The organism is Streptomyces sp. NPDC000878, assembly GCF_053599695.1.
On record NZ_JBSFMT010000005.1, the window covers coordinates 55,521 to 111,751 of the forward strand.

The 56,231-nt window shown below is 71.2% G+C and carries 53 protein-coding genes and 1 pseudogene (1 of these 54 only partly in view); 30 read left to right on the plus strand and 24 right to left on the minus strand.

Translation table 11 applies throughout. From position 1 onward, the window contains the following. A protein-coding gene (locus ACWDR4_RS06750) for an ABC transporter substrate-binding protein (RefSeq protein ID WP_450404775.1) crosses the window boundary here: on the minus strand, positions 1-940 show its 5' portion. 626 nt of this gene lie to the left of the window's left edge; 940 of the gene's 1,566 nt are visible here — the first part of the coding sequence; it begins with the start codon at positions 938-940; the stop codon falls past the left edge of the window. A 165-nt stretch (positions 941-1,105) separates the two neighbouring features. Between ACWDR4_RS06750 and ACWDR4_RS06755 the strand changes: the two genes are divergently transcribed. Further along, on the plus strand, positions 1,106-1,753 hold the full coding sequence (locus ACWDR4_RS06755; RefSeq protein WP_450404776.1) for an Lrp/AsnC family transcriptional regulator: 648 nt from the start codon (positions 1,106-1,108) through the stop codon (positions 1,751-1,753). 88 nt (positions 1,754-1,841) lie between these two features. Here the strand turns inward: ACWDR4_RS06755 and ACWDR4_RS06760 are convergent, their stop codons facing one another. Further along, positions 1,842-3,254 carry a sensor histidine kinase gene (locus ACWDR4_RS06760; RefSeq protein ID WP_450404778.1) on the minus strand — a complete coding sequence of 471 codons (1,413 nt, stop codon included), beginning with the start codon at positions 3,252-3,254 and terminating at the stop codon, positions 1,842-1,844. A gap of 68 nt (positions 3,255-3,322) precedes the next feature. After that, positions 3,323-4,072 (minus strand): response regulator transcription factor, encoded by a 750-nt coding sequence (locus ACWDR4_RS06765; RefSeq protein WP_450404781.1) that lies wholly within the window; start codon positions 4,070-4,072, stop codon positions 3,323-3,325. 229 nt (positions 4,073-4,301) lie between these two features. Between ACWDR4_RS06765 and ACWDR4_RS06770 the strand changes: the two genes are divergently transcribed. The 7 genes from ACWDR4_RS06770 to ACWDR4_RS06800 all read left to right on the plus strand — a co-directional run bounded on the left by ACWDR4_RS06770 (position 4,302) and on the right by ACWDR4_RS06800 (position 10,843). Continuing rightward, positions 4,302-5,663, plus strand: coding sequence for a ferredoxin reductase family protein (locus tag ACWDR4_RS06770; RefSeq protein ID WP_450404783.1), 1,362 nt, complete (start codon positions 4,302-4,304; stop codon positions 5,661-5,663). A gap of 7 nt (positions 5,664-5,670) precedes the next feature. Next, a complete protein-coding gene (locus tag ACWDR4_RS06775) occupies positions 5,671-6,144 on the plus strand; it encodes an FMN-binding protein (RefSeq protein WP_450404784.1) in 474 nt (157 codons plus the stop codon). A 401-nt stretch (positions 6,145-6,545) separates the two neighbouring features. Further along, positions 6,546-6,881, plus strand: a complete 336-nt coding sequence (locus ACWDR4_RS06780; RefSeq protein ID WP_450404786.1) for an ArsR/SmtB family transcription factor — start codon at positions 6,546-6,548, stop codon at positions 6,879-6,881. Further along, positions 6,881-7,618 (plus strand): cation transporter, encoded by a 738-nt coding sequence (locus ACWDR4_RS06785; protein ID WP_450404788.1) that lies wholly within the window; start codon positions 6,881-6,883, stop codon positions 7,616-7,618. The genes ACWDR4_RS06780 and ACWDR4_RS06785 overlap by 1 nt, the downstream gene beginning before the upstream one ends. Before the next feature lie 155 nt (positions 7,619-7,773). After that, positions 7,774-8,190: a hypothetical protein gene (locus ACWDR4_RS06790; RefSeq protein WP_450404790.1), complete on the plus strand. Its 417-nt coding sequence runs from the start codon at positions 7,774-7,776 to the stop codon at positions 8,188-8,190. A gap of 72 nt (positions 8,191-8,262) precedes the next feature. Then, positions 8,263-9,078, plus strand: coding sequence for a hypothetical protein (locus ACWDR4_RS06795; protein WP_450404792.1), 816 nt, complete (start codon positions 8,263-8,265; stop codon positions 9,076-9,078). Between the two features lie 421 nt (positions 9,079-9,499). Then, the gene (locus ACWDR4_RS06800; RefSeq protein ID WP_450404794.1) at positions 9,500-10,843 is read left to right on the plus strand and encodes a sialidase family protein; all 1,344 of its coding nucleotides are present in this window, start codon (positions 9,500-9,502) and stop codon (positions 10,841-10,843) included. A 56-nt stretch (positions 10,844-10,899) separates the two neighbouring features. Here the strand turns inward: ACWDR4_RS06800 and ACWDR4_RS06805 are convergent, their stop codons facing one another. The 4 genes from ACWDR4_RS06805 to ACWDR4_RS06820 all read right to left on the minus strand — a co-directional run bounded on the left by ACWDR4_RS06805 (position 10,900) and on the right by ACWDR4_RS06820 (position 16,136). Next, positions 10,900-11,580, minus strand: a complete 681-nt coding sequence (locus ACWDR4_RS06805) for a response regulator transcription factor (RefSeq protein WP_450404796.1) — start codon at positions 11,578-11,580, stop codon at positions 10,900-10,902. After that, positions 11,577-12,785, minus strand: coding sequence for a sensor histidine kinase (locus ACWDR4_RS06810; protein WP_450404799.1), 1,209 nt, complete (start codon positions 12,783-12,785; stop codon positions 11,577-11,579). Before ACWDR4_RS06810 ends, ACWDR4_RS06805 begins: the two co-directional genes overlap by 4 nt. Before the next feature lie 158 nt (positions 12,786-12,943). Continuing rightward, positions 12,944-15,172 carry an MMPL family transporter gene (locus ACWDR4_RS06815; protein WP_450404801.1) on the minus strand — a complete coding sequence of 743 codons (2,229 nt, stop codon included), beginning with the start codon at positions 15,170-15,172 and terminating at the stop codon, positions 12,944-12,946. Further along, entirely contained in the window at positions 15,156-16,136 is a 981-nt protein-coding gene (locus tag ACWDR4_RS06820) for a hypothetical protein (RefSeq protein ID WP_450404803.1), read from the minus strand. The genes ACWDR4_RS06815 and ACWDR4_RS06820 overlap by 17 nt, the downstream gene beginning before the upstream one ends. Before the next feature lie 10 nt (positions 16,137-16,146). Here ACWDR4_RS06820 and ACWDR4_RS06825 point away from each other — a divergent pair, with 10 nt between their 5' ends. Further along, on the plus strand, positions 16,147-16,494 hold the full coding sequence (locus tag ACWDR4_RS06825; RefSeq protein WP_450404806.1) for a hypothetical protein: 348 nt from the start codon (positions 16,147-16,149) through the stop codon (positions 16,492-16,494). 100 nt (positions 16,495-16,594) lie between these two features. Here ACWDR4_RS06825 and ACWDR4_RS06830 read toward each other — a convergent pair whose 3' ends face one another. The 3 genes from ACWDR4_RS06830 to ACWDR4_RS06840 form a co-directional block, all read right to left on the minus strand. Further along, positions 16,595-17,605 carry a TAXI family TRAP transporter solute-binding subunit gene (locus tag ACWDR4_RS06830; protein ID WP_450404807.1) on the minus strand — a complete coding sequence of 337 codons (1,011 nt, stop codon included), beginning with the start codon at positions 17,603-17,605 and terminating at the stop codon, positions 16,595-16,597. A gap of 118 nt (positions 17,606-17,723) precedes the next feature. Next, the gene (locus ACWDR4_RS06835; RefSeq protein WP_450404809.1) at positions 17,724-19,166 is read right to left on the minus strand and encodes a sensor histidine kinase; all 1,443 of its coding nucleotides are present in this window, start codon (positions 19,164-19,166) and stop codon (positions 17,724-17,726) included. An 11-nt stretch (positions 19,167-19,177) separates the two neighbouring features. Further along, positions 19,178-19,846, minus strand: a complete 669-nt coding sequence (locus tag ACWDR4_RS06840) for a response regulator transcription factor (protein ID WP_450404812.1) — start codon at positions 19,844-19,846, stop codon at positions 19,178-19,180. Between the two features lie 175 nt (positions 19,847-20,021). Here ACWDR4_RS06840 and ACWDR4_RS06845 point away from each other — a divergent pair, with 175 nt between their 5' ends. Genes ACWDR4_RS06845 through ACWDR4_RS06860 form a run of 4 tightly spaced genes read left to right on the plus strand, consistent with a single transcriptional unit; the run spans position 20,022 to position 24,416 of the window. Further along, on the plus strand, positions 20,022-21,053 hold the full coding sequence (locus ACWDR4_RS06845; protein ID WP_450404813.1) for an amidohydrolase family protein: 1,032 nt from the start codon (positions 20,022-20,024) through the stop codon (positions 21,051-21,053). Between the two features lie 5 nt (positions 21,054-21,058). Beyond that, positions 21,059-21,979 carry an amidohydrolase family protein gene (locus ACWDR4_RS06850; RefSeq protein WP_450404816.1) on the plus strand — a complete coding sequence of 307 codons (921 nt, stop codon included), beginning with the start codon at positions 21,059-21,061 and terminating at the stop codon, positions 21,977-21,979. 1 nt (position 21,980) lies between these two features. After that, a complete protein-coding gene (locus tag ACWDR4_RS06855) occupies positions 21,981-23,381 on the plus strand; it encodes an MFS transporter (RefSeq protein WP_450404818.1) in 1,401 nt (466 codons plus the stop codon). A gap of 51 nt (positions 23,382-23,432) precedes the next feature. After that, complete coding sequence (locus tag ACWDR4_RS06860; RefSeq protein WP_450404821.1) at positions 23,433-24,416, plus strand: AraC family transcriptional regulator; 984 nt, start codon at positions 23,433-23,435, stop codon at positions 24,414-24,416. Between the two features lie 585 nt (positions 24,417-25,001). Here the strand turns inward: ACWDR4_RS06860 and ACWDR4_RS06865 are convergent. Together ACWDR4_RS06865 and ACWDR4_RS06870 are read right to left on the minus strand one after the other, a co-directional pair. Beyond that, positions 25,002-25,280: pseudogene (locus ACWDR4_RS06865) on the minus strand (hypothetical protein); the annotation flags it as partial. Positions 25,281-25,568: 288 nt separating this feature from the next. Then, positions 25,569-26,417, minus strand: coding sequence for a helix-turn-helix transcriptional regulator (locus tag ACWDR4_RS06870; protein WP_450404824.1), 849 nt, complete (start codon positions 26,415-26,417; stop codon positions 25,569-25,571). A gap of 138 nt (positions 26,418-26,555) precedes the next feature. Between ACWDR4_RS06870 and ACWDR4_RS06875 the strand changes: the two genes are divergently transcribed. Both ACWDR4_RS06875 and ACWDR4_RS06880 read left to right on the plus strand, forming a co-directional pair. After that, positions 26,556-27,299: an SDR family oxidoreductase gene (locus tag ACWDR4_RS06875; protein WP_450404825.1), complete on the plus strand. Its 744-nt coding sequence runs from the start codon at positions 26,556-26,558 to the stop codon at positions 27,297-27,299. A gap of 34 nt (positions 27,300-27,333) precedes the next feature. Then, positions 27,334-27,690, plus strand: a complete 357-nt coding sequence (locus ACWDR4_RS06880) for a nuclear transport factor 2 family protein (RefSeq protein WP_450404827.1) — start codon at positions 27,334-27,336, stop codon at positions 27,688-27,690. A gap of 17 nt (positions 27,691-27,707) precedes the next feature. Here the strand turns inward: ACWDR4_RS06880 and ACWDR4_RS06885 are convergent, their stop codons facing one another. Beyond that, positions 27,708-28,673 (minus strand): LLM class F420-dependent oxidoreductase, encoded by a 966-nt coding sequence (locus ACWDR4_RS06885; RefSeq protein WP_450404829.1) that lies wholly within the window; start codon positions 28,671-28,673, stop codon positions 27,708-27,710. Positions 28,674-28,854: 181 nt separating this feature from the next. Between ACWDR4_RS06885 and ACWDR4_RS06890 the strand changes: the two genes are divergently transcribed. Next, positions 28,855-29,343: a flavin reductase family protein gene (locus ACWDR4_RS06890; RefSeq protein WP_450404831.1), complete on the plus strand. Its 489-nt coding sequence runs from the start codon at positions 28,855-28,857 to the stop codon at positions 29,341-29,343. A gap of 64 nt (positions 29,344-29,407) precedes the next feature. Here ACWDR4_RS06890 and ACWDR4_RS06895 read toward each other — a convergent pair whose 3' ends face one another. The 4 genes from ACWDR4_RS06895 to ACWDR4_RS06910 all read right to left on the minus strand — a co-directional run bounded on the left by ACWDR4_RS06895 (position 29,408) and on the right by ACWDR4_RS06910 (position 33,296). Then, positions 29,408-29,566 carry a hypothetical protein gene (locus tag ACWDR4_RS06895; protein WP_450404834.1) on the minus strand — a complete coding sequence of 53 codons (159 nt, stop codon included), beginning with the start codon at positions 29,564-29,566 and terminating at the stop codon, positions 29,408-29,410. A gap of 75 nt (positions 29,567-29,641) precedes the next feature. Then, positions 29,642-31,162, minus strand: coding sequence for a catalase (locus tag ACWDR4_RS06900; RefSeq protein ID WP_450404836.1), 1,521 nt, complete (start codon positions 31,160-31,162; stop codon positions 29,642-29,644). A gap of 194 nt (positions 31,163-31,356) precedes the next feature. Then, positions 31,357-32,370 carry a CU044_5270 family protein gene (locus ACWDR4_RS06905; RefSeq protein ID WP_450404839.1) on the minus strand — a complete coding sequence of 338 codons (1,014 nt, stop codon included), beginning with the start codon at positions 32,368-32,370 and terminating at the stop codon, positions 31,357-31,359. After that, positions 32,367-33,296 carry a sigma-70 family RNA polymerase sigma factor gene (locus ACWDR4_RS06910; protein WP_450404840.1) on the minus strand — a complete coding sequence of 310 codons (930 nt, stop codon included), beginning with the start codon at positions 33,294-33,296 and terminating at the stop codon, positions 32,367-32,369. The genes ACWDR4_RS06905 and ACWDR4_RS06910 overlap by 4 nt, the downstream gene beginning before the upstream one ends. A 125-nt stretch (positions 33,297-33,421) precedes the next feature. Between ACWDR4_RS06910 and ACWDR4_RS06915 the strand changes: the two genes are divergently transcribed. The 4 genes from ACWDR4_RS06915 (at position 33,422) to ACWDR4_RS06930 (ending at position 38,611) form a co-directional block, all read left to right on the plus strand. Next, a complete protein-coding gene (locus ACWDR4_RS06915; protein WP_450404843.1) occupies positions 33,422-34,966 on the plus strand; it encodes a fused MFS/spermidine synthase in 1,545 nt (514 codons plus the stop codon). A 301-nt stretch (positions 34,967-35,267) separates the two neighbouring features. Next, a complete protein-coding gene (locus tag ACWDR4_RS06920) occupies positions 35,268-36,638 on the plus strand; it encodes an ice-binding family protein (protein ID WP_450404846.1) in 1,371 nt (456 codons plus the stop codon). Positions 36,639-36,912: 274 nt separating this feature from the next. Next, positions 36,913-37,500: a DUF5819 family protein gene (locus ACWDR4_RS06925; protein ID WP_450404848.1), complete on the plus strand. Its 588-nt coding sequence runs from the start codon at positions 36,913-36,915 to the stop codon at positions 37,498-37,500. Continuing rightward, entirely contained in the window at positions 37,490-38,611 is a 1,122-nt protein-coding gene (locus tag ACWDR4_RS06930; protein WP_450404850.1) for an HTTM domain-containing protein, read from the plus strand. Before ACWDR4_RS06925 ends, ACWDR4_RS06930 begins: the two co-directional genes overlap by 11 nt. Positions 38,612-38,654: 43 nt before the next feature. Here the strand turns inward: ACWDR4_RS06930 and ACWDR4_RS06935 are convergent, their stop codons facing one another. Together ACWDR4_RS06935 and ACWDR4_RS06940 are read right to left on the minus strand one after the other, a co-directional pair. After that, positions 38,655-39,320, minus strand: coding sequence for a response regulator (locus tag ACWDR4_RS06935; protein ID WP_450405158.1), 666 nt, complete (start codon positions 39,318-39,320; stop codon positions 38,655-38,657). Further along, positions 39,305-41,683, minus strand: a complete 2,379-nt coding sequence (locus ACWDR4_RS06940; RefSeq protein WP_450404853.1) for a histidine kinase — start codon at positions 41,681-41,683, stop codon at positions 39,305-39,307. The genes ACWDR4_RS06935 and ACWDR4_RS06940 overlap by 16 nt, the downstream gene beginning before the upstream one ends. A 137-nt stretch (positions 41,684-41,820) precedes the next feature. On the opposite strand from ACWDR4_RS06940, the gene ACWDR4_RS06945 reads away from it, so the two are divergent. From ACWDR4_RS06945 to ACWDR4_RS06980, 8 genes are all read left to right on the plus strand, one after another. Next, positions 41,821-42,990, plus strand: a complete 1,170-nt coding sequence (locus ACWDR4_RS06945) for a CPBP family intramembrane glutamic endopeptidase (protein ID WP_450404856.1) — start codon at positions 41,821-41,823, stop codon at positions 42,988-42,990. A 269-nt stretch (positions 42,991-43,259) separates the two neighbouring features. Further along, positions 43,260-44,297, plus strand: a complete 1,038-nt coding sequence (locus ACWDR4_RS06950; protein ID WP_450405161.1) for a LacI family DNA-binding transcriptional regulator — start codon at positions 43,260-43,262, stop codon at positions 44,295-44,297. Between the two features lie 78 nt (positions 44,298-44,375). Next, complete coding sequence (locus ACWDR4_RS06955) at positions 44,376-45,974, plus strand: FAD-dependent oxidoreductase (RefSeq protein WP_450404858.1); 1,599 nt, start codon at positions 44,376-44,378, stop codon at positions 45,972-45,974. 108 nt (positions 45,975-46,082) lie between these two features. After that, positions 46,083-48,212: a hydantoinase/oxoprolinase family protein gene (locus tag ACWDR4_RS06960; protein WP_450405164.1), complete on the plus strand. Its 2,130-nt coding sequence runs from the start codon at positions 46,083-46,085 to the stop codon at positions 48,210-48,212. Beyond that, positions 48,209-48,877 carry a hypothetical protein gene (locus tag ACWDR4_RS06965; protein ID WP_450404860.1) on the plus strand — a complete coding sequence of 223 codons (669 nt, stop codon included), beginning with the start codon at positions 48,209-48,211 and terminating at the stop codon, positions 48,875-48,877. Before ACWDR4_RS06960 ends, ACWDR4_RS06965 begins: the two co-directional genes overlap by 4 nt. Before the next feature lie 3 nt (positions 48,878-48,880). Beyond that, on the plus strand, positions 48,881-50,179 hold the full coding sequence (locus tag ACWDR4_RS06970) for a TRAP transporter large permease subunit (protein WP_450404862.1): 1,299 nt from the start codon (positions 48,881-48,883) through the stop codon (positions 50,177-50,179). Between the two features lie 60 nt (positions 50,180-50,239). Then, positions 50,240-51,241 (plus strand): hypothetical protein, encoded by a 1,002-nt coding sequence (locus ACWDR4_RS06975; RefSeq protein WP_450404865.1) that lies wholly within the window; start codon positions 50,240-50,242, stop codon positions 51,239-51,241. A gap of 219 nt (positions 51,242-51,460) precedes the next feature. Further along, positions 51,461-51,946: a hypothetical protein gene (locus ACWDR4_RS06980; RefSeq protein ID WP_450404867.1), complete on the plus strand. Its 486-nt coding sequence runs from the start codon at positions 51,461-51,463 to the stop codon at positions 51,944-51,946. A gap of 98 nt (positions 51,947-52,044) precedes the next feature. On the opposite strand, the gene ACWDR4_RS06985 is transcribed toward ACWDR4_RS06980, so the two are convergent. Further along, a complete protein-coding gene (locus ACWDR4_RS06985) occupies positions 52,045-52,350 on the minus strand; it encodes a hypothetical protein (protein ID WP_450404868.1) in 306 nt (101 codons plus the stop codon). A 68-nt stretch (positions 52,351-52,418) separates the two neighbouring features. Here ACWDR4_RS06985 and ACWDR4_RS06990 point away from each other — a divergent pair, with 68 nt between their 5' ends. Both ACWDR4_RS06990 and ACWDR4_RS06995 read left to right on the plus strand, forming a co-directional pair. Then, positions 52,419-53,291: an FG-GAP repeat domain-containing protein gene (locus tag ACWDR4_RS06990; protein ID WP_450404871.1), complete on the plus strand. Its 873-nt coding sequence runs from the start codon at positions 52,419-52,421 to the stop codon at positions 53,289-53,291. A 160-nt stretch (positions 53,292-53,451) separates the two neighbouring features. Continuing rightward, a complete protein-coding gene (locus ACWDR4_RS06995; protein WP_450404873.1) occupies positions 53,452-54,222 on the plus strand; it encodes a polysaccharide deacetylase family protein in 771 nt (256 codons plus the stop codon). A 34-nt stretch (positions 54,223-54,256) separates the two neighbouring features. On the opposite strand, the gene ACWDR4_RS07000 is transcribed toward ACWDR4_RS06995, so the two are convergent. From ACWDR4_RS07000 to ACWDR4_RS07015, 4 genes are all read right to left on the minus strand, one after another. Further along, entirely contained in the window at positions 54,257-54,952 is a 696-nt protein-coding gene (locus ACWDR4_RS07000; RefSeq protein ID WP_450404875.1) for a hypothetical protein, read from the minus strand. Beyond that, complete coding sequence (locus ACWDR4_RS07005; RefSeq protein ID WP_450404877.1) at positions 54,949-55,086, minus strand: hypothetical protein; 138 nt, start codon at positions 55,084-55,086, stop codon at positions 54,949-54,951. The genes ACWDR4_RS07000 and ACWDR4_RS07005 overlap by 4 nt, the downstream gene beginning before the upstream one ends. Before the next feature lie 191 nt (positions 55,087-55,277). Continuing rightward, entirely contained in the window at positions 55,278-55,484 is a 207-nt protein-coding gene (locus ACWDR4_RS07010) for a hypothetical protein (protein WP_450404879.1), read from the minus strand. A 5-nt stretch (positions 55,485-55,489) separates the two neighbouring features. Then, positions 55,490-56,119, minus strand: coding sequence for a DUF5994 family protein (locus ACWDR4_RS07015; RefSeq protein WP_450404882.1), 630 nt, complete (start codon positions 56,117-56,119; stop codon positions 55,490-55,492). Between the last annotated feature and the right edge of the window lie 112 nt (positions 56,120-56,231).

The window sequence follows — 56,231 nt, forward strand, 5'->3', positions numbered from 1 at the left end:
GCGCCAGCAGGCCGGTGTAGTCGAGGCCCTTGCGGACCGCCTCACGGAACTTGGCGTTCGACGTCGTACCGCTGATCCCCTTGTCCAGGTTCAGCAGCAGGAAGATCACGTCCGACGACGCCCCGCTCAGCACCTTCAGCCCGCCGCCGAGCCCCGTCACCTGGTCCGAGTTCAGGTCCAGGGCCACCTGGCTGTCACCGCGCTGCACGTTCAGCTTCTGCGTCGGCGCCTGGACGTTCCGGAGCACGATCTTGTCGTACGTCGGCTCGTTCGACCCGGTGTACTTCGGGTTCTTCGCGAGCACGACCTGCGTGTTCGTGTTGAAGGACGTCAGCGTGTACGGCCCGGAGCCGGCGGAGGTCTTGTTGAGGTACGCCTCCGAGCCGCCGTTCGCCTTGACCACCTTGGAGTTGAGGATGCCCAGTGCCGGGTTGGGGAGGATGAAGGGCAGCGCCGGATTCGCCTTCTTCGACGTCAGCGTCACCGTCGAGGCGTCCGTCTTCGCCACCGTCACCCCGTCCAGCAGGAACGACGGATTGCCCTTGATGTCGATGACCCGCTGCAACGAGTACACGACATCGTCCGCCGTGACCGCGCTGCCGTCGGAGAACTTCGCCCCCGTGCGCAGATGCAGGGTCAGCGTCCTGCTGTCCGAGGACTCCTCGTAGGAGGACGCAAGACCCGGCAGCGGCTTGGTGACATCGCTGCCCTTGAACGTCAGCAGCGTCTCGTACAGCGCCTTGTCCACGATGCCGCCGGTCGTCTCGAACTCACGGCCGGGGTCGGCGGTCTTCAGATTGAAGGTCGTGTCGATCACCAGCGTCCTGCCGCCCGACGAACCGGACGTACCGCCGCCACCGGAGCAGGCACTGAGGGCGAGCGCCGCGACGGCGACGAGCGAGACTGCCGCCGGGTACGGCCCGGTGCGCGATCTGGACATGGGTGCCTCCGAGAGCAGGGGGACGGAGCGGAAGAAGGCACGGCGGGCATCGACGGCCGCCGGAGGAAGTACCTGGACGATTCACCGTTAGGGTGGGCTGAAACTAACCACAACAGCCGACTAACGGGACACGGTCGAGACGAACCATCCATGAAAGGCGCTTCCATGACAGATTCGTCCAGCCCCGATGCGTCCGGCGAACCCCGCTCTGGACGGATCGGCATCGGCCTCGCCCTGGATTCCGTACATTTCAAGATCCTCGACGTCCTCCGCACCCAGGGCCGCATCTCCGTCGCCGCCCTTGCCGAGCGCGTCGGCGTCTCCCGCGCGAACGCCTACACCCGCCTCGAAGCCCTCCGCGCCGACGGCGTGATCAGCGGCTTCAGCGCCCGCGTCGACCACAGCCGGGTCGGTCTCGAGATCTGCGCCCTGATCTTCGTCACCGTCCGCCAGGAACTGTGGAAGCAGTTCCGCACCGCTCTCGCCCAGCTGCCGGAGGTGGAGTACTGCGCCGTCACCACCGGCGAGCACGACGCCATGATCCAGGTCCGGGTGCGCGACGTCGCCGCCGTACACCGCCTGGTCACCGACCAGCTGTCCACCATTCCCGCGGTACGCGCCACCGAGACCGTCATCATCCTCGACGAGGTACTCCGCCGCCCTTACGTCCTGCCGTCCGCACCCCGCGCCACCGAGTCGACGCCGACCACCCCCCAGGGCGCCCCCGGAACGAGCCAGTTCGGCATGACCCGCTTCATCCGCGCCGCCGAAGGCCGAGCCGATCTCCAACGCGTTTCCGAGCCGGAGGACTGACAGCGGACGCGGTCACCGTCCATGTGCGCACAAACACGGTCGACAGCGGTGCGATCCGACCCGCACGACCACCCCAAAGGGACAGTGATCACGCGCCACTGGTGGGGAGCCGGACGGAGAAGGTGGTCGATCCTGGGCCGCTCTCAAGTGTGATGCTTCCGCCATGGGCCTCTGCGACCGCTGCCACGATCGACAGGCCCAGGCCGGTGCCGGTTCCGCCGCCCGCGTCCTCGGTGCGGCGGCGGTCCGCGCGGGTGAAGCGTTCGAAGACCTTGGGCCGGATGTCCTCGGCGACGCCCGGCCCGTCGTCGTGGACCCTCAGTACCGCCGTGCCGGCGTCGGTCTGCAGGGAGATGGTCACCGTGCTGCCGACGGGTGTGTGCAGGCGGGCGTTGGCCAGCAGGTTGGCCAGCACCTGATGGAGGCGGTGGGCGTCGCCCGGCACCGTCACCGGCTCCTCGGACAGCTCCAGCAGCCAGCGGTGTCCGGGGCCCGCGGCCTGCGCGTCCGTCACCGCGTCCAGGACCAGGCGCGTCAGGTCGACGGGAAGACGTTCCAGGGGGCGGCCCGCGTCGAGGCGGGCGAGGAGCAGCAGGTCGTCGACCATCTCGCCCATGCGGGCCGCTTCGGCCTCGATGCGCTCCAGGGCCCGCAGCACCTTCTGGGGCACCGGGTCCGGGTGCAGCAGCGCCAGTTCCGCGTGGCCGCGGATCGACGCCACGGGTGTGCGCAGCTCGTGGCTGGCGTCGGCGGCGAAACTGCGCAGCCGTTCCTCGCTCGTGTGCCGTTTGGTCAGCGCGTCCTCGACGTGGCCGAGCATCGCGTTGAAGGCACCGGCGACGCGTCCCACCTCACTGCGCGGGTCGCTCTCGGGCGCGCGGGGCGGAAGTGCCACCTCGCCGCTGGAGAGCGGGAGTTCACTGACCCGGGTGGCGGTCGCGGCCACCCTGCTGAGCGGTCGCAGCGACCAGCGCACCCACAGGGCTCCCGCGACACCGGCGACGGCGAGCGCCGCACCGAAGACGACCGCGGCGACAAGTTCCAGCCGGTGGACGGCGGCCTCCACGGACTCCGTGGGCAGCCCGGTGATGAGGACATCGCCGTCCCTGCCCTCGGTCGCCATCATGCGGTAGTCGCCCAGGGAAGCGAGATCGGTCGTGTGCCCCTCGCCGTCGGCAGGGAGCCCGGCGAGCTTTCTCCGGTCCCGCGCGCTCAGCGGAACGTTCACCGTGCCCGTTCCGCCGCCGGACGCCACCACCGCGGCGTTCGTGACGGTGTCGCCGACCAGCCGAGCGCCGAAGGTTCCGGCAGCCTGGCGGCGGGTGTCGCCGTCCTCGTCGCCGTCGTGATCCGACGGCGCCGGGCCGCCGTGTTCCAGGCTCGCCGGGAACCGTACGCCCGTCTCGCGCAACTGCTCGTCGAGGCGGCCGGTGAGGAAGCCGTTCAGCTCCACCACAGCCGCCACCCCGACGGCCGCGCAACTGACCGCAAGCAGCACCACTAGGCCGACGGTGAGCCGCGCCCGCAGCGTGTGCGGCCGGGGTAGATGCGGCAGCCATCGGCGCGTCCTCACCGGGCCGCCGACTTGAGCACGTATCCGGCGCCCCGCACCGTGTGGATCATCGGCGGGCGGCCCGCGTCCACCTTCTTGCGCAGGTAGGAGATGTACAGCTCGACGACGTGGGCCTGTCCGCCGAAGTCGTAGGCCCACACCCGGTCGAGGATCTGCGCCTTGCTGAGCACGCGTCGTGGGTTGCGCATGAGGAGACGCAGCAGTTCGAACTCCGTCGGGGACAACTCGACGAGTTCGCCGCCTCGGGTGACCTCGCGAGCCTCCTCGTCCATGACGAGATCGCCGACGGTCAGCCGCGGCCCGTCCTCCGTCTGCTGGGCCATGCCGGCCCGGCGCAGCAGTCCCCGCAGGCGGGCGATGACCTCCTCCAGGCTGAACGGTTTCGTCACGTAGTCGTCGCCGCCCGCCGTGATCCCCGCGATGCGGTCCTCGACGGCGTCCCGCGCGGTCAGGAAGAGCACGCACACGTCGGGGCGTACGGCATGCAGCGAGCGCAGCACGGCGAAGCCGTCGGTGTCCGGAAGCATGACGTCGAGGACGACGGCGTCGGGCAGCAGCTCGCGTGCCTCGGCGACGGCCGAGACGCCGTCACCGGCCGTGCGTACCTCCCAGCCCTCGTAACGCAGGGCACCGGAGAGGACCTCCGCGAGGTCGGGGTCGTCGTCGACGACGAGGACCCGGAGCGGGGCGCCGTCGGTCCGGGTCAGCGCGGGGCGGCCGGAGCCGCGGGGACGGGGACTGTTCATCTCACCTACCAGGATGCGGCCTCGCCGCGTCCCGGGCCGCTTCCCCGACCTCTGAGTTCGCTCTGAGTCCGCCGGACCACCGGTCCGCTCCGATCGTCCGTACGGCCCTTCCCACCTGCGGCGGGGCCGCACCGTCGGCCGCGCGCTGAGAGCGGGCTCAGAGGTTACGTCGGCACAGTGTCGTCCCGCACGGCCAAAGGGACGTACGGACAGCCGAAGGGACATACGGATGACGACGGCGTACGCGCAACGAAGGGTCGCCCCCGCGCCTCCCGCGCCACGACGCTCCCCCGCCGGCCCTGTGCTCGCCGTCCTGTGGGGCGGGGCCGCCGCCGTGATGGCTCTGTGGTGGCACGACACGGGGTCGGTCGTCGGTACGGCCGGCTGGCTGACCGGGGCCGGGCGGATCGCGGGACTGCTGTGCGGGTACGCCTGTGCCGTCCTCGTCGGTCTGATGGCCCGCGTGCCGCTGCTGGAGCGGCGGATCGGGGCGGACCGGGTGACGCGCTGGCACGCGATGGCGGGCCGCTACACGGTCTGTCTGCTGGTGGCGCACGTCGTGCTGATCCTGCTCGGGTACGCCGCCCAGGACGGCTTCTCGTTCCTGGACGAGACGCTCACGGTGGTCCTGGACTACCCGGAGATGCTCAAGGCCACCGCCGGCACGGTCATCCTGGTCGCGGTCGGGATCGTCTCGGCCCGCGCGGTGCGCCGTAGGGTCAGCCACGAGTTCTGGTACTACGTGCACCTGCTCACGTACGCCGCGGTCTTCCTCTCCTTCGGACACCAGCTCGCCCTGGGCTCCGACTTCACCGGCAACCGGCCGGCCCAGGCCGCCTGGTACGCGCTCTACCTGGGCGTCGCGGCCCTGGTGGGGTGGTTCCGGATCCTCACTCCGGTACGGCTCAACCTGCGGCACCGGCTGCGGGTCGACTCCGTACACAGGGAGGCGCCGGGCGTGTACTCCGTCGTCGTACGCGGTCGACGGCTGGACGAGATGGGTGCGCGGCCGGGGCAGTTCCTGCGCTGGCGGTTCCTCACCGAGGGCATGCGCCGGACCTCGACGCCGTACTCCCTGTCGGCGCCGCCTCGCCCGGACCTGCTGCGCATCACCGTCAAGGCGCTCGGCGACCACAGCGCCGCCGTCCCCCTGCTGCGTCCTGGCACCCGGGTGTGGGCCGAGGGCCCCTACGGGGCGCTGACCGCCGACCGGCAGACCTCGCACAAATCCCTGCTGATCGCGGGCGGCGTCGGCATCACCCCGCTGCGCGCCCTGTTCGAGACGCTGCCCGGTGCGCCCGGCGACGTCACCCTCCTCTACCGCGCCCGCACGGTGGAGGACCTCGCCCTGGGCGGCGAGCTGGAGGCCGTCGCACGATGGCGCGGGGCGAAGGTGCTCTACGCGCTCAACGGCCCGCACGGCCGGCGCCCGGACCTCACGGCCCACTCCCTGCGCGCTGCCGTGCCCGACCTGGACAACCACGACGTGTACCTGTGCGGCCCGCACGACTTCGCGAGGTGCCTGTACGAGGCGCTGCGCACCGCCGGGGTCCCCGACCGCCGTATCCACCACGAGTCCTTCGAGCTGTGAGGCCCCTTTGCACACGTTGAGGAAGAACCGTCCCCTGCGTCGCATCGTGCTGGCGAGCGCCGCGACCGTCTCCGGCATGGTGATGCTGCTGTCGCTGAAGCCGCACATCACGCCGACCGTCGCCGGGGTGGCCACCTCTCCCGTACCGTCCAGCAGTTCGGGCGCGTCGAGTGGAGGAACAGGATCGAGCGGCTCGGCCACAGGTACCCGGACCCTCACCGGAGACTCGGTCCAGACCCGCTACGGCCCCGTCCAGCTCCGCATCACCCTGAAGAACGGGAAACTCACCGACGTCACCGCGGTCACCTACCCCCAGGAGAACCCGAGGGACGAGCAGATCAACAGCTACGCGATCCCGCAGCTGACGCGAGAGGCGCTCACGGCTCAGAGCGCCGACATCGACACCGTCTCCGGAGCCACGTACACCAGCGAGGGCTACCGCCAGTCACTCCAGTCGGCGCTGGACTCCGCGAGCGGCTGACGCCTGCGCGGTCGTGCCCGTTCCGTGCCCGTAAGACGTAAGAGAGGACAGCCACAGTCGACAGCGGCGCGATCAGCCCCTGCGACGGCGGCGACACAACAAATCAACGCAGGTCAACGACCATCTGGCCGCCCAAGCGCCGTCGCTTCCCAAGCTGAGAGTGCGAGTTCGGTTCTCGCCACCCGCTCCATGATGAAACCCCAGGTCAGGGGCCTGGGGTTTGTTTATTGCCTAGTCCAATTCGTGAGTTCCGCGCCCTCCGTGCACCCTGAGCCGAGACTCACCGCCCCTCAGGGTCCCTAGGCGCCTCTCAAGTCACGTACACAACGGCCGACTTGCCCGCCCGCCTCGGATCATTATCCATGACTTCCTGAATTCAGGGTTTCCTGTACTGTTGAAGGGTGCTGACTCTCGCCCCTGACATCGACGTCCTGGTCCGGTTCGGGCGCGCGCTCGCCGACCCCATCCGTTGCCGCATCCTGCTCGCGCTCCGGGAGGCGCCCGCCTACCCCGCAGACCTCGCCGACGCGATCGGCGTCTCGCGTACGAGGCTGTCCAACCACCTCGCGTGCCTTCGGGATTGTGGACTCGTCGTCACCGTGCCCCATGGACGGCGTACCCGGTACGAGCTGGCCGACGAACGCCTCGGTCATGCCCTGGACGGTCTGCGCACCGCCGTGGTCGCGGTCGAGACGGACAGGACCTGCCCCGACGCCGAAGAGAAGGGCTGCTGTTGATGGCCTCCGAGGCATTCGGGACATCGATATCGGTGTCCCTTGGGCCCTCCCCCGCCCGGCGCGACGGGCTCGCCCGTCGGATACGTCTGCTGGTTGCCGCCACCATCAGCTACAACGTCGTCGAGGCTGTCGTCGCCATCACCGCCGGGACGCTCGCCTCCTCCACCGCGCTGATCGGCTTCGGGCTCGATTCCGTCATCGAGGTGTCCTCCGCCGCCGCGGTCGCCTGGCAGTTCTCCGCACGCGAGCACGCCGTACGGGAAGCCCGTGAGAAGACCACGCTGCGGATCATCGCGTTCTCCTTCTTCGCCCTTGCCGCATACGTCGGCGTCGACGCCGTCCGTGCCCTCGCCGGCACCGGAGAAGCCGAACGATCCGTCCCCGGCATCGTGCTCGCCGCCCTGTCCCTGGCCGTGATGCCCTTCCTGTCCGCCGCCCAGCGCCGCGCCGGACGCGAACTCGGCTCCGCCTCCGCCGTCGCCGACTCCAAGCAGACCCTGCTCTGCACCTACCTCTCCGCCGTACTCCTGGCCGGCCTCGTCCTCAACGCCACCCTCGGCTGGTCCTGGACCGACCCCGTCGCCGCCCTCGCCATAGCCGCGATCGCCGTCAAGGAAGGCCGCGACACCTGGCGGGGCGAAGGCTGCTGCGCCCAGGCTGCCCCTCCGGCGACGCCGTCGGTCAACACCGAGACGGACACGTGCGGTTGCCGTCCCGGCTGCGACTGCTGCAGTTGACGAACCGGCGCATGACAGTTCACCTACGGCAGCACGGAGCCGGCCGACCGGCTGTGGCGCTCGGGCAGCAGCTTGGGCTTGCAACCGGTACCCAGGTACAGGTTTGCCGTCGGTGGTGTCGCCGACTGCGGGACGTCATGACGGGAGTGATCGCGATGAACGACGTGGAGTGGGTGCCGCAGTCCTGCACACCGCCCACCGAGGAGCGGCCCCTGCGGGTCGCGGAGTGGGATGCGCGGTTCGCCGAGCGGCTGCCCTCCCTGTCCCGGCCCGAGCCGCTCCGTCTGCGCCTGCAGCCGGCCGACGGATCGGGTGTCGAGGGTCAGATCCGTGACCTGGTGGAGCGGGAGACCGGGTGCTGCTCGTTCGGACGGGGCGCACCGCTCTTCGCGCTCCTACGCTCGCCCTTGAGGGAGGCGAAGAAGCGTGAAGACGTGCACGCGCCCGTACGACGCAAGGTGGCGTCGGCCAACTGGCGTCCACAACCCATGTGTTGCTGTGTCACCGCTGTGCAACGGCGGTGTCCTGAAGGGAAGACGGGCGTGACCTGCGGGCTCTGGGAGTCCTCATAGTGATCACAGAGCGGGAAACGGTGGGAACGCCGTCGGCTCCCTGCCACCCCCGCCCCCCGGAAGGAACCTCCCGTGAAGAACCGCCACCTGCGCAAGGCCGTCCTCACCACCGCCGCGATCACCGCCGGACTGCTGATGACGGCCTGCCAGAACGGCACGGCCGACAGCTCGTCCGGCAAGAGCGCGGCAGACACGGCAAGCCCGGTGGCGGCGGCGGAGAAGGCGTCGGACTCCAAGAACTCCAATGACTCCAAGGGCGTCAGCGGCTCGTTCGAGAACGGCACGGTCACCTACCTCGCCCCGGGCAAGTACATCGTGTCCGTGCAGGGCAAGGACGACCAGCAGTTCTGGGTCGCCGACGACACCGAGGTCTACGGCACCGGCACGATATGCGGCGATGCGGGGTCCAAGGTCGACGCGCCGTGCACACTCGACCAGTTGGAGTCGGCCCTCAAGAAGGGTGCCGTGAACGCCGACGTGGAGATGAAGAACGGCGTCGCGACCCTGGTGACCGAGCGCCGCACCGCCCAGCAGGACTCCGAGTCCGACTCCGACTCCGACAGCGGTTCCGACTCCCGCGACACCCTCGTCGAGGGCATCAACGAGGGCAAGGGCGTCAACGGAACCTGGTTCGGCAACGTCTCCTACCTGGCGCCGGGCAAGTACACCGTCTCCGACATGAAGGGCACCGAACAGCAGTTCCTCGTCGCCGATGACACCAAGATCATGGGCTACGACGACATCTGCGACGCCGTGAACACCGGGCCGGGCGGCGAGGGCGGCGTCGAGTGCACCGAGGCCCAGCTGGAGACGGCCGCCAAGAAGGGCTTCTCCGCCGAGGTCGAGATCAGCAACGGCATCGCGACCACCATCACCGACGACCACTGAACCGCGGGCCGGCCGGAATGCGCCGGCGCGGTGCGCGATGCGGCACCGACCGGTGCGGGTGGGCGGAAGGCGAGGAGCCCGGCGTAGGGGCCGGGACCGAGTGACGAGGCTCTCCGCATCCGCATCCGCATCCGTGCACTGGCGAAGCGCTCCCCGACTCCATCGCAAAGGCCCAGGTCCTCGACCCGGGCCTTTTTGCTGTGGTCCTTCGCTGCCCGCTGCCCGCTGCCGCGACGACGGAGTCGTCATGGTGGGGATGCCCGCCTTTTGACACTGCGAATGCAGTAGTTCGCGACCTGCGTTCGCATGAGGCCGTCGGTGAGGGCTGCCTGGCAGTGTCGGAGGGCCGAAGACGCCTTGCGTCCGAGAAGCGCCAACCTCCAAGTCCCGTACACGCACGGAGATCAGAGAGGCTCGCCACGTGAGAATCCCCGAATCGCCCCGGCCGAAGTGGGCCGCGTTGCTGTCCGCGCTGGTCCTTCTGGCCGGTGCCCCCGCCGCCTTCGCCGAGACGCGCACGGCCGCGCAGCACGGTCCTGGGGGCGAGAAGACCCTTGGACCGGAAGAGATCCTTGAACTGGATGTCACCGATCTGCCCGGGACCCGGGAGGGGCAGCCGGTCGTAGCCGTCAATCCCCGGAATCCCAGGAATCTGGTCTATGTGGCGACGGTCTTCCCCAACCGTCCGGAGCTGGAACCCGTCGGGGAGTGCTTCGTCGCCTTCTCCCAGGACCGGGGAAAGACCTGGCAGAGGTCGTCCTGGCCGCTGGGCGACCGTCCCCAGTGCGGCGAGCCGATCGTGACCACGGACGCCAAGGGTGTCTTCTACGTCTCCAACAACCAGATCGGTCCCGATCCCGCGACCACGTACACCAATCACCACGTCGTCTCCCGGTCGGTCGACGGCGGTCGTACGTGGATCGGTCCCGTCGAGACGCCTCTGATGCTCGGTGGTGCGCCCAAGCTCAGGGTGGATTCCGCCACCGGCAAGGTCTACGCGGTCGCCGGTGCCGTGTGGGAGTACCCCAGTGCGGTCTCCGTCAGCGCGGACAGCGGCGAGACCTGGTCGGATCCCGCGGTGGTCCCCGGTCCCATGCCGTGCATCGTGGTCTCCCCCGCCATGCCCCCGGCCTGCGGATACCCGGGCCGTGAATTCGCCGTGCACGACGGGATCCTGGCGTCTCCCACCCAGGAGGGCACGGTGACGCTTCATGTCACTCGTAACGACGGAAGGACCTGGGAAGACCGTCCGGTCACGGACAGCGCCGGCACCCCGGTCCCGGCCGGCACCGGTGCGCTCGTACCCGTTCCCGCCCTGGGCGCGGCCGCGGACCCGGTGCCCTGGGTGTCGGCCGATCCGACGCGCAAGGGCCGCTTCGCCGTCATGGTGCCCCGGGACTCCAGTCTGGAGGTGTACGTCACCGATGACGCCGGCCGGTCCTGGACCGGCCCGGCGGTGATCGCCGCCCCCGCCGCGCAGCGGCCCTGGATGGACTTCGGGCCGGGCGGGCAGCTGGGCGTCATGTGGCGCACCACCACGCTCGACGCCTTCTCCGTCGTCTCCTTCGACCACGGCCGTACGTTCAGCCGCGCTCTGCGGGTCAACGAGACGACTCGGCCCGCCGGCGTCAACGGGCCTCCCGGGGACCGCTGGTCGACCATCACGCTCGACCGGCGCTTTGCGTACGTCGCCTGGTCCGACGGCCGGAGCGGGGAGTTGGACGGCATCCTCGCCAGGGTCCCGCTGAGTGCTTACCGGAGGTGAGGATCTTGTCGTCGGGGGCTGTCCGGCCGTGGTCGGGCAGCCCCCACTGCGTCGGGTCAGGGCCTCGGTGGGTTCGGGTGGACGAGGCCGGTCCGGTAGGCGATGACGACGAGTTGGGCGCGGTCGCGGGCGTGGAGTTTGGCCATGGCGTGGTGGATGTGCGTGCGTACGGTCAGGGGGCTGAGGTACAGCTGCGCGGCGATGTCCGCGTTGGTGAGTCCGTCGGCGGCCAGGGCCATGACTTCGCGTTCGCGGTCGGTGAGGTCGGCCAGGCTCTTCCGGGCCGCGGGGTGGGTGCCGGGCTGGGGGGCGGTGAGGAAGCGGGTGATGAGGTTGCGGGTGGCCTGGGGCGAGAGGAGGGCGTCGCCGGCGGCGATGGTGCGGATGCCTGCGACGAGACCCTCGGCGCCGACGTCCTTGCCCAGGAAGCCGCTGGCTCCGGCGTGCAGGGCCCTGGCGACGTGTTCCTCGGTCTCGAAGGTGGTGAGGATGAGGACGCGGGTGCCCGACAGGGTGGGGTCGGCGCAGATCGTGGAGGTGGCGGTGAGGCCGTCCGTGCCGGGCATGCGGATGTCCATCACGACGATGTCCGGGTGATGGACGCGGGTCAGTGCCACCGCCTCGTCTCCGTCTGCGGCCTCGCCGACCACCTCCATGTCGGGGCGGGAGTCGACGAGGATCCGGAAGGTCTCGCGCAACAGGGCCTGGTCGTCGGCGAGCAGGACGCGGATGGTCATGGGGTGCTGTCCTCGGCGGGCGCGTAGGGGTGGAGGGGGAGTTCGGTGCTGACCTCGAAGCCGCCGGTGGGGCGGTGTCCGGCGTGGAGTCGTCCGCCGATGGACAGGGCTCGTTCGCGCATGCCGATGAGGCCGTAGCCGCCGGCGCCGCTGGTGTCGGGGGTGGCGGCGGGGCCGGGCCCCTGGTCTGTGATCGTGATGGACAGGCGGTCGTGGTGGTACGTGAGGTCCACTTCCGCTGTGCTGGTGTGTGCGTGCTTGGCCACGTTGGCCAGTGCCTCCTGCACGATGCGGTACGCGGTGAGGTCCGCTCCGGGGGAGAGCGGCTGCGGCTGTCCGTGGGTGGTGAGGGTGACGGTGAGTCCGGCGGCCGTGTGCGCGGCGACCAGGCCGGGGAGCTGGGCGAGGCTCGGGGCGGGCTGGGTCGAGTTCTCGGGGGCATCGCTCTGGCGCAGGAGTCCGACGGTGGCCTTCATCTCGCGCAGGGCCGCGGCGGTGGTGTCGCCGAGGGCGTTGACCATCTTCTCGGCCTGGGCGGGGTGGCTGCGGATGAGGAGGGCGGCGGTCGTCGCCTGTGCGTTGGCCAGGGCGAGGTGGTGTGCGGAGACGTCGTGGAGTTCGCGCGCGATGCGCATGCGCTCCTCGGCGACGCGGTGCCGGGCCTCCTCCTCGCGGGTCCGTTCGGCGTGTTCGGCGCGGGCGTGCACCGACTCCAGGTAGGCCCTGCGGAAGCGGGCCGTGGAGCCCAGGGCGGCCGGCAGCAGCAGCCAGGCGACGGGACCGATCACGTTGAGGGCCAGGGAATCCGCGGCGGGCTCGGCGATCAGGGCGGATCCGGCGACGAGGACCACCGCGGCGAGGGTGACGTTCCGGGTCGTGGTGCGTTCGGTGTGCCCGGCGAGGGCGTACAGCGCGACCATGAGGGGTGCCAGCAGCAGGGCGGTCATCACATAGCCGGCCAGGGCCATGCCGGCGGCGCACCCGACGGCGACGGCGGTGACGGGGAGGGGGCGGGTGCGGCGCCACAGCAGCGCGGCGCAGGAGAGGGCGGCCAGCAGCACGCACGGCCACCACTGGGCGGGGGCGGCCATGTCGGAGACGCCGTACATGCTGCCGGGGAAGGCTGCGGCGAACAGCAGCAGGGCGATCGTGGCGTCGACCGTACGGGGGTGATCGCGGGGGTGGCGCTGCCACGGGGTGGTCATCTTGCGTCCTGGTGCTTCCTGTCGGGTGTGCTGACCATGGTGCCCGAGCGGGGAGTGCCCGGCGGAGCGGTGAGCGCTTCGCCGGGTGTGTGGTTCGTCGACTGCGGGCCGGTGAGGGCTTGTCGCGCAGTTCCCCGCGCCCCTAAGGGGCGCACCGCTCAGCGGGCCGGGAGATCCACTCGCTCCGCCTCGTCGATCGATTGAGCCTTTGTCACCGCATCGCGGGTCAAGGCGTGGCCCTCCACGTCCACGTGGGGCACGAGCCGTTCCAGCCAGTGGGGCATCGTCCAGGCACGTTCGCCCAGCAGTGCGAGGACTGCGGGCACGATTGTCATCCGTACGACGAACGCGTCGAACAGTACGGCGACGGCCATGCCGAAGCCGATCATCTTGATGAGTGTCTCGCCGACCCCGATGAACCCGGAGAACACCGAGATCATGATCACCGCGGCGGCGACGACCACGCGGGCGCTGTGGCGGAAGCCGGAGACGATGGCCTGGCCAGGGCGTTCGCCCTGGAGGTGGGCTTCCCGGATGCGGGTGACGAGGAAGACCTCGTAGTCCATGGCCAGGCCGAAGACGATACCGACCATGACGATCGGCATGGTGTTCATGATCGGGCCGGTCCGGTCCACGCCCAGCAGTCCGGCGAGCCATCCCCACTGGAAGACGGCGACGACCGCGCCCAGGGCCGCGAGCACCGACAGCAGGAATCCGAGGGCCGCCTTGAGCGGAACCAGCACCGAGCGGAACACGATCAGGAGCAGCAGGAACGCCAGGCCGACCACGAGCCCGAGGTACGGCACCAGGGCGCCCTGGACCTTCTGGTCGCTGTCGATGTTGCCCGCCGTGCTGCCGCTGACCATGAACGTCGCGTCGGTGGCCTTCTCGATGGCCGGGCGGTCGCCGCGCAGGGTGTGGATCAGGTCGACGGTCCGCTCGTCGGTGGGTGCGGTGGCCGGGGTGGCGGAGAAGACCGCGGTGTCTCCCGCCTTGTTGAAGTTCGCCGCCGAGACCGACACGATCCCCGCTGTCCCGGCGATCTCCCGGGCGGTCGCGGCCACGGCGGCCTTGGGGTCGTCGGTCGTACCGGCGTCCACGACGATGGTCAGCGGACCGTTGAAGCCGGGGCCGAAGCCCTTGGCCAGATCGTCGTACGCGCGGCGCTCGGTCGTCGAGGTCGGCTTGGACTCGTCACCCGCCGTGCCCAGGTGGAGCTTCGCCGCGGGGAGGGCGATCACGCCCAGGGCCGCGACCGCCACCAGCAGGACGGGCAGTGGCCGGCGGACGATCAGGCGGGCCCACCGGCTGCCCGTGTTCGGCTTGTCGGCGTCGGCGTCCGGGCGGGCACCGGCCCGGCGTACCGAGCGCGCCAGGACCGCCCGGGGAAAGATCCCGAGCATGGCCGGGATCAGGGTCACCGCGACCAGTACCGACAGGGCCACGGTGCCGGCCGCGGCCAGTCCCATCTGGGTCAGTGTCGGGATGCCCACGACCGAGAGTCCGGCCAGACCGATCACGACGGTCAGGCCCGCGAACACCACCGACGACCCGGCCGTGCCCACGGCCACGCCCGCCGCGTCCTCGGGGGCGAGGCCCCGGGCGCGTTCCTCCCGGTAGCGGGAGACGATGAACATCGCGTAGTCGATGCCCACGGCCAGCCCCAGCATCAGCGCGAGTGTGCTGGTGGCGCTGGACAGTCCCAGCGCGCTGCTCAGGGCGAGGATGGTCGCGGTGCCGATCCCGACACCGATCAGCGCGGTCAGCAGCGGCAGCCCGGCCGCCGCCAGTGAACCGAAGGTGATGAGCAGGACGACGGCCGCCACCACGACGCCGACCAGCTCGGTCGCACCGCCCGAGGGCTGGGTCGCCAGGACGGAACCGCTGACCTCGACCGTCAGGCCCGCGTCCCGGCCCGCTTCGACGGCCTTCTCCAGGTCCTGCTTCGCGGCGTCACCGACGTCCTTGGCCTTCACCTCGAACGTGACCGACGCGTACGCCGTCGACCCGTCCTCGCTGACCGCGTCCGCCTCGAACGGATCGGCCGCCCGGACTACCTGATCGACCTTGCCGACCCGGCCCACGACCTCGTCGACGACCGAACGGTTCCCCTGGTCGGTGAGCTTCTGCCCGTCCGGCGCCACGAACACGATCTTCGCGCTCGCGCCTTCGGCGCTGCTGCCGACGCTCACGCCCGGGAAGCGCTGCTCGATGAGGTCGAACGCCCGCTGCGACTCCGTACCCGGCATCGAGTAGGAGCCGTCCGGTGCGGCCGGTGCCAGCGCCGACGCCGTTCCGGCGGCGACGAGCACCGCCACCCACATCAACAGGACGCGCCAGCGGCGCCGGAAGGCGAGCCGGCCCAGTCGATCAAGAAAGACAGCCACAGGAGGATCTCCACATCCGAACTCGGGGAACCCTTCCAGGCTGTCCGCGCGGCCCCGGCCCGTCTTCGTGCGGCCGCCGGTAGGCCCCTACTGCATGCGCAGTAGGGGCCTGCTCGGAGACGAGCACGGCGAGCGGGCGCTCGTTCTCCTCCGCGGTGGCCTGCCGCCCCGGCACCGCCACTCCGTACGTGCGCATGAGGGGGCGCAGCCAGAACCGGGGCATCAGCGCGTCCAGTTCGCCGAGCATGGCGTACGTGTCCCGCACCATCGCCGGATCGCCCATGCCGTGGCGGATCAGGTGAGCCAGTACGGCGCACTCCTCCAGGGGCTGCTGCCGCTGCTGGGCCGGCCGCCTCGCGGCCCGCGCGGCACCCTGGTCCTTGTGCACGGCCGCGTGCAGGACGAGGCGGGTCGTCTCGGCCCGGTCGGTGCCCACCCTGCGGGCGACCACCTCGGCCTTCGCCAGGCACTCCGTCAGGACCTCGGGCCTGCCGACGTACGTCGCGACGTCGGCCACCCGCAGCCACAGCAGGTCGGTGCCCGCCAGCACACCGTCCGACTCGGCCCGGCGCACGGCCGCCCGCAGCAGCGACCGCGCCTGTCCGGCCTCTCCCCCGACCAGGTCGCACAACGCCTGCGCGGAATCGAGCAGATGGGGCAGCATCGGCTGCCTGGTACGGGCCAGCGCGAGGAGTTCGCGTGCCCGGGTGAGCCTGCCGCCGCACACCAGCTGGACCGCCGCGTGGTGGTACATCGCGCTCTGGACGGCGTCGCAGGTGTGCACGCCGGTGACCGCGCTCCGGCGGGCCAGGTCCATCGCCTCCCGTGGACGCCCGCGATGGAGGGCGATGAGCATCCGGCTGGGCAGGCCCAGCTGTCCCGGCGTCCGTCCCGTGTCGGCGAGGAGTTGTTCGGCCCGGCGAATCCCGCCCGGCGTCAGCAGCTCGCCGACCCGCGAGTGCACCTCGGCGGCCGTGCCCCCTCCCGCACGGTGGCGGGCGGGCAGGGTGGCCGTGCTGCGGTCCGGCCGGGCCGTGGTCCTGGAGCGTGCCGTCCGCCGCGATCTTCTCCAGGGTGGCGAGGTCGCCCGCCCGGTACAGGGCGGCCAGGTGCGCGAAGCAGACGTCGAGGAGCTGGTCCGGGCGCAGGGTGGCGCGATGGGCCCGCAGGACGAGCCGCAAGGAGTTCAGCCCCTCCTCGGGCCTGCCCTGCGCCAGGCAGATCTTGGCGTGCTGACGAGGGGAGGGGAGGTACGGACGAGGCCGACGGCCCGTGTCTGCTGGGGGTACGCCGCCGGGTCGCCGCGCCGGCCGGGACGGTGACGGTGACCGGCCCCGTCGGGGGCCCGACCGTGATCGAGGTGGAGCTGCCGTGCGTGTGGTGACCTGAGCCGGGGTGTTGTTCGTGCGAGCACGGCCGTGGTCAGCCGTGCAGTGAGCGGTACGCCGCGACCGCACCGGGGTGCAGGGCGATGCCGCCCGTGCCGATCAGGCTGCCGACGTCGAGGAACTGGGTGCCGACGGCGTTGTCGGGGACGAGGGCGGTGGCGCGGAGGACCAGCAGGCGGGTCAGCGCGTCGGCGACGGCGCGGGGCAGGTCGGGGCGGCACACCAGCAGGTTGGACACGCCGATGGTGGCGACTCCGCCCGCTGTCCGGTACGCGCTCTGCGGCAAGGACACCTCCTCCAGACCGGAGCCGGCCAGGCCGTCGCGGCCACCGAGCCCGGGCAGCAGGCCGGCCAGCGGCAGGAACCGCAGGCCGGGGCGGTCGTCGAGGCCGGAGAGGGCGGGCAGGGGCACACCGCCCGCGACCAGCAGGGCATCGACCGAACCCGCCCGCATCGCGTCGGCCGCGTCGGCCAGCGGGAGGTGCCGTACGAGGACGTCGGCGCCGGGGGAAAGGCCGGCGGCATGCAGGATCCGTTCGCCGAGTACGGCCGCGCCGGATCCGATCGCGCCGAGCGAGACGGTGCGACCGGTCAGGCCGGACACCGCGCGCACGGGCGAGTCGGCGCGGACGACGAACTGGAGGTAGGTCTCGTACACCCGGCCGATCGCCCGGAGGGGAACCGGGCGTGGGAAGAGGGCGGTGCCCTGGGCCGCCCGCGCGGTGTCGGTGAGGACCAGGGCGAGATCGGCGCGACGGTCACGCAGCAGCTCGATGTTGGCGACACTGCCCGCGGTGGTGCGGACACGGCAGCGCAGACGGGGATACGCCGCCTCGAGTTCCGCTGCGAGGAGGCGGCCGAAAGCCTCGTAGAACGCCGTGGGTTCGCCGGTCGCGAAGCGCAGGACGCCACTCGGCCCGGGACGCTGCCGTGAGACGTCACCCGTGAGCGCACCACCGAGCACGGCGACAGCTGCCGAGCCGAGGGCGGCGTGGAGAACGGTGCGGCGGCCGACGGGACGGGGACGGGGACGCGGATGGATCATCGCGCACCGCCGTGCGGGTCCCAGGGGGGCGTGGTCTCGCCAGAACCGGAATCGGAACGGGAACCGGAACCGCCTGCGACCCGCCCGGCCACCGCCCGGCAAGTCCCGACGTGACCGCTCACCACCCGCCCCCACCCCCGTCGCCCTCGCCGGCGTCCGCCCCGTCGGTCACCGCGCGGGGCACAACCGCCCTCGCCCGCAGCCCCCGTGGTCTCGCCGGGCCCAGTTCCAGTCGGCCTTCCCGTCCCGCCAGCAGTTGTTCGGCGATGGCCAGGCCCAGGCCCGTACCCGCCGTGCCGTTGTGTCGTTGGCGGCCCGAGCGCCAGAATCTCGTGGTGGCCAGGGCGAGTTCCTCCGTGCCGAGGCCGGGGCCGTCGTCCGTCACCGTGAGGACGGTGTGGGGGCCTTCGGTGGTGCAGCGGAGAGTGATCTCGGCGCCCGAGCCCGCGTACTTGATGGCGTTGTCCAGCAGGATCTCCGTGATCTGGGCGAGTTCGCGGTCCGTGCAGGCGGCCGGAGCCGGGGCCGGAGCGGCCTGAAGGGTCAGGCGGGATCCGGCGCGGTGGGCTACCGGCTCCCACAGGCGGTACTGGGCGACCGCCACCGCCGCCGCGTCGCAGCGGGCGTCCGAGCCGTCGGTCACCGTCAGCTCACCGGCCCGGTGTTCGGCGGCGGCGAGGGCCAGCATGTCGTCGAGGAGGGTCTCCAGGCGGTCCAGCTCGGTGGTGACCCCGGTGTACGTGCGGTCGGCGGACGCGGGAAGGTGGGTGTGCAGCGCGTCGACCCGGAGCCTGAGCGCCGCCATGGGGTTGCGCATCTGGTGGGACGTGTCGGCGACGAGCCTGCGCTGCTGCTCCAGGGCCGCCGTGACCGTACGGGCCATACGGTTGAAGCCGGTCGCGAGCTGGCGCAGTTCGGGCGGACCGCCGGCCCGGGTCTGCTCCGGCGGGAGACCGGCCGCGAGTTGCCCGACCGCTCGGTCGAGGCGGCGCAGCGGGCTGACCACCCATCCCGTCGCGGCCCGGGCGAGGACCGTACAGGCGACGGCGACCAGAGCCGTACCGGCGAGGACGAGTGACCAGCGGCGGGTGATGTCGTCCGCCGCGGTGCCCACCGAGGCCCGCAGTACGACCGCCCCGGAGACCCGGGTGCCCGTGCCGGCCGGCTCGGCGAACATCCGGGACCCCCGTGACCAGGGACGCAGCGCGCCCCCGGGATGCTCGGCCTGGTTGCGCAGCGCCGCGTCGAGCAGCCGGGCCACGGCGGGATCGGCGGCCCGCATACCGCCGGTCTGGACGACCGGGCTGCGGTGGATGTCGGTGACGACGAGGGGTTCCCCGTACAGCTGGGTGTAGCGCCGCGCCTCGGCGGCGACGGCCGAGGTGTCGCCGGTCGCCGCGGCCTGGTCCATGAGGGACGCGAAGCGGTCGAGGTCGGCGCTGCGGGCGAGGACCAGCTGCTGGGTGCGGTCGGATGCGGTGAACAGCAGCAACGGTACGGCGAACGCGGCCACCGCGATCACGACGAACAGCAGGAGCGCGGCCTGGACCCGGGTGCGCACGCCTCGGCCTCTCAGCTTCCGTGGTCCCCGAAGCGGTAGCCGAAGCCCCGGATCGTGGTGAGCAGTTCGGGGCGGCGCAGTTTGGCGCGCACCTGGGTGAGGTGGACGTCCAGGGAGCGGGACACGGTGTGGGAGGCGTCGCCCCACACCTCGTCCAGGAGCTGCTCGCGGCTGACGGCGGTGCCCGCCCGTCCGGCCAGCACGGCGAGGATGGCGAACTCCTTGGCGGTCAGCTCGATCTCGGCCCCGCCGACCAGGACCCGGCGGGCGTCGAGGTCCACCTCGACATCGCCGGCGCGGACCGTCCGTACGGCGGAAGCGGCCTTGGCCGCGCGCCGCCGGGTGACGGCGTCGATCCGGGCGAGCAGCTCGGCGAGACGGACCGGCTTGACGAGGTAGTCGTCGGCGCCGAGCCGCAGCCCGCGTACGACCGAGCGCTCGTCGCCGCGCGCGGTGAGGACCACCACCGACATGTCGCTCACGGCCCGCAGGGTGCGCAGCACGTCGAGACCGTCGGTGTCGGGCAGGCCCAGGTCGAGAAGCAGCAGGTCGGAGCTGCGGTGGTAGGTCAGCACATCCCTGCCGTAGCGAACGCGTCTGGTGACGTGACCATGGTCGTACAGGACCTCGACGAGCGCCGCGGCCACGCCGTCGTCGTCCTCGGCCAGCAGTATCTGCACCCGTCCCGCCTCCTTTCCTCCTTTTCGGCCACGGTTCGCAGCCGAATGTAGACCACACCGGCCGTGCCCCCGCCGGAGTGTTAAGGGGAGGTTAGTTCTGCGTTCGGCCCTCTCGTCCGCGGGTGCGGGCGGAGCCAGGCTGCACGGCATCCCGCAGCCTGAGAAGGACGCCGTAATGATCATTGACTGTCACGGTCACTACACGACCGCCCCGCCGGCCCTGGAGGCATGGCGAAACCGGCAGATCGCCTCCCTCGCCGACCCGTCGGCCGCCCCCGCCCCCGTCCGCGCGGATCTGCGCATCGGCGACGACGAACTGCGCGAGACCATCGAGCCGAACCAGTTGCGGCTGATGGACGAACGCCGCATCGACGTGACGGTCTTCTCGCCCCGCGCGTCGTTCATGGCCCATCACATCGGGGACTTCGGCACCTCGGCCGCCTGGGCGGCCATCTGCAACGAACTCTGCTTCCGGGTCAGCCAGTTGTACCCGGAGCGCTTCGTACCCGCCGCGATGCTTCCGCAGTCGCCCGGCGTCGACCCCGCCACCTGCGTCCCCGAACTCACCCGCTGTGTGGAGGAGTTCGGTGCCGTGGCGGTGAACCTGAACCCCGATCCCTCGGGTGGTCACTGGACCGCGCCGCCGCTCACCGACCGCTCGTGGTACCCCCTCTACGAGAAGCTGGTGGAGTACGACATCCCGGCGATGGTCCATGTCAGTACGAGCATCAACCCCGCCTTCCACACCACCGGTGCGCACTATCTCAACGCCGACACCACGGCGTTCATGCAGCTGGTCCAGGGCGACCTGTTCGCCGACTTCCCGGCCCTGCGCTTCGTCATCCCGCACGGCGGCGGTGCGGTGCCGTACCACTGGGGCCGGTTCCGCGGGCTCGCGATGGCGCTCGGCAGGCCCCCGCTGGAGCAACACGTCCTGGGCAACGTCTACTTCGACACCTGCGTCTACCACCAGCCCGGCTCGGACCTCCTGTACGAGGTGATCCCGGCCCGCAACATCCTGTTCGCCTCGGAGATGATCGGCGCGGTCCGCGACATCGACCCGTGCACCGGCCACCACTTCGACGACACGCGCCGCTACGCCGAGGCGGCGAAGCTCCCCCCGGACGACCTGGCGGCAATCCAGGAGCACAACGCCCGCGCGGTGTACCCCCGCCTGGACGCCCTGCTGAAGCGCCAGGGCCGGTGAACCGCATGGACACCGTCTCCCACAAGAGTCCCGACTGGCTGGACTGGTACGAGAACCCGTCCAGGCCAACCCTCCAGCTGCCGCCGGGGACCGTCGACGCGCACTGTCATGTCTTCGGCCCGCAGGCCGAGTTCCCCTTCGCGCCGGAACGGAAGTACACGCCCTGCGACGGCGGCAAGGACGAACTGTTCGCGCTCCGCGACCACTTGGGCGTCGCCCGGAACGTCATCGTGCAGGCCACCTGCCACGGCGCGGACAACAGCGCCATGGTCGACGCCGTCCGGTCGGCCGACGGCAGGGCGCGCGGCATCGCGACCGTCCGCCCGGACATCGGCGAGGGCGAGTTGCTCGCACTCGACGCGGCGGGCGTACGCGGGGTGCGTTTCAACTTCGTACGGCGTCTGGTCGACGCCTCGCCCGAGGACGACCTGCGCACGATCGCGAGGAAGGTCGCCCCGCTGGGCTGGCACGTCGTCCTGTACTTCGAGAGCGCCGACCTGCCCGAACTGGAGGGATTCTTCGGGTCGTTGCCCGTTCCGCTGGTGGTGGATCACATGGGCCGACCGGACGTGACCCGGCCGGTGGACGGGCCGGAGTTCACCCGCTTCCTGCGCTTCGTCGATGCCAACGACGTGTGGGTGAAGGTGAGTTGCCCCGAGCGCCTCAGCGTGACCGGGCCCGCCGCCCTGGACGGCGAACAGCACGCATACACCGACGTCGTCCCCTTCGCCCGCCGCGTCGTCGGGGAGTTCCCCGACCGGGTCCTGTGGGGCACCGACTGGCCCCACCCCAACCTGACCACCCACATGCCGGACGACGGCCTCCTCGTCGACCACCTGCCGCAGGTCGCGGTCACCGACGAGCAGCGGCACAAGCTCCTGGTCGCCAACCCGATGGGCCTGTACTGGCCCGGCGAGGACTTCTGACATGGAACACGCAAACGCGCTGAACCGGCTGGACCGGCTTCCGGTCTCCCGGTTCCACAAAGTCACCCTGCTCGCCGTCGCGTTCGCCTACTTCTTCGAGTTCGCGGACATCAACAGCTTCGCCACCACCGCGCCGAAACTGATCAGGCTGTGGGGCATCACGGTCGACCAGATCGCCTACGTCACCTCGCTCTCGTTCGTCGGCATGTTCGTCGGGGCGATCGTCGCCGGGTCCCTCTCCGACCGGTGGGGCCGCAAGCGGGCCCTGCTCTGGACGACGCTGTTCTTCGGCGTCTTCTCGTTCGCGGCGGCGTTCTCCTGGGACCTCGTGTCGCTCGGCGTGTTCCGCGTCCTGACCTCGGCGGGCCTGTCGGCGATGACCGTCGTGGGGGTCGTCTACATCAACGAGATGTATCCGTCGGCGATCCGCGGCAAGTTCCAGGCGTACGCCATCGTCATCGGCATCTGCGGCACGCCCGTCACCAACCTCATCGCCAGCGCGGTCGTCCCGCTCAACGACTGGTCGTGGCGGCTGGTCTACGTCTGGGGCTCGCTGGGCATCCTGCTCGTCCTGTTCACCCGGCACCTCAAGGAGTCACCCCGCTGGCTGGAGAGCAGGGGCGAACACACCGAGGCGGACGCGGTCCTGCGGGAGATCGAGGCGAGCGTGGCTGCGGAGAAGGGGCCTCTCCCCGAGCCCGCGCCCCCGGTCGCCGAGACCCCGTCGACGAAGGCGCCCCTGCGCCTGCTCCTCCAGAAGAAGTACCTGTACCCGACGCTGCTGCTGACGGTGCTGTGGATGACGCAGACCATCGGCTTCTTCGGCTACTCCAGCTGGGCGCCCACCCTGCTGGCCAAGGAGGGCTTCAGCATCGAGAAGTCCGTCTTCTACGTGGCTCTGACCACGGTCGGCGCACCGCTCGGCTGCTATCTGGCGTCCCTGGTCACCGACCGGTTCGAGCGCAAGTGGTGCCTGGTCGCGTTCGGCACGGTGATCGCGGGCTGCGGCCTGCTGTACGGGCTCACCTTCAACCCGGTCCTCATCATCGTGTTCGGCTTCCTGGTGAACCTCTTCGAACGCGGCTACACGGCCCTCGCCTACGCCTACTCCCCCGAGCTGTTCGACACGCGCGGGCGCTCCCTGGGAACGAGCGTCTCCTACGGCCTCGGCCGCCTGTCGAACGCCGCCGGTCCGCTGATCGTCGCGGCGCTCTACAACGGCCACGGCTACCGGAGCGTCTTCTACTTCATCGCCGGCACCTGGTTGCTCGGCGCGATCGTCCTGGCCGCCTTCGGCACCCGGACCCGCTCGACACGCCTCGCCGAGGCGGAGCGGCAACACATCCCCCGTGAGGTGAAAAAAATAGGGACCGGCAGCAGGCAAGCAGCGGGCAATGGGTGACGATAATGTGCACCGTCCCTCGTACGGTCCAGAGGTGCAGGAGGTCGCGGTATGCACCGCTCGCCCGACCAGGGCCAGGATGTGCTGAAGTTCCGGACGACGGATGTGGACAAGGCTCGGCAGGTCCTCCAGGAACGCTTCTACGCCAACTTCATCGACGTGCCCGACGGCAACGCCGAGTTCACGGCCCGGTACGACATCGCCGCACTCGGTCCGCTCACACTCGGCCGGCTCTCCTTCGGCGCGGAGGTACGCATCCGGTTCGGGGAACTCGGCTCTTACCACGTGGACATCCCCCTGGGCGGCCACCTGGCCTGGCGTCAAGGAAGGCACACCCATGCGGTGGCGACCACCGCGAACGCCGCCGTCTTCCAGCCGCACGGCGACACGGCCCTGGATCGAGTGAGCACCGACTGCTCCATGCTGGCCGTGAAGATCGACCCCAAGGCCCTCAACGATCAACTCGAACGCCTTCTCGGCCGACCGCTGCGCACCCCCGTCGTCCTCACGCCCGAACTCGACGTCGCGCACGGCGCGGGCCTGAGCTGGGTACGGATGATCCGCGCGGTGTTCGACGAGATGCGGGTCGGCGGGCTGCTCACCCGGCCGATGGTCGCCCGCCCGCTCCAGGAGGCCCTGCTGACCGGGCTCCTCCTCGCCACCGGCCACCGCTACCGCGACGAGCTCGACCGGCCAAAACCCGCCCTGCGCCCGGGCCCCGTCAAGCGTGCTGTCGAGGCCATGCACAGCATGCCGCAACACCCGTTCACGGTAGGAGAGTTGGCCGTGCTCGCCGGGGTGAGCGTGCGGCGACTCCAAGAAGCCTTCCAACAGTACGTCGGCATGACCCCGCTGGCCTACCTCACCGACCTCCGCCTCACCCACGCCCACGACGAGCTGCGCCGCGGCACACCGGGCGAAGTGAACGTGAGCGAGGTCGCCCATCGTTGGAGCTTCGACCACCTGGGCCGCTTCGCGTCCCGCTACCGGGCGCGCTTCGGCGAGCTGCCCTCGCAGACACTGCGTTCCGGGTGACCACGGCCCACACCATCGCCCCGCGTTGTGCGGACAATGGTCGCGCTCAGTGGATCGTGCGCGACGGCCACCACGCCCTAGATTCATGGTGTTCGCGCGTCCGCCTCTTCGGTCCGCCGCGCGGACATCGGCCGGCCCGTCTCCACCCCTTCGGGCCGGTCACCGCCCGTCGGCGCCCCCCAACAGCCGCGGGCGGGTCGGCAGCGCACATGCGGTCTGGACGCCGCCGCGGTGTACTGCTCGACACCGGTCAAGGTCCGGGCCGGGGTCGGCGCCGGCCCGGATCTTGACCGTACCGAAGACACACCGATGAGGCGGCGGTGCGTGGTGAGATTCGCACAGGGGAAGCTCTCGGCCTGCCGTTCCCCGAAGAACGCGATGCTCACCCCCGTGCAAGCCGCCACATCCTTCTGCGAGTTGATGGCCACGGGCTTCCGCCAGAATGCGGCGCGATCCGGCTTCCACCTCGGCAGGACGTACGCCGGCCGAGAACAGCTCCTGCTCCCGGATCTCCCAGTCCTGCGGGGCCTTCTTGGCCAAGGAGGGTTGTCGCGGTATCAGCGCGCCCGTCAGAGCGGACAACCTCAGGGCGTCCAGGACCGAGTCGGCTTCGGCGACGCGCGGGGCGCCGATGGCCACGCCGAAGACGCGGAAGCCCAGCCGGTGCTTGGCCTCGTTCCAGCCGCGCATGCGGGCGGCGTCGTTGAACTCCTCCTCCAGCAGTTCGCCGGCCACTGACAGCGGCCTCCGGTAGCTGGTGCCGCCGCCGAGGAAGGTCTCCGCGAAGTCGAGGACCTGGGCGATGCCGACGAAGTCGCGCCCCGCGTAACGGGCCTGGTCGAGGAGCGCCAGGGCACACGCCTCCAGAGGCTGTCCGACCGCGCAAGCGCCGTCGCTTCCCAAGCTGGGGGTGCGAGTTCGGCTCTCGTCACCCGCTCCAATGCGAACCCCCAGGTGATTGACCCCGGGGGTTGTTTGTCGTCCAGTCCAATTCGGGGGTGGCGTCCCTCCGCGTGCCCTGAGTGCAGATGGGGCGCCCTGTGAAGTACGGGTGACACTTCGCGCTCGAATGGGTAGGCCCGAGGATCCACTCGGCGCCACGCAGCTCGTCCGGGCTCGCATGATCGAGGCGTTTGGCAGCGAACCTGGTCGTTATCGGCGAAGGACCGGCGCGTGCTCGTCGTCCAGGGGCTGTGAGGTGCAGAGCAGCGCCAGGCGGGCGGCGTCCGTGCTGTCGGGCTCGGCGGTGCCGACGAGCAGGGTCTGGCCCGGCGCGTCCTGTACCTCGAACGTCTGGTAAGCAAGCGTCATCCGGCCTGCCGTGGGGTGGTGGAAGGTCTTGAACCGGCTGCCCAGTCGGCCGACCTCCTGGCGCCCCCACAGTTCCGTGAACTCTTCGCTCTCGGTGCGGAGTTCGTCGATCAGGGCCGCGATCTGCGGATCGTGACGCTCGTGGCCGTAGGCGAGCCGCAGCGCGGCCACGGTGTCCCGCGCCGTGACGTCCCACTCCACGAACAGGGTGCGTGCGGCAGGGTCGCTGAAGAGGGAGCGGACCATGTGGCGCGGGTCCGTCAGCGGGGACAACAGCGCGGTGGCCGGCGCGTTCGACGCGAGAACGTCCAGACGGCGGTTGACGACATAGGCGACCGCTGCGGGGAACGCGTCCATCAGCCGCTGCAGCTGGGGGGCCACCTGCTCCCCGGCGATGTCGGGGGCCTCGTTCTTCGGTACCAGTCCGGCCAGGCGGTAGGCGTGCCAGCAGGCGTCGGAGTCCAGGCGCAGGGCGTGCGCGAGGGCGTCGATGACCTGGCCGGAGGGGTGTCGTTCGCGGCCCTGTTCCAGACGGGCGTAGTAGTCGGCGCTGACCCCGGCCAGCACGGCGACCTCCTCGCGCCGCAGCCCGCTGACACGGCGGCCCGTGGAGCGGGGAAGTCCCACGTCCTGCGGGCCGAGGCGGGAGCGACGCACCCGCAGGAATTCCCCCAGTTCGTTGGCGCTCATACCCAAAAGCCTACGCCGGTGCTTCCTAGGAGTGCGGCACCCAGGAAGAGCCCTCCTGCCGCATGCGCAAGATCCGGTTCATGCTGGCGGAACCGGACGGTCCGCCGTAGAGGCCGCCGACCTGACGAAGGAACGAGCATGACGTACCCGCCCACCACGGCCGCCCCGAAGGTCGTCCTGATCACCGGGGCCAGCAGTGGCATCGGCGAGGCCACCGCCCGACGACTGGCCGCAGCCGGCCATCACGTGGTTCTGGGCGCCCGCCGCGCCGATCGCCTGGCCGCCCTCGCCAAGGAGATCGAAGCCGGTGGCGGCAGCGCCCTGCCGCACAACCTGGACGTGACCGACCCGCTCAGCATGCGCTCCTTCGTCGCGGCGGCCCAGGACCGGTACGGCAACGTCGACGTCCTGGTCAACAACGCCGGAGTGATGCCCCTCTCCCGCCTGGACGCGCTGCGCACCGACGAGTGGGACCGCATGATCGACGTCAACCTGCGCGGAGTCCTGCACGGCATCGCCGCCGTTCTGCCGATCATGACTGCCCAGGGCGCCGGCCACATCGTGAACATCGCCTCCGTGTCAGGGCTGCGGGTCGACCCGACCGCCGCCGTCTACAGCGCCACCAAGCACGCGGTCCGCGCGCTGTCGGAGGGCCTGCGCCAGGAGAGCCGGGAGCTCCGGGTCACCGTGATCAGCCCCGGCCTGACCCGAAGCGAGCTGACCGACACCATCGGCGACCAGGACACCAAGGACGCGGTCACCGGCCAGATGGGCATTGCCATCCCCGCCGCCGCGATCGGCGAAGCGATCCACTACGCCATCACCCAGCCCGCCGAGGTGGACGTGAACGAACTCGTCGTCCGCCCCACCGCCCAAGGATGAGCCGTACGGATCCCGGTACAGAAAGGCAGCTGTCATGGTGACGGAAGAGCAGGTACGCGCCTGGGTCGAGGGGTATCTGAGTGCCTGGACCAGCAACAGCGAGAAGGACATCGCCGCACTGTTCACCCCGCAGGCCGAGTACCACGAGTGGCCCTACGAGACGGACTGGATCGGCCGCGACGCCATCGTCGAAGGCTGGCAGAGCCGCGCAGCCTGGCAGGAGGGCGGCTGGGAGTTCGAATGGTCCGTCCTCGCCCTCAACGGCGACACCGCAGCCATCGAAGGCACCGGCCGCTACAAGCAGTTGGGCACCTTCGCCAACCTCTGGACCGTGACGTTCGACAAGAAGGGCCGCTGCACCGTGTTCCGTATGTGGAACAACCAGATCTGACGCGCGGGCGCGCACGCTCACAGTTCACGGAGGGCGGGCAGCAGTTTCCGCTCGGCCCATTCCAGGTACGGCTCCTGGTGGTCGCCGCCGATCTGGACGAGCGCGACCTCGGTGAACCCGGCGTCGACGTAAGGCCGTACGGCGTCCACGACCGCCTCCACGTCGTCTCCGCAGGGAATGGACTCCGCCACGTCCTCGGGCCGTACGAACTGGGTGGCACCCGAGAACGCGGCGGGTCCGGGCAGTTCGGAGTTGACCGGCCAGCCGCCGCCGAACCAGCGGAACTGGTCGTGGGCACGGGCGATCGCCGCGTCGCGGTCGGTGTCGTAACAGACCGGCAGCTGGCCGACCTTGGGCCTGCCCGCGCCGCCGTGCCGGTCGAACGCGGAGATCAGCTCCGGCCTGGGTTCCGTCGCGATCAGCAAGTCGGCCGCGTGACCGGCGAGTTCGCACGAGCGGTCGCCCGAGACGGCGACACCGATCGGCGGAGCGGTGTCGGGCAGATCCCACAACTTGGCGTTCTCGACGTCGAAATGGACGCCGTGGTGGTTGACGTTCTCCCCCGCGAAGAGTGCGCGGATGATCTCCACGGCCTCCTCCAGCCGCTCAAGCCGGACGTGCGCGGCCGGCCAACCGCCGCCCACCACATGCTCGTTGAGGTTCTCCCCGGAGCCGAGTCCCAGACGGAAGCGGCCCTCGGAGAGCAGTTGCACGGTGGCTGCCTTCTGGGCGACGACCGCCGGGTGGTAGCGGGTCGTCGGGCAGGTCACGTACGTCATCAGCGGGATGCGTTCGGTGGCCTGCGCGGCGGCACCGAGCACGCTCCACGCGTAGGAGGCGTGCCCCTGGGACTCCAGCCAGGGGAAGTAGTGGTCGGACGTGACCGAGAAGTCGAAGCCGGCGCGCTCGGCACCGACCACATGCCCGACCAGCTCCCGCGGTCCGGCCTGCTCGGTCATCATCGTGTACCCGATCTGCACCATGCCGCTCGTCTCCTCTGTCCTTCGTCCTTGTACGCCTGTCCTCGTACGCCTCGAACGGGCGTGGGTGGATGGGTGGATGGGTGTCGTCCGTCCGCGACCGCACGGCGCGTCGTGAGCCGGCCGGGGTACGGAACCGTTGAACGCTTGGCCGACATCCGATCCTGAGGCGGGAGCCGAAACCGTGACCGATCTCGATCCCTTCACCGATCTGCTCGACTACCCGATGTACGTCGTGACCGCGCAGGCCGGCGGGGAAAGAGCCGGCTGCCTGGTCGGATTCGCCTCACAGTGCTCGATTCGGCCCGCCCGGTTCATGGTCTGGCTGTCCAAGGCCAACCGGACGTACCGGGTGGCCGAGCACGCCGAACGACTCGCGGTCCATCTTCTCCGCCGGGACCAGGACCGCTCGGCCCGGCTCTTCGGCGGCGAGACCGGCGACCGCACCGACAAGTTCACCGACGTCCCGTGGCATCCAGGACCTGGCGGAACCCTGATCCTCGACGAGGCCGCCGCCTGGTTCGTCGGTCGCGTGGAGGACCGGATCGACGGCGGCGACCACGTCGGTTTCCTGCTCGCTCCGGAGGCGGCGGAACGTCTCACGGGCAGCCGCACCCCCGTACTGACGCTCGACGACACCCATGACATCGCCCCGGGCCACCCCGCGAACTGAGCGCCGCCCCTTCCCGGCCCGACCCGGTCGCCCGCGGCGTATCACCGGGGGCGGGGAGCATCGGTCAGGAGTTGTCTCCGTCCGGGGGATGGGGCTCGTCGTCTTCCTCGGCCTTCTCCCGGACATCCTGCGGTGTGGGTGTGATGACGTTCCGCTCCTCTGCGGACCGTTCGCGCGTCTCCTCGTCGACCGGAGGTGTGTCGTCGTCACCGGGGGTCTTCATGGGGTTCCCCTCGCTCGGGTTTCGGGTTTCGGGCTGTGTCGCTCGACGTGGACGCGGCTGACGGGTTCTCGGGTTCTATGCCTTGTGCTGCATGGTTCGGCGCGCGGGGTTGCCCTGTTCCGCCGCCTTCGGGTCCTTTTCGTGGGACTTCGCCCGCACGCCGTCGGCGATGCGCTTGCCGGTCGATTCGTCGATCTTCGACCAGTACGCGAAGGCGCGTTCGAGGACGGGCTCGCTCACCCCGTTGAGGAGATGGCCTACGACGTTGTCGACCAGGCGGTCACGGGCCGCGTCGTCCATGACCTCGCGCACCAGGGTGCCCGGCTGCCCCCAGTCGTCGTCCTCCGGGTGGGACACGTACGCGGCACGGGTGATCTCGCCGTCCGCTGCCCAGCCGGGCGGGGTTCCGTACCGTGCCGTGTCGGCGGCCGGACCGCCCTTGGAGTTCGGGGCGTACACGGGGTCCGCCGTCTTGCGGTAGGCCATCGCGCCGTCCTTGGAGTACGTGTGGACGTCGACGACGGGAGCGTTGACGGGAAGCTGCTGGTAGTTGGCGCCGATCCGGTGGCGATGCGCGTCCGCGTACGAGAACAGGCGGGCCAGCAGCATCCGGTCCGGACTCGGCCCGATGCCGGGGACCAGGTTGTTCGGCTGGAAGGCCGCCTGCTCGATCTCGGCGTGGTTGTCCGTCGGGTTGCGGTCGAGCGTCATACGGCCGACCGGGATGAGCGGGTAGTCAGCGTGCGGCCACACCTTGGTGAGGTCGAACGGGTTGAACCGGTAGCTCGCGGCGTCCTCGTACGGCATGACCTGCACGTGAAGGGTCCAGCTGGGCCAGGCCCCGTCACGGATGTGCTCGAAGAGGTCACGCGTGTGGTAGTCCGTGTCGACGGCGACCATCTGGTCGGCCTCGTGCTGGGTGAAGAACTCGATGCCCTGGTCGGTCTTGAAGTGGTACTTCACCCAGAACCGCTCGCCGGCGGCGTTGATCCACATGTACGTGTGCGACGAGTACCCGTTCATGTGACGCCACGTACGCGGAATTCCACGGTCTCCCATCAGCCAGGTGACCTGGTGGGCGGATTCCGGAGAAAGCGTCCAGAAGTCCCACTGCATGTCGTGGTCGCGCAGGTTGTTGTCCGCGCGGCGCTTCTGGGACCGGATGAAGTGCTGGAATTTCATCGGATCCTTGATGAAGAAGACCGGCGTGTTATTGCCGACCATGTCGTAATTGCCCTCGCTGGTGTAGAGCTTCACCGCGAAACCACGCGGGTCACGCCAGGTGTCCGGGCTGCCACGCTCCCCCGCCACGGTCGAGAACCGGATGACCAGGTCGGTGCGCGTGCCCGGCTGGAACACGGCCGCCTTGGTGTAGGCACTCACGTCGTGGCTCACTTCGAAGTGACCGAAGGCGCCGCTCCCTTTCGCATGCGGCTGGCGCTCGGGAATTCGCTCCCGGTTGAACTGCGCCATCTGCTCGATCAGGTAGGCGTCCTGCAGAAGGACCGGCCCCCCGGGTCCGACGGTCAGTGAGTGTTCGTCGCTCTCCGCCGGAGCGCCCGAGTCGGTTGTGGTGGCGGGGCGGATCTCTGTCATGACACTCCTTCTGCCGACTGTCGACGGGTTTCACAGGCGTCGCGCGGGACAGGCATACGCCGGAACACACCGCGCATCGGGCCGACACGTCGACTTCGGTGCCGCCGGCCCTCACGAGGCCCACCAGCCGCGTGACCCCGAGCACCCGCGTCAAACATCGTCCGGGCGACAAATCAGCTTGAGCCGCGTCAAACCTACTTTTTGCGATCCGGCGTCTCGCCCGCCCTGTTCGTGACCCCGACGTCCAGCAGCGCCTCGTCCGGCGTGCCGAGAAACTGGAGGGAGTTCTTGTCGAAGACCCAGACCGTGTGGCCGTCGTCGTGCTCCTTGAAGGTCAGGCCTATGCCGGAGCGGCCGGTGTAGTCCTTGGTGTCGGTGACGAGCGAGACGCCCGGGATCTTCGCGGCGGCGCGGTAGAGCGCGGCGTCCAGCTCGGGGAGGAGGGTGGCGTCGGGCAGCAGGTCGCCGATCTTCTCCAGCGCCGCGCTCTCCCTGGTCTGCCCCTCGCCCTTCGTGCCGGCGTAGATCTTCTCCAGGAGCGAATCGGGGTCGGTGGGCAGCGCCTGAAGCTCACGGAACGTGGCGACGTTCGGGTCGGGGGTCAGCCTCATGTCGTGAGTGCCCTTGGAGTACGAGGAGAACGGGTCCCGGGGGCGGAACGTCGGACCCACCAGCACCGTGACCCGGCGCAGTCCCGCGCGCTTGCCGTCGACGGCGGTCCAGCTCGCCTCGCGCAGGACCCGGATGTCGTTCTCCGATTCCGAGAACCTCATGGAGCCCTGGGTGCGGACATAGATGTACTGGTCGTCCCTGACGGGCACGGCCTCCTTCGCGGCGGCGACCTCGGCGATGCGATGAAGGAGGTCCACCGCGTCCGCATCGGTCGTGGCGGGCTTGGAACCGGCTGTGCCGACCAGGACCGCGGCTATGATCGCTGCCGCCGTGGCCAGGGGTACGGCGATGGCGGCGAACCTGCGGCGGGGGGCGCGCGCTCGTCGGGCGGGGGCCGTCGCGTTGTTCTGGAGTTCCGGGATCTCCGGGATCTCCGGGATCTCCGGGATCTCCGGGATCTCCGGGATCTCCGGGGCTTGCTCGGTGAGTTGTCTCATCAGATGGTCCTTCAGCAGGTCATGGCGGTCGCTCGTCAGGACCGGCTCGCCCGGGCTCGGCAGCAGCCTGGCCAGTTCCTCGCGCTCTTCGGGGTTCATCGGTGCTTCTCCTGAGTCGACCGGGCCGTTTCGGGACGGCCACCCGGTACCTGTCCGGTGCGGGGGCCGCGTCCCGGCCTTTTCTGCTGAGACTGAGGTGGAACATCCGGTGTCGCTGCGGTAGTTGGCTCCCCCGGGTGCTTGGCCGGCTTCCCGGCGGACGTGCGCCGGGCCACCAACTCCGCCTCCGACAACGCCCGTAGCCGCTGCCTCGCCCGGGCGAGCCGCGACCGTACGGTGCTCGCCGGCACTCCGAGGGCCTCGCCTGCGGCGGCGTAGCTCAGCCCCGACCAGACGCACAGGGCGAACACCTCACGCTCGGCTCTGCGCAGCCGGCCGAGTGCGGTCTGCGCGGCGGCGAGCCGCTCGGCCCTTTCCATACGCCCGACGACGTCGTCGGCGAAGTCGGGCAGGGTGTCACGGTCCGCCGGACGACCGGGGAGCCGGGCGAGCGCGGCGCTGTGCCGACGGGCGGCGCGGCGCGTGTTGCGCAGAACGTTGGTGGCGATGCCGTACAGCCAGGGGCGCAGTCCGTCGCCGTCGGGCATGTCGGCGACTTCGGGCACGTCGGCGGCCTCGGGCAGGGTCGCGGTTCCGGGCAAGGCCGTGGCTTCGGGCAGAGCCGCGGTTCCCGGCACAGCCCCGGCTTCAGGCACGGCCGCGGCTTCAGGCACGTCGGCGGCTTCAGGCAGGACCGCGGTTCCCGGCACAGCCGCCGCTTCAGGCCCGGCCGCGGCTTCAGGTCTCAGTTTCTCCCTCAGCCGCCAGGCTTCCAGGAAGGTCAGGGACACCACGTCCTCCGCGGTGCCCCGGTCCGCCGACAGGCGGGCGGCGTGACCGTAGACGGCCCGGGCATGCGCGGCGAACAGTTCGGCGAAGGCTTCCGGATCGCCGGCGCGTATCCGGTCACGCAGGGAAAGTTCCACAACCTGCCCTGTCCGCTCGGTACTTGTCGTCCCTGTGACGGCGATCACATCACGGGCGGGTCCGGGTAGCTGCTGGATGAGCGAGGACTTCGTCGTGCTGTTCCGTCGGTGAGCCGCGTGCGAGGATGTCGCCCGTGACCGGATCGGCATCCTCGCCCGTCGCCGAGGGCGCGTCCCGCGACCACGGCCTGGGTCCCCGTACCGCTGCCGCACTGGTGTTCGGGTCCTCGGCCGCGGTCCTCGTGGTCGAGATCGTCGCTCTGCGGCTGCTGGCCCCCTACCTCGGCCTCACCCTTGAGACCAGCACCATGGTGATCGGCATCGCCCTCACCGCGATCGCCCTCGGCTCGTGGCTGGGTGGGCTCATCGCCGACCAGGTCGATCCCCGTCGGCTCCTGGGCCCCTCGCTCGGGGTGTCGGGAGCGGCTGTGGCACTCACCCCCGCCGTGCTGCGGACCACCGCGGAGTGGGCACCGGCGCTGCTCCTGCTGATCGCGGCGCTGACCATCCTCGTGCCGGGCTCGCTGCTCTCCGCAGTAACGCCGATCGTGACGAAGTTGCGTCTCACCAGCCTCGCCGAGACCGGAACGGTCGTCGGCCGGCTGTCCGGCGTAGGCACCGCCGGCGCCATCTTCGGCACCGTCCTCACCGGCTTCGTCCTCTTGTCGCGGTTGTCGGTCAGCGGCATCCTGATCGGCCTCGGCACCCTGCTGGTGGCCGGTGCTGCGCTGGTCGAGTGGCGGACGCGCGGGTGGAGCGGCACCCCTGCCCTCACCCTCGTGGTCGTCGCCGGCGGCCTCGCCGCCACGGTCGCGCCCGGTGCCTGCGACACGGAGACCAAGTACCACTGCGTACGGGTCGTCGCGGACCCCGATCGCAGCAGCGGGCGCACACTTGTGCTGGACGGCCTGCGGCACTCCTACGTCGATCTCGACGACCCGACCTTCCTGGAGTTCGCGTACGTGCGCGCCGTCGCGTCGGTGGTCGATGCCGCCTTTCCCGAAGGTGAACCACTTGTCGCGCACCACCTGGGCGGCGGCGGGCTCACCTTTCCCCGCTACCTCGCGGCCACCCGGCCCGGGACGCGCAGCCTGGTGTCCGAGATCGACAGCGGGGTCGTACGCGTCAACCGCGAGCGGCTCGGGCTGGGATCAGGAGCCGGTATCGACGTACGCGCCGAGGACGGCAGGCTCGGTCTGCGGCGGCTGGACTCCGGCAGTCGTGACCTCGTCGTCGGCGACGCCTTCGGGGGCGTCAGCGTGCCGTGGCACCTCACCACGGTGGAGGCGATGACCGACGTACGGCGGGTGCTCGACGAGGACGGTCTGTACGTCGCCAACCTCATCGATCACGGTCGTATGGACTTCGCACGTGCCGAAGTGGCCACCCTCAGCGAGACCTTCGAGCATGTGGCCGTCGTCGGCGAACCCGCCGACATCGGCCTGGACCCGACCGCCACCGCCGAGGGCGGCAATCTGGTGGTGCTCGCCTCCGACCGGCAGGTCGATCTGCGCGCGGCCCAGGAAGCGCTGAACGGCCGGCGGACCGGCTGGAAGATCGCCACCGGCGACGACCTCACCTCCTGGATCGGCGACGCCCAAGTGCTCACCGACGACCACGCACCCGTCGACCAGCTCCTCCAGCCCTCCAGCACACGCGGCGGCCGCTGACAGGACGCGCCGGGCTCGGTCTCTCGCACTCGGGTGCGTCATTCGGTGCAGAAACGTAAATCCCCGGAAATCGCCCGCGAGGCAGGGAAAATAATTTCCGAATCCGAACCGCGCCCGCAGTGGCATTCGGCCCCTTAATCATTTGTACAGCTATCACAGAGGGTTCTTCCATTTCAGCGATATCACCCGGAGGAGCGGCAAACCGGACTGTTTTTCTGCGTAATATGCCAGCCGCGGAATCAGGCGATTCTGCGCGGCCGAGAATCGCCAAGATCATCCTCTCAAAGGAGTTGGCCCCTCGATGACGCTGAATATCCATGACGCGCCTGCGCGGCGCACGATGTCGGTGTGGATCACGGCGGTGACGGCCGTGGTGATCGCCGCTGTCGTGCTCGCTCTGACGCCGACGCGCGCAAATGCCATTGCCACCCCCGTACCGATCGGTACGACGCTGGCCACTTACGGAGTACTGGGTGGTGCGACGGTCACCAACACCGGCCCCACGGTGGTCGAAGGTCTCAACGTCGGTGTGAGCCCCGGTTCAGCCATCGTCGGGTTCACAGGACCCCCGGCGGGCACCGTGACCCCGCCCGGGACTCTGCACGCTGCCGATGCCCACGCGGGCCAGGCCAAGATCGAGCTGACCACGGCGTACAACCAGGCCGCCGGACAGTCGCTGGCCCCCGTGGTGTACAACGACGCTCCCCACGAGTTCGGCGGCCAGGTGCTGACGCCGGGCCTCTACAGGGCGAACAGCAGCGCAGAGATCACCGGCACACTCACCCTGGACGCCCTGGGCAACGCCAATGCCGTCTGGGTGTTCCAGATCGGTTCGACTCTGACGACGGCAGCCGAGAACAGCACGGTGAGCTTCGTCAACGGCGCCTCGCCGTGCAATGTGTTCTGGCAGGTGGGCAGTTCGGCCACGCTCGGTACCCACACCTCGTTCGTGGGCACCATCCTGGCCAGCGAGTCGATCAGTGCCACCACGGGAGCGACCATCAACGGCCGACTGCTGGCCGATGCGGGCGGTACCGGTAACGGCGCCGTGACGCTGGACACCAACAGGATCTTCCTGGGGCCGTGCGCGACCGGCGGGACCACGGGCGGGCTGGTCAGCGGCGGTCTGATCGCCGGAGCCACGACCGGTGACACGACCACGGGCACCACGACCACGGGCACCACAGGCAGCACGACCACGGGCACCACGGGCAGCACCACCGTCGGCGTCATCGGCGGCGTGCCGACGGGCGGCGGAACCGGTGGCACCCCGGGTGGCCTCCTCGGCGGCGTCCTGACGTCGGGCGGCACCACGGGCGGCGTGCTCGGCGGCCTTGTCGCCGGTACCACGACAAGCGGGACCACGGGCGCCACCACCGGCGGCGTCAACGGTGGCGGGATCGGTGGCGTCCACGGTGGCGGCGGGGTCGGCGGACCCGGACACGGGCCCGGACATGACCACGGCGGGCAGCCGGGCAAGCCCGGTGGCCATGGCCACAACGGGAAGCCCGACGAGCACGGCGGACACGACGAGCACGGCGGAAAGCCCGGCGAGTACGACGAGCAAGGCGAGCACGGCGGGAAGCCCGATGAGCAGGGCGGGCACGACGAGCACGGCGAGCACGGCGGGAAGCCCGGTGAAGACGGCGACCGCGTCGGCGTTCGTCACTGAGTCGTCCATGCGTCCCTGAGGGGACGGACGGCGCCCGGCGTGCGGCGGATCGTTGTCGATTCCGCCGCACGCCGCCGCCGAAAGCTCGGGAGAAGCAGTGAGAGAAGCCGGGATCGAAAGGCCGGGTGGGGCCGTGCCGGATGGCGCCGCGCCGACGGATGCGGACGTACCTGCGGACGTGTCCGCGGACGTACCTGCGGGAGAATCCGAGGAAAGACCCACGGAACAGCCGGAGCCCCCACCAGCCCTCCTGCGAGCGGCGACGAGTGCTGCCGTGTTCCTCTGTCTGACGACAGCCCTGGTCCATGTGCTCCTGGTGTTCCTGCACGTGGCGCCGCCGAATCCGCTCTCCCAGCAGTACAGCCGGCAGGTCGACGCGTGGGTCTTCCCGCTGTTCGAGCAGAACTGGCGGCTCTTCGCCCCGGACCCGGAGTCCGTCAACCGGCAGATCTCCGCGAGGACCACGCACACCGCGCCGGACGGCACCGTGCACGTGAGCGGCTGGTTCGAGCTGACCGCCGTGGACAGTGCCGCGGTGCAGCACAACGTCTTCCCGAGTCACACGGCGCAGAACATGCTGCGGCGGGCCTGGAGTTCGTACCTCGAACACCACGGCGGCGACGACCGCCCGCGCACGCAGCGGGCGTTGATGATTCAGCGGTACCTGACCAACATCGCGGCGGAGCGCGTCGCCGGACACCGTGGCGGGAGCTTCGAGGCCATCCAGCTGCGGGTGGTCACCGTGCCCATCGCCGCGCCCGCCCCGGCGGGCGGCACGGGCGTGGCCGCGGTCGCGCCGGGAGCGGCCGACACCCGATATCTGCCCTGGTGGAAGGTGGAGACGGACTCCCATGGAAACTGAACCGGTACCCGCGCCGCACCGCGCACCCGACCGTGTCACTGCGGCCCTCGGCGTCCTGACCGAGCGGCCGGTCTCCCTGTACGCGGCGGCGGTCCTGCGCATCGGATACGGGCTGCTCTACCTCGTCTTCCTGCTGCGCGAGTTCCCGCACCGCGACGAGATCTGGGGTCCGGGATCACCGTGGACACCGGAGCTGGCGCGGCAGCTGTTCGACCAGACGGGATGGGTGAGCATCCTCACCCTGTCCGACAACCGGGCCTACTTCGAGGCCTGTTACGCGCTGGCCCTCGCCGCGTCGGCGCTGTTCGCCCTCGGCTGGCGGACCCGCGCGGTGTCCGTGCTGTTCGCGGTCGTGGTCGCGTCCTTCCACGGCAGGGCGATCTTCATGACCGACGGCGGGGACAACCTCATCCTCCTCATGTCCCTCTACCTCGTCCTCACCGCATGCGGCCGTCGCTGGTCCCTGGACGCGCGCAGAGCCCGGCTTCGGGCGGGCGGCGCGGACGCCGAGGCGCGCCTGCCGGTGGACCGGGTGGCGGTGGACCGGGTGGCGGGCGGGCTCGGGCAGCACCTGCGCGCTTCCCGGCTGACCCTGACCGCCGTACTGCACAACTGCGGGATGTTCGTCATCGCGGCCCAGGTCTGCTTCCTCTACGGGTCCGCGGGTCTGTACAAGGTGCAGGGCGCGTCCTGGGGCAACGGGACCGCCCTCCACTACGTCCTGAACCTCGACCTGTTCCGGCCCTGGCCCGGACTCTCCCTCATGGTGGACGAGCACGACGTACTGATCGCCCTCGCCTGCTATCTGACGGTGCTGTTGCAGGTCGCCTTCCCGTTCGTCCTGTTCGGGCGGCTCAAGTACCCGGTCCTGACCATGCTGTTGGGCATGCACCTGGGTATCGCGGTGCTCATGGGACTGCCCCTGTTCTCCGGCGCGATGATCATCGCCGACGCCGTCTTCCTGCCGGACCGCTTCTACCTGGCGCTGGGACGGCTGTGGCGGCGTACCGCGCGCGGGGCAGGTTCCGGAGGAACGGCGGAGGTGCCCCGGACACCCCGCGCCCGGACACCTCGCGCCCAGGTGCCCGCGCAGAGCGAACCGGTCGGCTGAGGCCACGCCGTTCCGCTCCGCGCCGGGGTTCGCGCCCCCGTGCTCAGGCCGTTCCGCGCGGCCTGACCAACCCGCTCTCGTACGCCAGGATCGTGGCCTGTACGCGGTCCCGCAGGCCCAGTTTGGACAGCAGGGCGTTCACGTGGGTCTTCACGGTGCCTGTGGTCACCCCGAGCGCGGAGCCGATCTCGGCGTTCGTCAGACCCGCCGCGATGTGCAGCAGGACCTCTCGCTCGCGGGGCGTGAGGGAGGACAGCGCGCCCGTCACGGACGGCGGCTGCGGGGCGCCCTGGGCGAAGGTGTCGATGAGGCGGCGGGTCACGGTCGGGGCCAGGATGCCCTCCCCCGTGGAGACCACGCGGATCGCGGACAGCAGGTCCTCGGGCAGGGCGTCCTTGAGTAGGAACCCGGAGGCTCCGGCGCGCAACGCCTCGTACACGTAGGCGTCGAGGTCGAACGTGGTCAGGACCAGGACGCGAGGGCAGGGCTGCTGCGCGGTGATGAGACGGGTCGCGGTGAGACCGTCCATGCCGGGCATGCGGATGTCCATCAGGACCAGGTCGGGTGCCGCGCTCGCGGCGAACTCCACCGCCGACGCCCCGTCACCGGCCTCGGCGACCACCGTCAGATCGGGTTCGGCGTCCACGATGGCGGCGAATCCGGCGCGGACCACCGCCTGGTCGTCGACGACCATCACGCGTGTGGTGATGGGGACACCTCCTGGACGGACTCCGGCGGACCCGGCGGACTCGGCCGGGTCGGCAGCGACACCCGTACCGTACCTGTCTGTTCGAAGGTGATGCTCCCCGTCCCCACCTGTACCTTCAGGCGTTCGGCCACGGGGCCGGTCACGGCCAGCGGTACGCCCGTCACCGTGACGCGCAGGGTGTCCCGCCGGCGGCGCAGCGTGACCCGTGCCGGGCCCCGGTCGCCCGCGGCCAGCGCCGCCTCGACCATCCGGTACGCCGACAGGGTCACGGAGGCCGGCAGGTCCCGCGCGGCCTCCGGCAGGCCCCGCAGGGTCACGTCCCGGCCGGCCGCGCGTACCGTCCGGCAGAGCGTGGTGAGGTCCGCGGCGGTGGGCGTCGGCGCGAGTCCCGGGCCTAGTTCCTCCTCCGCCTTGGCCAGGCTGTGGAGGAGTTCGCGCATGGCGGCCAGGGCCGACCGGGCACCGGCGGCCACCTCCTCCAGCCGTCCCTGCCGGGCCTGTTCGACCAGTGCCGACGTGGGGTGCAGAACGGCGTCGTGCAACTTCGCCGCCAGCCGGTGCCGTTCGGCGTCCGCGGCCCGTTCCGCGTGCCACAGTGCGCCGGCCAGCGCGTAGTCGTCCCAGGCGAGGATGCGCAGCCGTCGGCGCCGTACGGCGAGCCCGGCGCCCCACAGGCCGGCGAACACGGCGGCGAACACCATGGTCAGCGGTACGAACATGACCAGAGCGATGGGCCCTGTCGAGTTCTCGCCCATCAACTCGCCGTCCGCGCCCGCCGTCGCGACCAGGGTCCCGGCGAGCGAGACCGCCGCCGCGCACCACGCGGGCCAGGTACGGGCGGCTCCCCGGCCGTAGACGGCGATGGCGTACACCGCGAGCAACTCCGCGAGCGCTCCACCGGCGAAGAACTCGGACACCCGCGACGGCAGGCCGGCCCCCGCGACCGCCGCCGGCCACAGCCACGACGTGGCCAGCACCCCGAGGAACGCCGGCCACGGAGCGCGCCGCCGCCACAGCAGCGGCAGCGCGTGCACGACCAGCAGCGCGGCCACGACGAGCAGGTCCGGCAGCGCGGCGCGCAGGCTCGTGCCGGTCCAGTCCTCCACGGTGACCAGGGCGAACACCAGGGGCAGGAGCGTCGCCGTCAGCACCAGCGCGGGGTCGGCCAGCCGCTGTTCCCGCAGCACGTCGCGCCGGCCCGCGCCCTCGCTCTCGCCGTCGGGCGGACCCCACGGTCCCGTGGCGTCGGGCAGCGTGGCCCGCACCCGCCAGCCACCGCCGGGCGCGGGGCCGGCGGTCAACTCCCCGCCCACCGCTACGGCCCGCTCCTTCATCCCCGCCACGCCACGCCCCGAACCGAGCCCGCCGACTGCGTCCGGCGCTGCGCCGCGCGGGGGCGCGTTGTCGACGGCCAGTTCCAGGACGCCCTCCCCGCGTACGACGCTCACGTGCGCCGCCGAACCCGGGGCGTACCGCAGGGCGTTGGTCAGGGCCTCGCGGACGATCCCGTGGACCGCCTCGGCCGCCGGACCGGCCAGGTCCGCGGGGAGCACGGCATCGATCGGACGCCCCAACCGGCCGAATCCGGCGATGAGTTCCTCGATACGGGCGGTCATCGGACGCGGATCCGGACGGTCCACGTCGCGCAGCAGACCTACGAGCCTTTGCAGCGCCGTGAGGGTCTCGTTGCCGGTGCGCTCGGCGAACGACAGTGCCTCGGCCGTCAACTCGGGCCTGCTGCCGCCGAGTCGGCGCGCGGCGTCGGCCGTGATGACGACGGACGTCAGGTGATGGGCGCTCACGTCGTGCAGTTCGCGGGCCAGCCGTCGCCGTTCGGTGTCGCCCGCCCGCCGCCGGGTCTCCTCCGCGCCGGCCAGCCGACGGGCCGCGAGCGACCGCCCCTTGAGCCACTGCCGCCGGGCCTCACCGAGCCCCGCGCAGACGGCGTACACGAGCGCGCCGAGCGCCAACTCCGAGGCGAGCGCGGGCCGGACCCCGACGTGGATGAGGGAGAGGAGCCACTCGACTCCCACGGCCGCGGCCAGCGCGCGTACGGTCACGGGTACCGGGCGGCGGACCGCGACCGAGTACAGCGCGATCGGCGCGCCCAGCCCGAAGTAGCCGTCCTGCCAGGCCAGTTGGCCCACGAAGAGGGCGCCCAGGGACCAGGCCAGGGCCCGGACCGGCGTCTGCCGTCGGCGGCCCAGCGCGGCCGTCTCGGCGACCACCGCGCCCAGGACCGCGACAAGTGCCGCCGCCCCGGGCACCTCCGCGCCGGCCAGACCGGCCCCGGGCCACAGCCAGGCGAGCTGCCCGGCCGCGAGCAGTGCGGGGAGCAGCCAGTTGCGTGTCGTCGTCTCCATGTAGGCACGAGCGTAGAACCAGGGTGCTACGGCCGACACCGGACCCAGGTACCAGGCCGCTCTCTACCCTCCGGCAGAGGCGCCGTTCGTGCCGACGGCCGATGTGTCGGCGCGGGCCTGCGGGGAGGCTTGTCCCCATGACGAACCCGCTCCCCGTGACGGACCCGCTCGCCGCTCCGATGCACGCTCCCATGCACGCGCCCCTGCCCCTGCCCGAACCGGTCCCCGAGGTGCTCCCCTATCACCGCATGGCCCGCGCCTCGGTACGTCATCGATGGTGGCGGCCCGTGCTGGGCACCGGGTTCGTGGCCGTGGCGTGTGTGGTCCTGGCCGGGCTCCTCTACGGCATCGCCGACGCCCTGGGAGCGGCCAAGGGATACCCCGAAGCCCCCGACGGCACCGTCGAGTTCGGTCCCGTCCCGGGTACCGCCCTCGACCTGCTGGCGATCGCCTCCGCCATACCCGTCGTGCTGCTCGCGGTGCGCTGGATCGGCCGCCGCCCGGCGGGCACGGTCTCGTCCGTGACGGGCGGACTGCGGTGGCGCTGGCTGGGGCTGTGCGTGCTGGCGGCCCTCCCGGTCCTCGCCACGACCACCGGGGCGATGTTCCTGCTGCCGATGGACGACGCCCAGCCGTCGCGGTGGGCGGGCTGGGAGGTCTTCGGCCCGGCTCTCGCCATGCTGGTCGTCCTGGTGCCGCTCCAGGCCGCCGCCGAGGAGTACGTCTTCCGCGGCTGGCTCACGCAGGCGGTCGGCGGCTTCCTGCGCTCCCCCTGGTGGGCGCTCGTGCCCCAGGCCGCCCTGTTCGCCGCCGCACACGGCTGGGGCACCCCTTGGGGCTTCGCCGACCTGGCCGTGTTCGCCCTGGTCGCGGGCTGGCTCACCGTACGCACCGGCGGGCTGGAGGCGGCGATCGGACTGCACGCCGTGAACAACCTCCTGGCCTTCGGCGTCTCGGCCGCCGTCGTCGACGGCCTCAAGAGCGACGACACCGCCGCGGACGCGCCCTGGCAGCTCGTGGCCGTCGACCTGGCCGGCATCGCCCTGTACACGGCGGCCGTCCTCTGGCTGGCCCGCCGCCGCACACCGGCACGCACTGTCCCCGCGCCGGTACCGGTCCCGCCGCCGTCGCCCTTCTCCGCCGCGTACCCCCGGTTCCCCCACTTCCCCGCCGCCCACAGCCCTCTCGCCCACGTCCCGGTCCCGGTTCCCCCCAGCGGCCTTGGCCACACGGACGCGCCAGATCTGCCCCTGGGGGCAGTTCCCTCCGCTCCTCCGCCCGGTGTCGCCGACCGGACCCCGCGCTGAGGGCAACACCGGGCGGAGTCGCCCTGCCGCCGAGCGCCGACCCGACGGTGTCGCTCTGTTCCGTCGCACTTCCGTCCCAGGACTTGACCCGCCGGGCGGGGAGGTGCAGTCTCCAGTAATACGCATTAGGTAATACGCATTAACTGGCGCCTCGGAGGAGAGAAGCCACTTCGGAGGATCGGAGGAGAGGAGCCACAGTGGAACCCAGGAAGCGGCCCGGCCGGACGCCCGCGCCCGCCGGACGTACCGCACGGCCACGGCAGGCCGAGGTGGCCCGGCTCGCGGGTGTGTCCCAGGCGACCGTGTCCCTGGTGCTCTCCCCGAAGCCCGACGGCAAGGGCCCCCTCATCTCCGAGGAGACCCGCCAACGGGTCCTGGAGGCGGCCCGCAGCCTCGGTTACGTACCCGACCCGGCTGCCCGACGGCTGGCCGCCGCCCGCAACAACCTGCTCGGCGTCTTCAGCTTCACCGCCACGTTCCCCACCGATGTGCGGCACTCGTACTACCCCTTCCTGGTCGGCGTGGAGTGCGAGGCGGCGGCGCTCGGCTACGACCTGGTGCTGTTCACCGGGTCGAGCAGCGGGGGCGCGGGGGCTGCCGGTCCCGACGCGCTGAGCCGGGTCCGGCTCGCCGACGGCTGTCTGTTCATGGGCCGGCACACACCCCGGGCGGAGCTCAAGCGGCTGGTCGAGGACGGCTTCCCGGTCGTGCACCTGGGCCGCCGCGAGGAGTTGGAGGGGGTGGCGTGGGTGGGCGCGGACTATGTCGCCGCCACCCGTGAAGTCGTGGGCCATCTGGCCGGGTTGGGGCATCAGCGGATCGTTCTCGTCCGCGAGGACGACGACGCGCCCGCCTCGGCGGACCGTCAACGCGGCTTCCTGGAAGGGCTGGAGGCGGCAGCTCTGCCCTCCGGGCCCGCGACCGTCTTCCGGTCCGCCGATCCGCGGCGCGACCTCACGCCCGAACGACTGCGCGCCTGGGCCGACGAAGGGGTCACCGCCTTCGTCGCGGAGGAGACCGACACCGGGACGGCCTGGCGGAGCCTGCTCTCCGCCGTGCGCGGGGCGGGCCTCGACTGCCCGGCGGACCTGTCCCTCGCCCTGCTCGGCAGCCCGCCCTCGGATCTGGCGAGCGAGCCCGTACCCACCGGATTCGACATCCCCCGGCCGCAGTTGGGCGCGGCGGCGGTGCGGCTGCTGGCCTCGCTCGTCGCGGGGGAGAGCGAGGGAGAGGCCGCTCGGGAGCCGCTCGTCAGCTGTGTCTTCCGGCCGGGGCCGACGACCGGACCGGCGCCCGCCCATCCCTGAGCACGGTCGGTCCGTACGGTCCTCCCCTCCCCCGTCAACTCCCCCGTCAACCGACCTGATCCAGCAGCGAGGAGCAGCGTGATACCCGAAGCAGACATCCTCGTCGTGGGCGGTGGCCTCGGTGGCGTGGCCGCCGCGCTCGCCGCCTGCCGGGCCGGACGCAGCGTCGTGCTCACCGAGGAGACGGACTGGATCGGCGGCCAGCTCACCAGCCAGGCCGTGCCGCCCGACGAGCATCCGTGGGTGGAGCGGTTCGGCACGACCGCCTCGTACCGGCGGCTGCGCGAGGAGATCCGGCGGTACTACCGCCACTGGTACCCGCTGCGCGCCGAGGCACTGGCGCTCACCGACCTCAACCCGGGAGCGGGCCGCGTCAGCAAGCTCTGCCACGAGCCGAGGGTCGCGCTCGCCGTCCTGGAGGGCATGCTCGCGCCCCACCGGGCGGCCGGGCGGCTGACCGTACTCACCGAACACCGGCCGGTCTCCGCCGAGTCCGACAGCGACGTCCTCCGTGCGGTGACCCTGCGGGACCTGCGCGACGGGACGCTTCGCACCCTCACCGCGCGTTACGTCCTCGACGCCACCGAGACCGGCGAACTCCTCCACCTCGCGGGCGTCGAGCACGCGAACGGGGCCGAGGCACAGGCCGAGTTCGGCGAACCGCACGCTCCGGACGAGGCCCAGCCCGACAACCAGCAGGGCATCACGGTCTGCTTCGCGCTCTCCCACCACGAGGGCCAGGACCACACGATCGACCGCCCCGAGGACTTCGGCTTCTGGCGTGCGTACCGGCCCCCGTTCTGGCCCGGCCCGCTGCTCGGCTTCGAGGCGCCCGACCCGCGCACGCTGGAGCCGGTGCCGCGCACCTTCGTGCCGAATCCCGGTCTCGACCCGCTCGCCGTCTCGGCCGACCAGAGCGCCGACGCCGGTGACAAGGAGCTGTGGGGCTTCCGCCGGATCCTCGCCCGCAAGCTGCACACGCCGGGGGCCTTCGACTCCGACATCACCCTCGTCAACTGGCCGCTCAACGACTACTGGTTGAAGCCGTACGTCGGGCAGGAGGCCGAAGCGCTGCGCGGGGCACGGCAGTTGTCGCTGTCGCTGCTGTACTGGCTACAGACCGAGGCCCCTCGCCCGGACGGCGGCACCGGCTTCCCGGGCCTGCGGATCCGCCCGGACGTGACCGGCACGGCGGACGGGCTGGCCAAGTCGGCGTACGTGCGCGAGTCCCGCCGTATCAAGGCCGTCACCACGGTCACCGAGCACGACGTGGCGATCGACATCGTCGGCCCGTACGGCGGCACCCGGTACCGCGACTCCGTCGGCGTCGGCGGATACCGCATCGACCTGCATCCATCGACCGGCGGCGACAACTACGTCGACATCGGGTCCGTGCCGTTCGAGATCCCGCTCGGCGCGCTCGTGCCGCGCCGGGTGCGCAATCTGCTGCCCGCAGGCAAGAACATCGGCACCACCCACATCACCAACGGCTGCTACCGGCTCCACCCGGTGGAGTGGAACGTCGGCGAGGTCGCCGGCGCGCTGGCCGCGCACTGCGTGGCCGAGGACGTCGAGCCGCACCAGGTGCAGGCCGAGGACAAGCGGTTCGAGGACTTCGCGCGACTGCTCGACCGCGACGGAGTACAGCGCCACTGGCCGGACGTACGCGGCTACTGAGGACGTCTGCGCGGCTGCTGATCACCCCCGCACACGAACGGTACGGACGGCACAGACGGTTCGGACGGTACAAGGAGGTGCCCCGACATGAACTCTATCGGTCCTGACATGGACACATCCCGCATACGCGTCGGCATCGACGTGGGCGGAACCTTCACCGACGCCGTGGCCGTGGACGCCACGACCCTCGAACTCCTGGGGCAGGTCAAGGTCCCCACCAGCCACCACCACGCGGACGGCGTCGCACACGGCATCGTCGAGGCGCTCGACCGGCTCATGGAGCAGACCGGCCGTGCCCCGGCCGACATCTCCTTCCTCGCGCACGGCACGACCCAGGCCACCAACGCCCTCCTGGAGGGCGACGTGGCGACCGTCGGACTGATCGGCATCGGGACCGGCCCCTCGGCGGTGTTCACCCGCCGCCTCGCCTCGTTCGGCAAGCTCGAACTCACCCCCGGCAAAAGGCTTCCGCTGGTGTACGCGCATGTCGCCGACCCCGACGACACGGCGGCCGTCCACCGAGCCGTCGACCGGCTGAAGGAGGCAGGCGCCCAAGTCCTCGTCGCCAGCCAGCCGTTCAGCGTCGACCGCCCCGAGGGCGAGCGGGCCGTCCTGGACGCGGCCCGGCCGTACGGGCTGCCGATGACCGCCGCGCACGAGATCACCTCGCTGTACGGGCTGCACAAGCGCACCCGTACCGCCGTGGTCAACGCGGCGATCCTGCCCCGCATGCTGGCCACCGCCGACCTCGTCGACGCCTCCATCACCAAGGCCGGTGTGACCGCACCCCTGATGGTGATGCGCTGCGACGGCGGTGTGATGGCCCTCGACGAGATGCGCCGCCGACCGCTCCTGACCGTCCTGTCGGGACCGGCCGCCGGAGTCGCGGGGGCGCTGATGCGGGAGCGGGTGAGCGAGGGCGTCTTCCTGGAGACCGGAGGCACGTCGACCGACATCAGCGTCGTACGGCGCGGCAAGGTCGCCGTCCGGCACGCCACCATCCTCGGGAAGACGTCGTACCTGAACGCCCTCGACGTGCGCACGGTCGGGGTCGGCGGCGGCTCCATGGTGCGGATCGGCGACGGCCGGGTGACCGGCGTCGGACCGCGCAGCGCCCACATCGCGGGGCTGCCGTACGCCTGCTTCGCCTCCCCCGCCGAACTGCGCGACGCCACGGTGGACACCGTACGGCCCATGGACGGCGACCCCGCCGACTACGCCGTGCTCGACGCGGCGGGCGGGCGGTTCGCCGTCACCATGACCTGTGCCGCCAACGCCCTCGGACGCGTCCCCGAGGGCGACTTCGCCCACGGCGACCCGGAGACCGCGCGTGCCGCGATCGCGCCGCTGGCCGCCGTGCTCGGCACCGACATCACGACGGCGGCCACGCTGGTCCTCGACGCGGGCGTCGCCCAGGTGAGGACGGTGGTGGACGCCATGATCCGCGACTACCGCCTCGACAAGGACACGGCTGTCGTCGTCGGCGGGGGCGGCGGGGCCGCGTCCGTCACCCCGCACCTCGCCCTCAGCAGTGGCATGGAGGGGCGGATCGCCCGGCACAACGAGGTCATCAGCCCCATCGGCGTCGCCCTCGCGCTCGTACGGGAACAGGTCGAGCGGATCGTGCCCGGCGCCTCGCAGGAGCAGATCCTCGCCGTGCGCGCCGAGGCCGAGCGGGCGGTCGTGGCCCAGGGCGCCGCCGCCGAAGGTGTCGAGGTCGAGGTCACGGTCGACCCGCAGACCAGTACCGTGCGCGCGGTCGCCACCGGGGCCACCGAACTGCGCACCCAGGACCGGGCCCACCGCGCCGACGACACCGAGCGGCTGCGTGCCGCGGCGGCCAGTCTCAAGGCCGACCCGGCGGCGGTCCGGGTCCTGGCGGGCACCGCCGCGCACACCGTCTACGGCACCGAGACGCGCCGGCGCCTGCGGCCGACCCGCCACGCCGTACGGATCGTCGACATGGACGGCGTCGTACGCCACCACGCCGCCGACGCCCACGTGGAGACCACCACCGTGGCCGGCGCCCCCGAGGTGCTCGCCCGGCTGGTGGGCGAGTCCACCTCGTACGGCGACGGCGGGGTACGCGCTCCCGCCCTGCGGCTGCTGCTCGGCTCCCGTATCGCCGACCTGTCCGGCGTCCTCGACCCCCAGCCGCTGCTCGCGCTGGCCCGGAGCGAGTTGAGGGCCCGCGCGGCCCACGAGCCGGTGGTCGCGGTTCTGGAGGTGCGGTCATGACATCCACCGAACTTCCCTCCGCCGAACGGGAGTTGATGGACCTCGCGTCCGTGGACGACATCGAATGGGGCGTCCGGCTGCTGGCCGCCACGCCCACCCACGAGGGGCGCGATCGCGAGCTGCTGCGCCAATGGGCCCGCAGAGCCGACGAGTTCGGGTCCCGGCTGGCCCTCGACCCCGTGCCCTCCTCCACCGCGCGCGTGGTCGAGCGGGGCGACGGCCTGGAGCGGATGCTGCTCGCCCGTTACACGTCACGGCCCCCGACCGTCGAGCTGTACACCGACACGCTCGCCCTCGCCGAGGAGTTGGTCGACGCCCGGGGCTGGCGTGCCTGGTACCCGCCGGGCTCGGTGCGGGCCGCCGCGCTCGCCCACGAGGCCGTGCACGCCCACCTCCACCACGGCCCGGCGAAGGCCGCGCTGAAGCAGGCGCTCGGCCACACCGTGCTGCGCATCGGACGTCACCGCCTCGCCGGCCATGTCGCCGGTGCCGAAGAGGTCGCCGCCCACGCCTACGCCCGAACCGTCTGCGGGCTCGGCCGCTCGCCCCTTCTCCTCACCGCCGCGCTGCGTACGGCGCTCACCCGGCCCGGGACTCCCGCTCCGAGGACTTCCGCCCCGAGGACTCCGGCTCCGAGGACTCCCGCTCCGAGAAGAGAGAACTGACCCATGGGCGTCGTCATCCTCCTCGTCATGGCCGCCGGTGTCGGCCTGATGCTCACCCGCAGACTTCCCACCGCCTTCGCGCTGGTGCTGCTCGCCGTCGTCATCGCCTTCCTCGCCGGGGCGCCCCTCACCGGCGAGAACAGCGTGCTGGACATGGTTCTCCAGGAGGGCGCGCCGACCCTGGCGGCCACGATGATCGCGATCATCCTGGGCTCCTGGCTGGGCAAGCTCCTCGACGAGACCGGGATCGCGGGCACACTCGTCCGCAAGATCGTCGAGTTCGGCGGTGACCGCCCGACCGTCGTCGCCCTCGGCGTCCTCGCCGTGTCCGCACTCGTCGGTACGGTGACCGGCTCGGCGCCCGCCGCCATGCTCGCCGGGATCATCGGCATCCCCGCGATGATCGCCGTCGGCGTGCCCAAGGTGACCGCCGCGGGCACGGTGCTGATGGGAATCGCCGTGGGCATCCCCTTCGAGCTGCCGCTGTGGCAGTTCTTCTCCACCGCGCTGGAACTGCCGGTCCCGACCGTGCGCGGCTTCATGGTGAAGCTCTTCCCGTTCGCGCTGGTCGCGGCCCTCGCGTTCGTCCTCGTCGAGACACGGCGGCGCGGCACGGAGCATGCCTGGTCGCTCAAGTCCGTCGACTCCCCCGACTCCTCAGGCGCGAAGCCTCGTTCACGGCGTCAGCAGCTGGGCGACGCGCCCTGGTACGCGCTGCTCGCCCCCGTCGTCCCGCTCGTCCTCGCCCTGGGCTTCGAACTCGCCATCATCCCCTCGCTGTTGGCGGGCGTCCTGTACGCGCTGGCCACCACGACCCGGCCCGGCGAGATGAACAAGCGGCTGCTGCGCACGCTTTACGGCGGCTTCGAGGTGGCGGCCCCGCCGCTCGTCCTGTTCATCGCCATCGGCATCCTGCTCGCGGCCGTGAAACTGCCTGGTGCCGTGGAGGCGCTCGAACCGCTGATCAAGTCCGTCAGTCCGCAGAACCCGGTGCTGTTCGTCCTCGTCTTCACGCTGCTCGTCCCGCTGTGCCTCTACCGTGGCCCGCTCAACGTGTTCGGGCTCGGCGCGGGCATCGCCGGTGTCCTCATCGCCGCCGGGATCTACCCCGCGGTCGCCGTCCTCGGCATGGCCACCTCGTACAACCAGGTCTTCGGCGTCGCCGACCCCACCAGCACACAGACCGTGTGGAGCGCCCAGTACGCGGGCGTCACTCCCCAGCAGGTCATGGTGCGCACGCTGCCGTACGTGTGGACGGTCGCCCTCGGCGGACTGTGCGTCACCGCGGCCACCTACCTCTGAGGTCTTCCGTCGTTCCTGCCGTTTCTGTCGTCCCTGCCGTTTCTGTCATCGGAGCCCCCCATGCACGAGCACCACCTCGACCGGCGTCTCTTCCTGCGGGCCGGCGCCGCCACCGGAGCCGCCCTCACCGTCGGTACGGCACTGGGTGCCCAGCCCGCTGCCGCGGCGCCCGGCGGATTCCCCGACTACACATACGTACGAACCCTGCTGACGGCATCTCAGCTGAAGTACAACCCCACCGGCGAGATCATCTTCCCCTGCGTCAGGGGGGTTTACGACAAGATCGGCTCCCCCCTCGGCCGCTACTACCTGTACTACGCGCCGCACGACGCACCCGGTGGGATCTGTCTGGCGTACGGCGACTCGCTGGAGGGGCCGTTCACGGAGTACCCGTCGAACCCGATCGTCTCCAACAAGTGGTCGGGGCACTACTCCGTCAGCCATGTCTCGTCGCCCCATGTCCTGTGGAACCAGGACGCCAAGGAGTTCTGGCTGTACTTCCACGGCGAGAACACCACGACCCGCCTCGCCCGCTCGGCCGACGGGATCCACTTCACGTACGACAAGGTCGTGCTGTCGACGTCCATGCTCCCGGCAGGCACCACGGAGACGTCGTACGCCCGGGTCTTCCGCCACGACCTGCCCGCACATGGCGCCCGCTACGTGATGCTCTTCATGCTGAACAACACCACCAACCACCGTGACATCCACTGGGGTTGGTCCGCCGACGGCCGCACCTGGACCTACGACCAGCAGGCGCTGGTCCGGCATACCGACGTCGGCGCCGTCAACGTCGGCGGTCCGCACCTGCTCCACCGGAACAACAGCACGTACGTCGTCTACAACAAGGACAAGTCCAGTGGCGGCGACATCATGATCACCGAGGTCGGCAACGACTTCGGCAAGCGCTCCCACCTCGGTGTCTTCTACAACTCGCGCAGCGCGGCTCCCGAGAGCGGGCGTGCCGCGGCGCCTTCGTTCGGTACCGACGGCGGCGTCCCGTACATGATCTACGAGGCGGGCGAGCGGCTCTCGGGAGCCATCGCGGTGGCCCGGGGCTGACCCGGCAGGCCGAATCCTCTTACCCGGTACAAGACCGGGAAGCCGGCGGAAACGCCGTCGGCGCCCCGCTTTCACCACCCCGGCACCGACACCGACCACTGGGGCGTCAACCTCGCCGAGGCAACCGAGGGCGGCGGCGTCGCCGTACGCCGGATCGCGGACGCGTACCCCCGGCAGACCGCCCGCACGGTCTCCCAACTGACCTACGCCCAGGGGCGGTTGACCACCGTCGAGACGGACCCCGTGGGTGACTGGTCGTATCTCCACACCCGGGAGACCGGCGTGGCCGACTCCCCCACGGCGGGGGCACGCACCACCCGTGGCCGGATCGTCCTTGAGGACTACTCGCAGGGCCGCCCGAGTCTCCTCGACACCGGCGACAGCCGGACGGTCGTCTCCGGCTACGGCACGAGCACGGCCCAGCAGCCCCAGCTCCTCGGCGCCGCACAGTCGTTGCCCGGCACCCGGATCGACAGCTCCCGCACCTACCAGACGGCGACCGCCGCGAGCGGCCGTTTCGCCGCGCTGGCCAGGCCGTACGACAGCGACGACGTGGTGGAGACCCGGGTCGTCGACCTCGACTCCGGGCGGACGGTGTTCACGACGACGGAGACCGTGCGGGCGCTGTGGGGCACCACCGCGTGGGTGATGTCCGGCAACGCCACCGTGGTCCCGGTCAACCTGCTGACCGGGCAGCGGGGCTAGCCGGTGTGGTTCGGGAGCGGCTGCCTGCTGAACGACTTCCAGGCGGTGGGCCGTTGGCTGCTGTGGAACTGCGTGCCCGGCTCGGAGGGCCAGGGCGTCTACGACACCGTCACCAAGCGGAATCTGACGCTCGTCTCCGGCTCCGACTGGGAGCAGGCGCAGCTCGGCGACGGCTTCGTCGCGACCGTCGAGGCAGGGCAGTTGAAGGTGATCGACGTGCGCGGCGGGACGGCCGTGTCGCACACCGCCGGGACGTTCGAGGGGAACGCCTGGGACGTCGACCCGTACACCGGGGTGATCGCCCAGCTCCGCTCCGACAACACCGTCCGGCTGACCTCCAGTGAGGTGCCCGTCTCCGCGCTCGTCCAGCGCGACGCCACCGTCGCCGCCTCGGTGGACGTCAAGGGCGGCGCCGCGCAGTGGAGCCCGAAGTGCCCCGGCGTGGAACGGCAAGGACGGCGCCGGCCGGCTGGTGCCCAACGGTGCCTATACCTGGGCGCTGACCGTCGCCCCCGCCGACGGACAGGGCGCGGCGCTGACGAGGAAGGGCACGGTCAAGGTCACCGGAGCCGCCGCGGTCCGCCGCGACTTCTTCGGCTCGGACGGTTTCGGCGAGCTGCTGACGCTGAACAGCTCGGGCGGGCTTGCGTACCAGTACGGGGCGGGGAAGGGCACGTTCACCGGGAAGCGGACCGGCGCCGGATGGCCGACCACGGTGAAGGCGGTGCCCTTCGGCGACCTGAGCGGTGACCGGTGCAACGACGTGCTCGTCCGGTTCGCCAACGGCGCGCTGCGCGCCTACCGGCCCGCGTGCGGTGCGGTGGTGACACCGTCGACGGCCTACACCTCGCTGGGCACGGGCTGGAACCAGTACGACGTACTGACCTCGCCCGGGGACGTCAGCGGTGACGGCCGGGCCGACCTGATCGCCCGTCAGACCTCCACCGGCGACGTCTACCTCTTCAAGGCGACGAGCACGGGCAAGTTGTCGGCGCGGACGAGGATCGCGGCCAAGTGGACGACGTACAAGAAGATCGTGGGCGCCGGGGACCTGAACGGCGACGGCATCGGTGATCTCCTCACGCAGGACAAGGCGAACACCCTGTACCGCCACTACGGCACCGGCAAGGGGACGTTCAAGGCCCGCGTGAAGGTGCTCGCCAACTGGGGCGGCTCCTACAACGTGATCGTGGGCGTGGGCGACATCACCGGCGACGGCAGAGCCGACCTCGTCTCCCGCGACACCGCCGGCACCCTCTGGCGCAACAACGGCAACGGCAAGGGCTCCTTCGGCGCCCGTACGAGGATCGGCACCGGCTGGCAGGCGTACAAGGGCGTGTTCTGAACCGGCATTTCGCCCGTCGCCCGCTCCGTTGTCCGGGAACCACACCGGGATTGTCCTTGATCGGTAACGGACGCATCCTGGGGCCGCTGTTCCTCGTCATGCCAGTTGGTCGCGAAGTGACCAAGGGGTCGGCGAGGAACTGCGGGAAAGCGGGGCGGACATGGCGCGGCACGGCGGCGGGCGTGGCTGGTACGGCAAGGTGCTCGGCGCGGCGCTCGGGGTGACGCTGCTCGCCACCGGTGCCTCGATGTGGACCGCACAGGCCGGTGCCGTGGGCGGCTCGGCGGGGAAGACGACCGCCGCCAAGCCGGCCAGTGCGGTCGAGCCGGTCGCGGTGACTATCGCGCACGCCTCGGACGCGGGTGCGCACGGCGTCAACATCACCATCGACGACGGCCCCGACCCGGCATGGACCCCCCAAGTCCTCGACGTACTGCGGGAGTACGGGGTGAAGGCCACGTTCTGCATGGTGGGGACGCAGGCGCAGGCCCACCCGGACCTCGTGAAGCAGGTCGTCGCGGCCGGGCACCGGCTGTGCGACCACTCGGTGTCGCACGACACCACCATGGACAAGAAGTCCGAGGCCTATCAGTCGCAGCAGATCCTCGACGCCGAACGCATGATCACCGAGGCGTCCGGGGGCGTCCGGCCGATGTACTACCGGGCGCCCGGCGGGGCCTTCACCCCGTACAGCCGCAAGCTGGCCGCCTCCCGGGGCATGCGCCCGCTGGGCTGGAACGTGGACACCAAGGACTTCGAACTGCCGGGCACGGACGCCATCGTCGCCACCGTCGAGCGGGAGCTGCCCAACGGGCCGACGCTCCTCTTCCACGACGCGGGAGGCGACCGCTCCGAGACCGTCGAGGCCCTGCGCCGGATCCTCCCCCAGCTCAGGGAAGAGGGCTACGCCTTCGGCTTCCCGGTGCGCTGAGCCCCGGCGCAGCCCGTCGGGCGTCAGTCGGGTGTCAGTCGGGCCGTTGGGTGCGGTTCTCGTGGGCGAGGCCGTCCGGGTGGCCCGCCGGGTGCGGCCCGAGGGAGAGGACCAGCGCCCTCAGTGGCGCGGGCGGTGGTACGGAGGCGGACGCCGGCCGGAGGACCGTGGGATCCGGCGGACGGCGGATCGTCCCGATGTCCTGCCATCCCCACGACCGGAAGGCGTCGTAGGCCGCAGCGTCGGTCGGGTCGACCAGCGTCGCCCCGAGCGAGGCGTGGTGGTCGGCGAGCAGCCGCTCCTGGAGCCGGCGGGCGAGCTCCCGGTCGCCGGTGTGGGGGTGCACCACGATCTCGGTGATCGCGAAGACGTGCCCGGAGGCTGTGAGCTGCTCCACCCTCTGCGGCAGGGGACCGTCGAATCCCCTCCACCAGGTCCCGTCGCGCGGTACGGAGAATCCGTAGGCGCACCCGGCGAAGGCCACGTTCTCCGCGATCAGCAGGGCGAACCCGGCCTGCCGGATGCTGCCGGTGAGCCGCCGCAGGAACCGTTCGCGGCCCCGGTACTCCTGGCCCGCCTGCGCACGGGAGGACTCCACGTACAGATCGGCCAGGTCCTCCCGCAGGGTCTCGGCCTGCCAGCGGTTCAGCCGGCGCAGCCGGACCGCCTGGGCGGGAGTCGGCCTGCTCCCCCCGCCCCGTCCCGGCTCCTGCCGGAGCGGGGCCGTCACGGCGCACCGCCCGTGACGGAGAGCACCCGGGGCGAGGATGACCGAGGGGCCTGGACTTCGTGGAGGGGGATGCCGGAGCCGGTCGTCTCGACGACGCGGGCCGGGATCAGGAGGTTCGGTTGGGGAAGGCGCATGGCTCCTCGGTTCGGGGAGTTCGTGACGATGACGGGTGAACGGCCTTTCCAGTAGGCCGAGTTGGCGGCTGGGAGGGCGCGGGGCACAGGAAGACCCCGGTCCGCCAGGTGCGTGTGTGGCGTACGGCCGGGGTCTCGGGCGGCTTGCGGGCCGTGCTGTCACGTCGGCCCGTACGGTCGGTTCGGCTGGTTCACCCCGTTCTTCTGTGGGTGTGGCGCCGGAGCCACTCGCGCGCCTTGCGCGGCGGCGACGGAGCCGGTCCCGTGGCAGGCGTTCCGGAGCGGCCGTAGGGGAAGGAGGCGATGCGGTCGTCGTGCTGCGCGTTGAGCCGGTGGATGAGCAGCACCCCCACGCCGATCATCGCGATGGTCACGATCACGGTCAGGACTGTCTCCACGGTTCTCACCTTCCCGTCGGCCGAGGCATCGACTGAGGCGTCGGCTGAAGCGGCAGCCCGGCGGTCACGGCCGGGATCCGCGGACGTACGACCGGATGATCGCCGGCCTCGTGGCCTCCTTCGGAGTCCCAGACCGCTTCCACGGCCCGGTCGTCCTCGTTCACCGTCCGCCGCCGCGCCGACTCCTCCATCAACCGGCTCGCGGTCGACGTGCCCAGTGGGTCGCTCGCCGCCGCCATCAGCCAGGCGGCCGGGGCGGCGCCGGTCTCCGGGGGGATCACCAGGAGGTTCCAGCGGCCCGTGCGGTAGGAGAGCAGCAGCAGTTCGTGCGGGTCCTGTTCCCGGAGGAACCAGCCCACCTTCACCACATGCCCGGCGACGGGCACCCTGCGCGGAACGACCGGCCAGTGGACGGGATTCACGGTGACCCGGGTGATCCGCCCCCACAGCGGATCCAGTACGGCGGTCAGGGCGGGGAGTTCCGCGTCGAGGTCGCGGGAGCGGGGCCACCAGGCGCCGTCCAGCAGCGCCGGTGCGGGACCCACGGGAGCGAGTGACAGCCGGAGAGCGGGCGAGGACGGGGCGAACCGGTCGTCGGCTTCGGCTGTCGCGGGGTGGGAAACGGTCGCGGTCATCACGCGGACCCTGCCCCGGGCCGGTCACGACCGGTCCGGCGTATTTCGATCACCGGGAACGACACGGGCATGGCGGCCGGTGCGCGAAATGTCCTCGGTACGTTCAGCGTAC

Coding starts and splice junctions, on each gene's coding strand:
- ACWDR4_RS06755 (WP_450404776.1), top strand. CDS start 1,106: ATGACAGATTCGTCCAGCCCCGATGCGTCCGGCGAACCCCGCTCTGGA.
- ACWDR4_RS06765 (WP_450404781.1), bottom strand. CDS start 4,072: ATGAACAGTCCCCGTCCCCGCGGCTCCGGCCGCCCCGCGCTGACCCGG.
- ACWDR4_RS06770 (WP_450404783.1), top strand. CDS start 4,302: ATGACGACGGCGTACGCGCAACGAAGGGTCGCCCCCGCGCCTCCCGCG.
- ACWDR4_RS06785 (WP_450404788.1), top strand. CDS start 6,881: ATGGCCTCCGAGGCATTCGGGACATCGATATCGGTGTCCCTTGGGCCC.
- ACWDR4_RS06790 (WP_450404790.1), top strand. CDS start 7,774: ATGAACGACGTGGAGTGGGTGCCGCAGTCCTGCACACCGCCCACCGAG.
- ACWDR4_RS06805 (WP_450404796.1), bottom strand. CDS start 11,580: ATGACCATCCGCGTCCTGCTCGCCGACGACCAGGCCCTGTTGCGCGAG.
- ACWDR4_RS06810 (WP_450404799.1), bottom strand. CDS start 12,785: ATGACCACCCCGTGGCAGCGCCACCCCCGCGATCACCCCCGTACGGTC.
- ACWDR4_RS06830 (WP_450404807.1), bottom strand. CDS start 17,605: ATGATCCATCCGCGTCCCCGTCCCCGTCCCGTCGGCCGCCGCACCGTT.
- ACWDR4_RS06845 (WP_450404813.1), top strand. CDS start 20,022: ATGATCATTGACTGTCACGGTCACTACACGACCGCCCCGCCGGCCCTG.
- ACWDR4_RS06850 (WP_450404816.1), top strand. CDS start 21,059: ATGGACACCGTCTCCCACAAGAGTCCCGACTGGCTGGACTGGTACGAG.
- ACWDR4_RS06855 (WP_450404818.1), top strand. CDS start 21,981: ATGGAACACGCAAACGCGCTGAACCGGCTGGACCGGCTTCCGGTCTCC.
- ACWDR4_RS06860 (WP_450404821.1), top strand. CDS start 23,433: ATGCACCGCTCGCCCGACCAGGGCCAGGATGTGCTGAAGTTCCGGACG.
- ACWDR4_RS06870 (WP_450404824.1), bottom strand. CDS start 26,417: ATGAGCGCCAACGAACTGGGGGAATTCCTGCGGGTGCGTCGCTCCCGC.
- ACWDR4_RS06875 (WP_450404825.1), top strand. CDS start 26,556: ATGACGTACCCGCCCACCACGGCCGCCCCGAAGGTCGTCCTGATCACC.
- ACWDR4_RS06880 (WP_450404827.1), top strand. CDS start 27,334: ATGGTGACGGAAGAGCAGGTACGCGCCTGGGTCGAGGGGTATCTGAGT.
- ACWDR4_RS06885 (WP_450404829.1), bottom strand. CDS start 28,673: ATGGTGCAGATCGGGTACACGATGATGACCGAGCAGGCCGGACCGCGG.
- ACWDR4_RS06895 (WP_450404834.1), bottom strand. CDS start 29,566: ATGAAGACCCCCGGTGACGACGACACACCTCCGGTCGACGAGGAGACG.
- ACWDR4_RS06900 (WP_450404836.1), bottom strand. CDS start 31,162: ATGACAGAGATCCGCCCCGCCACCACAACCGACTCGGGCGCTCCGGCG.
- ACWDR4_RS06905 (WP_450404839.1), bottom strand. CDS start 32,370: ATGAACCCCGAAGAGCGCGAGGAACTGGCCAGGCTGCTGCCGAGCCCG.
- ACWDR4_RS06915 (WP_450404843.1), top strand. CDS start 33,422: ATGTCGCCCGTGACCGGATCGGCATCCTCGCCCGTCGCCGAGGGCGCG.
- ACWDR4_RS06920 (WP_450404846.1), top strand. CDS start 35,268: ATGACGCTGAATATCCATGACGCGCCTGCGCGGCGCACGATGTCGGTG.
- ACWDR4_RS06930 (WP_450404850.1), top strand. CDS start 37,490: ATGGAAACTGAACCGGTACCCGCGCCGCACCGCGCACCCGACCGTGTC.
- ACWDR4_RS06940 (WP_450404853.1), bottom strand. CDS start 41,683: ATGGAGACGACGACACGCAACTGGCTGCTCCCCGCACTGCTCGCGGCC.
- ACWDR4_RS06945 (WP_450404856.1), top strand. CDS start 41,821: ATGACGAACCCGCTCCCCGTGACGGACCCGCTCGCCGCTCCGATGCAC.
- ACWDR4_RS06960 (WP_450405164.1), top strand. CDS start 46,083: ATGGACACATCCCGCATACGCGTCGGCATCGACGTGGGCGGAACCTTC.
- ACWDR4_RS06965 (WP_450404860.1), top strand. CDS start 48,209: ATGACATCCACCGAACTTCCCTCCGCCGAACGGGAGTTGATGGACCTC.
- ACWDR4_RS06970 (WP_450404862.1), top strand. CDS start 48,881: ATGGGCGTCGTCATCCTCCTCGTCATGGCCGCCGGTGTCGGCCTGATG.
- ACWDR4_RS06975 (WP_450404865.1), top strand. CDS start 50,240: ATGCACGAGCACCACCTCGACCGGCGTCTCTTCCTGCGGGCCGGCGCC.
- ACWDR4_RS06995 (WP_450404873.1), top strand. CDS start 53,452: ATGGCGCGGCACGGCGGCGGGCGTGGCTGGTACGGCAAGGTGCTCGGC.
- ACWDR4_RS07005 (WP_450404877.1), bottom strand. CDS start 55,086: ATGCGCCTTCCCCAACCGAACCTCCTGATCCCGGCCCGCGTCGTCGAG.
- ACWDR4_RS07015 (WP_450404882.1), bottom strand. CDS start 56,119: ATGACCGCGACCGTTTCCCACCCCGCGACAGCCGAAGCCGACGACCGG.